31 protein-coding genes and 4 pseudogenes are annotated in these 43,060 nt (G+C 60.3%); 9 read left to right on the top strand and 26 right to left on the bottom strand.

Translation table 11 applies throughout. From position 1 onward, the window contains the following. Positions 1-122: 122 nt before the first annotated feature. From NKH30_RS29775 to NKH30_RS29740, 8 genes and pseudogenes are all read right to left on the bottom strand, one after another. Complete coding sequence (locus NKH30_RS29775; protein WP_023672372.1) at positions 123-446, bottom strand: DUF736 domain-containing protein; 324 nt, start codon at positions 444-446, stop codon at positions 123-125. 543 nt (positions 447-989) lie between these two features. Then, the gene (locus NKH30_RS29770) at positions 990-2,711 is read right to left on the bottom strand and encodes a ParB/RepB/Spo0J family partition protein (RefSeq protein ID WP_352997749.1); all 1,722 of its coding nucleotides are present in this window, start codon (positions 2,709-2,711) and stop codon (positions 990-992) included. Between the two features lie 89 nt (positions 2,712-2,800). Next, positions 2,801-3,208: pseudogene (locus tag NKH30_RS29765) on the bottom strand (DUF2958 domain-containing protein); the annotation flags it as partial. Between the two features lie 17 nt (positions 3,209-3,225). Continuing rightward, positions 3,226-3,429, bottom strand: a complete 204-nt coding sequence (locus tag NKH30_RS29760; protein ID WP_352549568.1) for a hypothetical protein — start codon at positions 3,427-3,429, stop codon at positions 3,226-3,228. Beyond that, positions 3,426-4,388, bottom strand: a complete 963-nt coding sequence (locus NKH30_RS29755; protein WP_352618503.1) for an ArdC family protein — start codon at positions 4,386-4,388, stop codon at positions 3,426-3,428. The genes NKH30_RS29760 and NKH30_RS29755 overlap by 4 nt, the downstream gene beginning before the upstream one ends. Before the next feature lie 487 nt (positions 4,389-4,875). Continuing rightward, entirely contained in the window at positions 4,876-5,196 is a 321-nt protein-coding gene (locus NKH30_RS29750; RefSeq protein ID WP_352529543.1) for a sunset domain-containing protein, read from the bottom strand. A gap of 58 nt (positions 5,197-5,254) precedes the next feature. Continuing rightward, the gene (locus NKH30_RS29745; protein ID WP_352529541.1) at positions 5,255-5,482 is read right to left on the bottom strand and encodes a hypothetical protein; all 228 of its coding nucleotides are present in this window, start codon (positions 5,480-5,482) and stop codon (positions 5,255-5,257) included. A 154-nt stretch (positions 5,483-5,636) separates the two neighbouring features. Beyond that, complete coding sequence (locus tag NKH30_RS29740) at positions 5,637-5,870, bottom strand: helix-turn-helix domain-containing protein (protein WP_023679646.1); 234 nt, start codon at positions 5,868-5,870, stop codon at positions 5,637-5,639. A gap of 105 nt (positions 5,871-5,975) precedes the next feature. On the opposite strand from NKH30_RS29740, the gene NKH30_RS29735 reads away from it, so the two are divergent. Beyond that, complete coding sequence (locus NKH30_RS29735; protein WP_352610886.1) at positions 5,976-6,257, top strand: DNA -binding domain-containing protein; 282 nt, start codon at positions 5,976-5,978, stop codon at positions 6,255-6,257. A 95-nt stretch (positions 6,258-6,352) separates the two neighbouring features. Here NKH30_RS29735 and NKH30_RS29730 read toward each other — a convergent pair whose 3' ends face one another. Together NKH30_RS29730 and NKH30_RS29725 are read right to left on the bottom strand one after the other, a co-directional pair. Further along, the gene (locus NKH30_RS29730) at positions 6,353-8,260 is read right to left on the bottom strand and encodes a putative bifunctional diguanylate cyclase/phosphodiesterase (RefSeq protein WP_352938819.1); all 1,908 of its coding nucleotides are present in this window, start codon (positions 8,258-8,260) and stop codon (positions 6,353-6,355) included. A gap of 225 nt (positions 8,261-8,485) precedes the next feature. After that, positions 8,486-8,752, bottom strand: a pseudogene (locus NKH30_RS29725) (5-demethoxyubiquinol-8 5-hydroxylase UbiM); the annotation flags it as partial. A gap of 361 nt (positions 8,753-9,113) precedes the next feature. Here NKH30_RS29725 and NKH30_RS29720 point away from each other — a divergent pair. Then, complete coding sequence (locus tag NKH30_RS29720) at positions 9,114-12,110, top strand: TrlF family AAA-like ATPase (RefSeq protein WP_352997752.1); 2,997 nt, start codon at positions 9,114-9,116, stop codon at positions 12,108-12,110. 244 nt (positions 12,111-12,354) lie between these two features. Here the strand turns inward: NKH30_RS29720 and NKH30_RS29715 are convergent, their stop codons facing one another. From NKH30_RS29715 to NKH30_RS29705, 3 genes are all read right to left on the bottom strand, one after another. Further along, positions 12,355-15,825, bottom strand: coding sequence for an ATP-binding protein (locus NKH30_RS29715; protein ID WP_352997747.1), 3,471 nt, complete (start codon positions 15,823-15,825; stop codon positions 12,355-12,357). Further along, entirely contained in the window at positions 15,822-17,084 is a 1,263-nt protein-coding gene (locus tag NKH30_RS29710) for a metallophosphoesterase family protein (protein WP_352997746.1), read from the bottom strand. Before NKH30_RS29710 ends, NKH30_RS29715 begins: the two co-directional genes overlap by 4 nt. An 88-nt stretch (positions 17,085-17,172) precedes the next feature. Then, entirely contained in the window at positions 17,173-22,743 is a 5,571-nt protein-coding gene (locus tag NKH30_RS29705) for a DUF3320 domain-containing protein (RefSeq protein WP_352997745.1), read from the bottom strand. Positions 22,744-23,084: 341 nt separating this feature from the next. Between NKH30_RS29705 and NKH30_RS29700 the strand changes: the two genes are divergently transcribed. From NKH30_RS29700 to NKH30_RS29685, 4 genes and pseudogenes are all read left to right on the top strand, one after another. Further along, positions 23,085-24,248 (top strand): IS110 family RNA-guided transposase, encoded by a 1,164-nt coding sequence (locus tag NKH30_RS29700; RefSeq protein WP_352997744.1) that lies wholly within the window; start codon positions 23,085-23,087, stop codon positions 24,246-24,248. A gap of 299 nt (positions 24,249-24,547) precedes the next feature. Beyond that, a pseudogene (locus tag NKH30_RS29695) lies at positions 24,548-25,593 on the top strand (IS5 family transposase); the annotation flags it as partial. A 232-nt stretch (positions 25,594-25,825) separates the two neighbouring features. Then, the gene (locus NKH30_RS29690; RefSeq protein WP_352717927.1) at positions 25,826-26,053 is read left to right on the top strand and encodes a hypothetical protein; all 228 of its coding nucleotides are present in this window, start codon (positions 25,826-25,828) and stop codon (positions 26,051-26,053) included. Further along, positions 26,050-26,308 (top strand): annotated as a pseudogene (locus tag NKH30_RS29685) (transposase); the annotation flags it as partial. The gene NKH30_RS29690 and the pseudogene NKH30_RS29685, both read left to right, overlap by 4 nt. 342 nt (positions 26,309-26,650) lie before the next feature. On the opposite strand, the gene ubiM reads toward NKH30_RS29685, so the two are convergent. The 10 genes from ubiM to NKH30_RS29635 form a co-directional block, all read right to left on the bottom strand. After that, entirely contained in the window at positions 26,651-27,832 is a 1,182-nt protein-coding gene (ubiM, locus tag NKH30_RS29680; RefSeq protein WP_352997751.1) for a 5-demethoxyubiquinol-8 5-hydroxylase UbiM, read from the bottom strand. Positions 27,833-28,255: 423 nt separating this feature from the next. Further along, a complete protein-coding gene (gene ccoS, locus NKH30_RS29675) occupies positions 28,256-28,408 on the bottom strand; it encodes a cbb3-type cytochrome oxidase assembly protein CcoS (RefSeq protein WP_352997742.1) in 153 nt (50 codons plus the stop codon). Next, complete coding sequence (locus NKH30_RS29670) at positions 28,405-30,693, bottom strand: cation-translocating P-type ATPase (protein ID WP_352997740.1); 2,289 nt, start codon at positions 30,691-30,693, stop codon at positions 28,405-28,407. Before NKH30_RS29670 ends, ccoS begins: the two co-directional genes overlap by 4 nt. Beyond that, entirely contained in the window at positions 30,690-31,187 is a 498-nt protein-coding gene (locus tag NKH30_RS29665) for a FixH family protein (protein ID WP_352642228.1), read from the bottom strand. Before NKH30_RS29665 ends, NKH30_RS29670 begins: the two co-directional genes overlap by 4 nt. Beyond that, positions 31,184-32,743: a cytochrome c oxidase accessory protein CcoG gene (gene ccoG / locus NKH30_RS29660; protein ID WP_352997738.1), complete on the bottom strand. Its 1,560-nt coding sequence runs from the start codon at positions 32,741-32,743 to the stop codon at positions 31,184-31,186. The genes NKH30_RS29665 and ccoG overlap by 4 nt, the downstream gene beginning before the upstream one ends. Positions 32,744-32,854: 111 nt before the next feature. Beyond that, positions 32,855-33,718 carry a cytochrome-c oxidase, cbb3-type subunit III gene (gene ccoP, locus NKH30_RS29655; protein WP_352997736.1) on the bottom strand — a complete coding sequence of 288 codons (864 nt, stop codon included), beginning with the start codon at positions 33,716-33,718 and terminating at the stop codon, positions 32,855-32,857. A gap of 2 nt (positions 33,719-33,720) precedes the next feature. Next, the gene (locus tag NKH30_RS29650) at positions 33,721-33,870 is read right to left on the bottom strand and encodes a cbb3-type cytochrome c oxidase subunit 3 (protein WP_023679629.1); all 150 of its coding nucleotides are present in this window, start codon (positions 33,868-33,870) and stop codon (positions 33,721-33,723) included. Between the two features lie 11 nt (positions 33,871-33,881). Continuing rightward, entirely contained in the window at positions 33,882-34,613 is a 732-nt protein-coding gene (ccoO, locus tag NKH30_RS29645; RefSeq protein ID WP_352684177.1) for a cytochrome-c oxidase, cbb3-type subunit II, read from the bottom strand. Continuing rightward, on the bottom strand, positions 34,604-36,235 hold the full coding sequence (gene ccoN / locus NKH30_RS29640) for a cytochrome-c oxidase, cbb3-type subunit I (protein WP_352997734.1): 1,632 nt from the start codon (positions 36,233-36,235) through the stop codon (positions 34,604-34,606). The genes ccoO and ccoN overlap by 10 nt, the downstream gene beginning before the upstream one ends. 518 nt (positions 36,236-36,753) lie before the next feature. Beyond that, positions 36,754-37,500 carry a Crp/Fnr family transcriptional regulator gene (locus tag NKH30_RS29635; protein ID WP_352997732.1) on the bottom strand — a complete coding sequence of 249 codons (747 nt, stop codon included), beginning with the start codon at positions 37,498-37,500 and terminating at the stop codon, positions 36,754-36,756. Positions 37,501-37,654: 154 nt separating this feature from the next. On the opposite strand from NKH30_RS29635, the gene hemN reads away from it, so the two are divergent. After that, complete coding sequence (gene hemN / locus NKH30_RS29630) at positions 37,655-39,004, top strand: oxygen-independent coproporphyrinogen III oxidase (RefSeq protein ID WP_352997730.1); 1,350 nt, start codon at positions 37,655-37,657, stop codon at positions 39,002-39,004. Between the two features lie 558 nt (positions 39,005-39,562). On the opposite strand, the gene queE is transcribed toward hemN, so the two are convergent. The 3 genes from queE to queC are packed head-to-tail and all read right to left on the bottom strand — an operon-like array spanning position 39,563 to position 41,348. Next, positions 39,563-40,297, bottom strand: coding sequence for a 7-carboxy-7-deazaguanine synthase QueE (gene queE / locus NKH30_RS29625; RefSeq protein ID WP_352684181.1), 735 nt, complete (start codon positions 40,295-40,297; stop codon positions 39,563-39,565). After that, positions 40,294-40,650 (bottom strand): 6-carboxytetrahydropterin synthase QueD, encoded by a 357-nt coding sequence (queD, locus tag NKH30_RS29620; RefSeq protein WP_352457393.1) that lies wholly within the window; start codon positions 40,648-40,650, stop codon positions 40,294-40,296. The genes queE and queD overlap by 4 nt, the downstream gene beginning before the upstream one ends. Beyond that, entirely contained in the window at positions 40,650-41,348 is a 699-nt protein-coding gene (gene queC, locus NKH30_RS29615) for a 7-cyano-7-deazaguanine synthase QueC (RefSeq protein WP_352835507.1), read from the bottom strand. The genes queD and queC overlap by 1 nt, the downstream gene beginning before the upstream one ends. Positions 41,349-41,959: 611 nt before the next feature. Between queC and NKH30_RS29610 the strand changes: the two genes are divergently transcribed. After that, complete coding sequence (locus tag NKH30_RS29610) at positions 41,960-42,349, top strand: hypothetical protein (protein WP_352835504.1); 390 nt, start codon at positions 41,960-41,962, stop codon at positions 42,347-42,349. 32 nt (positions 42,350-42,381) lie between these two features. Continuing rightward, complete coding sequence (locus tag NKH30_RS29605) at positions 42,382-42,510, top strand: hypothetical protein (protein ID WP_023722056.1); 129 nt, start codon at positions 42,382-42,384, stop codon at positions 42,508-42,510. Positions 42,511-43,060 lie beyond the last annotated feature (550 nt).

The raw sequence follows: 43,060 nt of genomic DNA, 5'->3' as shown, positions 1-43,060 counted from the left end.
CCGCTGTTTTGGGTCTGCTTTTATATGTTGGCGCGGGTGTGCTGTGGGGGGGGGTTTGTTCCGCCGCCCTTTATTCCACCACCCCGCGCGGGGGTGGGGGCGCGGGGCTCGGGGCTGGCGGTTCAGTCGACCGGGTTCCAGATGATGGCGTATGTGTCGTCATCGTCCTGGCCGGCGGCGCGGCCGAGATTGGCGTAGAGCTTGCGCGGACCGAACTCCGGGGCGGCAATCGACAGGCTCACATAGTCCTTGCCGGAGGTCTCGCCGGTGCGGATCCAGCCGGCCCCTACTTCGACCCCTTGCGTCAGCACCCGGAAGTCGGGATGGGTGTCGGCGCTCTTTGCCTGATTGGGCACGATGTCGATGTCGGCGCGGACGCTAAGCGTCTTGAGCTGGCCCTTGTAGCCGCCGTTTTCCTGTTTGGTAACGTATCCGATCGCGGTCATTTTCAGTCTCCTTTGGTGCTCGCAGGGGACCATTCCCCTGCGATGGCGGACCGTGATGGGCGCGTCCGGACCGCCGGAACCGGGACGGCCGCAGCGATAGCGGAGGACCCGAGCGGGCAGCTTTTTTGAAGCGAAGCGGCGCGAGGAAGCCGCCGCAGGCGGCGGGGAAAAAAGCTGCTGGCGAGGGTTTCGGGCGGGCCGGATCCGCCCATAGGTCGTCAAGCCAGCCGCAGGGGAATGGTCCCTGAGACACATGGAGACAGGTGGCGCGATCGGTGACACAAACGAGCAGGCGGCATTACAGGGCGCTGGCTGCGGGGGCTCTGTCGCCAACCGGATCGGTAATTGGCCCATGCGCGGAGCGCCTCGGCAAGCAACCCGGCGCGGTGCAGGGCTGCCGAAACGGGCGCGAATTGGCGTCGGGATTTCTCGCGCAAGGCACTGGCTCGACAAGATGACCAATCGGCAGCCGGCGCGGCCCGGAGCGGCGCGCGCGATCTGAGCGGCGGCACTCGAAAGAACCGCCGCTTGACGCTAATCGGTTCATTCGCGCACGAACAGCGGCTGCACATGTGTCCACTGATCGGCGGTGCGGAAGCCGCCGCGGCTGGTGTAGCTTTCGGCCGGGAATTTCATCCAGCGCGGCAGCCAGGTCTCAATCTTCTGGCGGCCGTTCTCGCCCGCCAGGAAGTCGCGGGTGATCTTCTTTTGCGTCTTGACCTTCTCGGCGACATTGCCGTCCGCGACCAGCTTGCCGCCGGCCTCGGCCAGCATCGAATTGGCGATTTCCTTATCGCGCAAGAGGTCGAAGAAGGCATCGTCCGGTTGCCACAATGTGCCCATATCGACGTTCAGATGGTTACCGAGCGCCTCGATGACGGCGCTGCCGGCTGCAAGCTTCTCGGCCATGACAAGGGTGAGAACGCGCATGACATCGTCGTCGCACAGCGCCAAGAGGCGCGCGAAGACGCGGGCGATAGCAAAGGCGTCGCCATTGCCGCCGGCGACCACGCCATCCTCATCCGGTGATCCGAGCAGGGCCAACACTTCGCGCAGCTTTTTGCCGAATGCGGCTTCAGCCTTGCAGCCGGCAAGGCTGGCAGTCACCGTCTCGTTGGCTGCTCGCTGCGGTTCACGGCGCACCTGCCACAGGCCGGAACCGGTGATGGCGTGCGCCACCACGAGGCGCAGCGCCACGGCGGGATGGTCGAACATGGCCGCGCGCACGCCAGCATGGCGATGCAGATCGACATAGTTCTGCATCGGGCCGGTGAGTTCGGGGCGCGGCGGCTTGGCGGCTGTTTCTTCTTGCTCGCCGCCCTCGCGGGCGCGGCGGACTTGCTTGTGTGACAGCCAGCCCTCGTGACACTCGACCTCGCCGCGATACGTGACCGCGATGAAGACCTTGCCGCCCTTCTTCTTCGGGGTCTTCTCGTGGTCCCATGCGTGGAAATATTGGCCCGGTTCCAGCAGCACCACCTCGCTCCAGCCGTCGTTGAGATAGGTGTCGCGTCTGGTGGCAATCGCTTCGTTCTGCTTTTGCCAGAACAGGTCGGCATCGGCGAAATAGCTGTCCTCGCCGAACAGGTCCGACGTGATCAGGCCGGGATATTCGTCGATGGCAAACAGCGCCACCTTGGTGGAAATCGACTGGCCGCCGAACAGCCATTGCTTCAATTGATAGCCACGCGGCGCGTATTGATCGGGATCGGCACAGAGTGCCAGCCAGTCCTTCTGCTGCGCCTTGGACGCCATGGTGAGATGGCGCACCGTCTCGGTATCGATCTCCTCGCGCCGGTAGGCTTCGCGGATTTTGGGCAAGAGGTCGCCAAGCGCCAGAATGCGTTTGACCTTCAGGTCAGTGATGCCGAAGGTCGCAGCGATATCGGGAACGGTGCGGCCTTGCCTGACGAGCCGCGAAAACGTCTCCCATTGCGATACTTCGTCAGGATCGAGACGGGCGAGGTTTTCGATCAGCGAGGCTTCCAGCGCATCGGCGTCGTCGCCATCCTCCATGATGGCGCAGGGCAAGGGATCGCCTTCGCCGCGCTCGTCGGCAAGCGATTTCGCGGCGAAATAGCGCCGCCTGCCGGCGACGATCTCGAAGCTTTCCGGTTGCCCGTTCGGTCGCACAAGGAGAGGCACCAGCACGCCGCGCGCACGCACGGAGGGCAGGATGTCGGAAATGTCGGGCGCGCGTCTTCCATGGCGCATGTTGAGCGCGGAAATGTTGAGGTGATCCAAGGGGATGTGGGCAAGCTGCATGGCTACTCTCCTTCGCTTTGGTGAGGTTGTCCCCGCCGCAGATGCCGACGGCCGGCGCGGCGGGACGGTTTTTGCGCATATCGGCGCTGCTGTTCCGCCGTGTCGGGCGGAAGCTCGGAATGGGACTTTGAAAGGGCGTCTGCTGCCTGCCGCAGAAGTCGCTCGGCCTCGGTGATGTGGCCGCAAATGCGGGCGGCTTCGGCATAGGCGGAGAGCGGATAGCGCGCCTGGAAATGCAGGTCGCGCTCGATGCCGAGGCCAAGCGGACCTTTTGCGGATGCAAGCTCGGCCAGACTGACGCTGCCGAGTTCGGGGAAGCCGAAGCCGAGATCGCAAAGGCCGAACAGCGTGTCGCCATCGGCGTCGAGTTCGCTCAGAAGCCACGTGGCGGCACCTGTGGGATTAAACAGTTTCACAACGGGAAAATGGTCGGTTTCGGCGTCGGCGGCGCCATTGGCGAGCAGTCGTGCGCGCAGTGGATCGGTGATCAGGATCATGGAAAGACTCCTTGTCATCAGAACAGGTCGAGTTGATTTCTGCTGGCTTCATCGAAGAGGCCGATATCGAGCGGCTTTTGCGCCGCGCGCGGACACATCGGCGCGTCCATCAGGAGGGTGAGCCGATCGCGCGTGGTGATCGGCCGGACACCGGGAATGAGCATCTGCTCGCCTTGCGGCGTCGGCTCGCTCGCGGTCAGTTGAGGATCGCGCATCGTCATGCCGCAATCCCTTCCTGCGCCTCGCCTTCGGCATCGGCCTGAAGGCCAAGCAGGAAATCGGCGGCCTTGGAGGCAAGACTGGCGGCACGGAAGATCGCGCGGTTGTCCTCGCGCAGCACCTTCAGCCATGAGCCGATGTAATCGGCATGACGCACGGTCGGCTCGATACCGAGATTGCTGCAGACGAAGGCGGCAGTGATTTCGGCGACCAATTCTTCACGCGCGTAAGCCTTGGAGCCGAACGAGCCGGAGAGGTCGCGAGCAAGCCGCGTCGGGTGGCCGGTCCAGTGGCCAAGCTCGTGAAAGCAGGTCCGGTAATAGTCGATCTGCTGATGGAACGCCGGCTGCGGCGGCACCTGAATGTGGTCGCTGCCCGGCATGTAGAAAGCGCGATCGCCGCCGACTCTGAAATCCGCACCGCTGGCGCGAATGAGCGTCTCGGCCTGCGGCACGATCTCGCACTGAGGCAGCGGCTCGGCGGCGGCATAGAGGTCTTCCGGAAGATTATCGCACTGCGCGACATTGAAGACGGTGAAGCGCTTCAAAAAAGGCACGGCCTGTGGTTCATCGCCCTCGTGGCGTGCGCGCTCCTTCTCGTCCTTGGGGACAAAGCGGTCGGCATGCACGATGGTCGTGCCGCGCTCGCCCTTCCTGACGTTGCCGCCAAGGACGAGCGCCTGCCGGAAGGTGAGCCAGTTCTGGCTGGGATAGCTGCGCTCGATGACCGCGCCCCACAGGATGAGGATATTGATGCCGGAATAGGTGCGCCCAGAGGATGCATTCCTCGGCAGGCCAAGGCCTGCCTTTGCGCTGCCCCATGGCTTGACCCATGGCACGGTGCCGCGCTCCAGCTCGGCAATGATGCGGTCCGTGATCTCCTGATAAAGGCTGGCGCTGGGGCGCCCGCCCTTGCCTGCGCCAGCCTCTCCGCTGGCGGAACGCTTGCTGTTTGCATGCATCGTCTCATCCTCCGCTCGCCAATCGCCGCGCCTTTCCCCGGAAGCGGGGTGGGCGGCGAGTCGCGACCGGAAAGGCCCGCCGTGGGAGGCGGACCGCATCCGAAGGACCGGAACGAAGAGGAGGACCCTGAGCGGCACGCGAAGGGTTGCGGGCTGCCGCGGCGGGCCTAGAAGGGAGTGCCGCCCACCCCGCGCCACCGGGAAAGGCCAACAGACAAACCCCGCCGCCCGCAAGGGCGGCGGCCGTCACAGCCCGAAGGGCTGCCCACGCCAAGGGGCAAAGCCGAATGGCCGAGACCGCCTGAGCTTGCCGAAGAAAAGCGGGCTCGGTTCACGAGCACCTGGTGCGCGTCGTCAGGCGCGCGGGCGCCCGCCAGGACGGCAGGCTGGACAGATTTTTCGAACGGATCGCGATAAATACTTCAAATGAATGCTGCACCGAAAACATGTGCGATGCAGCATTTTCGCAAGCATTTACCACGGACGCTCAGACCCGAGACTTCCGCCACCCAGCCTTGCGCGCGGCTTCCTCCGAACAAAACCAGCGCTCGCCTTTCAACAGGTTGATGCGCGTCTCCCAGTAATATTCCTGTCCGGGAACATGATAGATTCGCTCGCCCGTGTTGTAGCTGATATTGGCTTTGATGTTGCAGCCGACAGCGGCAGGGCCGATTTCGAAGGCAAGAAAGCCAGCCAGGATTGTTCCACCAGCAACGATCTTTGCCCACAACGGAACGTCCTTCGAACGATGGCGCTCGCCATACCTGCGACGGTTGTACCGATTGTCTTGATAGCGATGGTTGCCCACGCCCCTTCTCCCCGAAGAGAGAATGCGACGTTTGCAGCCTGGAGTCTATAAGTCTGGTCTAATTCACCGGCCCTGTTCCGAACCATTGAATGAACGGCGCATCCTTACCCGTGATATCCTTCACCGTCTTTAACAGCGCGTCATGGGTGCGTTGGAGAGCCCGGTAATGGTCGCTGCTAGGTGATAGAAGCGGCTGGACGATGCTCTTGTGCAGCCGTTCCGCCTCCGCCAGAAAGCGCTCGATTTCAGCCTGTGAAAGCTGCCTGGAAAGTTTGGTCCTAGCCATTGCGATCTCCGTTGAGGAATCGCCCCACCTAGGATTATCATCCTATATCGGCATGGCCTGGTAAAGACCCACCCGCAGCGGAATGGCAGCTTGCCGAAGAAAAGCGCGCTCGGTTCACGGCACCGGCGCGAGCCGTTAGGCGCGCGGGCGCCCGCTAGGACCGCAGGCTGGACAGAATCTCGCACGGATCAGCGTCAAGCGCCGCAGTTAAGTCGAGAAACTCGATGACGTCGAGACGACGCTCTCCACCCTCGTACTTGGCCACGAAGGATTGGGGACGATCAAGCTTCTCGGCCACCTGCGCCTGAGTCAGACCTTTGGCCTTGCGCAGGGAAACCAGCTGGGCCAGAAACCGCTGGTGGCGGGGCGATCGAAGAGACTTGGGCATGTAGGCGAACCGGTCGGGTAAAGACCGGATCAGCGACTAATCCCGGTTTCGGATTATCCCATTTTGGGATATGCTGCGGGCGCTCAACAGGCGAGGTTCGCAGGCATGAATCGATCAATGGGAACAGATGAGAGTCGAAGCTCAACGTTGAGCGATGAAGTCCCCTGGTCGGAGAACCTCACGAGCTACGACAGGGAGCATTTCACGATCTACCTGCGGATCCTGGATGCCTGCGCCGACAATGCCAGCGAAGAGGAGATGGCCGATCTCATTCTCGGCATCGACCCGGCCCTTGAACCGGTCCGCGCCCGCAAGGCTCTTCGCAGCCATATCGACCGGGCGAACTGGATGGTGACGACCGGCTACAAGGAACTGTTCGCCGGCTGACGCACAGCACGGATTGTCATGCTCTTCAAACAAGGAAGTTCAGATACCCGTCACTCATGGGCGCACGGCCGCGAGAGACGGCGCGGCGGGAGCGGTCACAACTGGTTCGCGTGCTGTTTGACTGCCATTTCCAGTGCTTGGCTCAGAGGCACAGCCTTGGAGAACAGGAAGCCTTGAGCGGTTCGGCAGCCAAGCTTGTGCAGGGTTTGCCGATCCGCCTCTGTTTCGACGCCCTCGGCCATGACCTCGATCCCGAGCATGTTACCGAGATCGATGACCGATTTGACAAGCAGTCGGTCCTCTCGGGACTTGGCCAAGCCGCGAATGAAGCCCTGGTCTATTTTGACCTTGCGTATCCGACTGTCCTTGAGCGATGCCAACGTAGAAAAGCCGGTGCCGAAGTCATCGAGCGCGATGGAAATGCCGGCATGTGAAAGCCGTCCGAGCTTTTCATCCACTCTGTCCGGGTCAACCGGGGATTCTTCGGTAATCTCGATCTCGAACATCGTTGCAGGGAGACCTCTTGCCGCCAGACCATCCAGAACCATGTCGTCGATATCGCCGGCTTCCAGTTCGCGCGGTGAAACATTCATCGCCACACGGAGATCACGACAGTCAGCTTTCACCAAGCCGTCGATAAAAGCACAACAGTCGGCGAATACGGTTTGCGTCAGCAGCTGAAGCATTCCGGTTTCGCGTGCAGCTGTGATGATTTCGGGTGGAGAGATGGCACCATGAGTCGGATGGGACCACCTCAGCAAGGCTTCAAAGCCGACCACGGCCTCGGTGTCGAGTTTCACGATCGGCTGGAACCAAGGTTGCAAGCTTCTCGTCTTTATCGCCGAATGAAGGTCCCGTTCGACGGACTGGCGGCGTTGCAGTTCCCTGTCGAGTTCGGCATCGAACAGGCAAAATTCGTTCCTGCCACGACGCTTGGCCGTATAAAGGGCGATATCCGCCCGCAACAACATTTCGGTCAGGCCCGGGCTTTCCGCCAGATATATTCCTATTGATGCCCCGACCCGGACGGACGCGACCTCGATATAGGGGCGGGCAATTTTGGCTATGATATTGGAGGCGAGATCACTGGCAGAAAGCGAAACCCTCGTTGAGGGAAAAAACAGCACGAATTCATCGCCGCCGATACGAGCGAGCGTTGAGCCTTCCGGTGCTTCCTCCTCTATGCGGCGGGCGATCCTGACAAGCAGTTCATCACCGGTCCTGTGACCGTAGGTATCGTTGACGGATTTGAACCCGTCCAGATCAACCAGCATTGCCACGAAGGGGCCATCCGCGGTCTCGAAACGTCCTATTGCGTCTTCGAGGCCACGCCTGTTGAGAAGGGCCGTCAGGTGGTCCTGCCTGGAACTGGCCTTCATCTCCGCCGCAAGCCGCTCGGCCTCATGCCTCAGGCGGCTCGCTTCGCGGAACCGTGCTTGCCCAACAAACGAAGCTCGAACCAAGCCGCCCATGAAGAGCAGAACGGTAAAAGCCAGAATGTAGTCTTCAAAATTGCCTTTCGCCAAAAGGCAAGCCACCGTGATGAGGAGCGGAGGTGTGATGAAGTTGGTCGCCGCCGCGGCATACGAACTGCCGTATGTAACCGCACCAGCGGAAATGCCCGCCAGAATGACCAGATGCAGCGGTGCTTGAGGTGTCGTGTATCCAACAGTCAGGACGGCCAGGAAGGACCAGGCAAACCCTGCCAGAAGAGCAAGGATGCCAAACCAGCGAAGCCGCGGCAAAACCCCCACTAAACCGTCATGGCGCCCCGTTTCCTTTAGCTGATAACGCGCGAGTGCAAGGCGGGCGGCATTTATCGCATTGACGACCAGGAACCAGATTGCAGCGGCAAAGCCGCTGCCAGAAAGGGCGTGCACCGCCCAAATCAGGCCTGACAGGATACCGCTTATCGGCATCGACACGAAGAGGCCGGTCCTCAGGTCAGCAAGCTGATCCTGACGGATTTTGGCCTCCAGCGTGTCTACTTTCTTCGGGGCCATGGACGGACCAGCTTGCTCCCATCGTTGTTCGCGAGGACAAGCTTACGCAGGCCCACTGAAGGACGGGTTAACTATCCAGCAGGGGTAGCCAGTGCGCTCACCATGGCTTCGGGTCGCAGGTCCGCGCGCGTTTCTTGATCCGAATCATGCCAGGATCGGCAACGTCAGAGACAAAAGGAAGCCGCGCCGAGACAGCGTTCCAGAGCGGCAGGGCTATCTGCCGATTCACCGCCTGAGCATGGCCGAAATGCCATGGCGGACAAAGGGAAGATATTGGGCAAAGCGGAGCCCCGCATGTCTTGCAAGCCGTGCCGCCGGGTGCTCGCCTGAGTAGAGACCGACAAGCATGTTGGTGGCATGATAGAGCGGTGCCGCCGACAGGCGCAGCCGGCTTTCGTATCTGCCGAGCATGTCGGGATCGGCAATGTCGCGGCGGGCGTGACATGCTGTCAGGATTTTACGAGCGAGTTGCTTCTGGCCGCTGAGGCCGATAACGGACGTCACGCTTTTCGGCAACGGTGCCATTGCTCAACTGAGGCAGCGTTTCGGAGCCGAATGTCACCCCGTCAGTCGGCTTTTTTGCGGAAGTTGGAAACCACAAGAACACGCCTAGCAACCTCTGGACCTGGATAGGCAGCGGCGGCTGCATGCCCGCCTTTTGTTTCTAGCACTGCTTTTATCTTTCGGCGACAGGCGGTGACTTGTGCTCCAAGGTCATGAGAACACGCCTTGATTGATTTTTTCATCCGACTAGATTGTACCCGCGCGTTCATCTGGGCGCCGATTCGTGATCCTGCCGGACGACAGGCAAGGCTTTTTCGGATCGGAAACCCCGTCACCTGGAGTGCTTCGGATGAGTGTGTCCTCAACGCCGCGTGCTGCCAAACGAGAGGCTCATCGAGGGTCGCAGTGGCTTAAGTGGGATCTGCATTTACACGCGCCCGGTACGAAGCTCTCTTGCGGATATGGCAAACCGGAGGACGCGACGTGGAAACGCTTCGTGGCTATTCTCGAACAATCCGAGGTCAAGGCCTTTGGCATAACGGACTATTTTTCATTCGACGGCTACCTGAACACCGTCAAGTGGTATCGCCAATCGTATCCGGACTCGACCAAGCTAGTGATCCCGAACCTAGAGCTGCGTTTGACCGAGACGGTCAGCATCGACGGCAAAAACGTCAACGCGCATGTTCTGGTAGACCCGGCTGTCGCGACGGCCGAAGCCTTGAGTAAATTCCTCAACGACCTCGAAACGCACATATCCGTTGGTGGCAGACGGTTACGCTGCAGTGAACTGACGTCTGCGAACTACGCTGCGGCGACCGTCAGCATACATGATGTTAAGGACTCGCTAAAAGGATGCTTCGCGCCGGAGCAATACATTATCGTCACCGCCGCCGGAAACGATGGCCTACGCGGTACCGCCAAAAATTCCCAGCGTAGCAAATCCATTTCCGATGAACTCGACAGGATCAGTAGCGCCTTCTTTGGGAAGTCGAACAGCACGGCATTCTTCCTGAGCGACTCTCGGTACGAGGACGGGTCGAAGTCCGAGCCTAAGCCCCTCTATGACGCCAGTGACGCTCATTCCTTCGAGGACCTCGGACGTTTGACAGGTGACGAGCCGAGCTATCAATCGACCTGGATCAAGGCCAATCTGACTTTCCGAGGTCTCCGGCAGACGATCTTTGAACCGGAACATCGCGTCTTTGTTGGAGACCGTCCAACCGTTCTCGTCCGGCTCGAGCGAGAGGCGACGCAGTTCATCGACAGGCTGGAGATCAATGCCCTCGCCACCTATGCCGATCATAACGGCACCTGGTTTCGGAACGTCGAAATCCCGTTCAACCCTGAACTGACTGCCATAATCGGCAACAAGGGAAGCGGCAAAAGCGCCGTCGCGGACATTGTCGCGCTGCTCGGAAATACTCGCCAAGCGAAATATTTCTCGTTTCTAACCGACAGTCAGACGAACAAGAAATTCAAGCGGCCCGGCTTCGCCGAGAATTTTTCGGGTCGTCTCGTATGGAAGAGTGGGAGCGTTGTTGAACGGACACTGAGCGATGATGTCGATGAACTCGAGCCGGAGGCGGTCAAATACCTACCACAGAACTACTTCGAGAGCCTGACGAACGAAATCGAAGTCCAGGCGCTGCGCCGGGAAATCGAAGACGTCGTATTTTCACACGTCGACATCAGCGACAAGATGGACGCCAAGAGCTTCCGCGATCTCGAAGAACGGAAGACGTTGAACAGTCGACAGGAAGCTAGCCAGATCAAAACGAAGCTGCGGGAACTCAACATCAGGATTCTCGAACTCGAGGACCAGAGCGAACCTGCATTCAAGACCAAACTGCAGGCGGAACTAGGGGTCCTTCAGAAGCAGGTGTTCGCACTCGAAGCGTCGAAGCCTCCGGAGGAAGCTGCCCCGGCTGCTCAGAGTGCGGAACAGGAAGCGGCGACAGAAGAAATCGCGTCACAAACCCGATTGCTGGATGACCTTTCTGCGCGTGAAAAGAGCGCCGTCACGCGGCTCGGCTGGCACAAGACTACCCTGCAAGAGGCCAGTGAATTCAAGGACGCCGTAAATGCCCTGAAAAACCGTGTGCAAGGCGACAAGGAGGCTTTTAAAACTAAGTATAGCGCTCTCGGCTTAGATGTTGATCAGGTCATCCGTATTACCGTTAACCTCGAAGAAGTCACGAAGAAGATTGAGGATGCGAACGAAGAAATCGCTCAGATTGAGCGCGAGAGCGCCATTGTTTTCGATTCAAAGACCGATCTTTCCAAAGTCGCCAGTGCACCCGAGCTTCGTGCTGCGCAGAAATATATTGCCGATCGCATTGCCGAGACGCGCGCCGCTCTCTCGGCACCTCAACAGCGTTATCAAAGGTATGTGCAGGCCGTCCGCGAAATATCCGAGCAGATCAGCGATATCGTCGGTCAAAAGGCCTCGCCGAAATTAGGGACGATCGCGGAACTAGAGGCCCGCATTGCCCGGATCGACAACGATCTGCCGGGTGAATTGTCCAAGGCGTTTGAGGACCGTAAGGCACTTTGCTTGACCCTCTTCGAAAGCAAGCACAAGATAAGAACGTTTTACGAGGGTTTGAAAACCAAGGTTGAGTCGCGGCTCACTGCGGTGAGTACCGGGGACTTCAAGGTGTCGATCGACGCGTCTTTTGTACCGTCTCCCAAGTTCGGTGATGAATTCTTCAACCATCTGAACCAAAACGTGAGCGGCCCCTTCCGCGGAGTCGCGGAAGGCGCGCGCGCCCTTCAACAGAAGCTATCGATAGTCGACTGGAACTCCTTCGAAAGCATCTTTGCCTTTGTGCACGATGTGGTCGGATCGATGAAATCCGGTGGCATCAGACGGCAGACCAAAGACGTCAAGAAATTCTACGACTTCCTTTATTCCCTCGGATACTTCGAACCCCGGTACGAGTTGAGACTGGGAGGCAAAGACCTGAACCAGCTTTCCCCCGGAGAGAAGGGGCTTCTGCTGCTGGTCTTCTACCTACACCTAGACACCGACAGCTCGCCCCTCATCATCGACCAACCCGAAGACAATCTCGACAACGACAGCATATTTGCGGTACTCGCAAGGTGTATTCGCGACGCGAAGAAAACCCGGCAGGTCATATTGGTGACGCATAACCCAAACCTCGCGATCGGAGCCGACGCCGAACAAATCGTCTATGTCCGGTTGGACAAGGTGAACGGTTACAGGTTCAGCTATGATTGCGGCGCGATCGAGAACCCGAACACCAATGGCCATATCGTAAGGGTGCTCGAAGGGTCGCGGCCAGCCTTCGTACAACGTCGACTCAAGTATCAAATCACCTGATGGCGGGGTATTGCGGCGTTGCTTTGTTTTGTAACGTCCGCTCCTGGCGTTTCCGGACGTGGTCAATGGCGAAGCATCCGACATCTATAAGAAGAGCGGGTGATGCGGACGACCGAAATGAGGCGCAAAGTTGCCGGGGGATCTTGGCAAGCAAGGCTAGGGGTAAGAAGCCGCAATTGCCGGCAGCGCGGCCAACGCCAAGCGATTTCCTTGTAGATTGGAAGACGCTGTTTGGGCGGCCATCCTATTCGAGTTGGTGGATGGTAGTCCCTGGCACAACTGCCTTGGCGATTTCGCATAAATGCTTGTGATGCGTTAGATATATCACCTGACCCATGCCCGCCATTTCGCCGAAAAGCCTGAACACTTCTTCAGACCGGATATGGTCGAACGTCTCCATGATGTCGTCCGCGACGAATGGGACCGACTGTCGGAATTGCGCGAATTCGTAATATCCAGCGAGTCTCAGGGCCAGATAGAGCTGAAACCGCGCGCCTTTTGACAGCGCATCGGCGACCTTGGATTGGCCGTCGCGCTGCATCGCGATCAGGACCTCGCCACCCTTCACGGGCTGCGTCGTGAGGCCAGAATGCTGGCCTTGCGTCATCAGCTTGAAAGCGTCCGATGCACGCGCCATCATTCCTGACCGGTGGCGCTCGCGATAGGCGCGCAGAGCATTCCCGGCTGACATGATGCCGAGCTTCAGTTCAATATAGCGAACCGCGCTGTCCTCGATTTCCAGCAGAATGGTTCGGCGTTCGGCGTCGAGCCGAGCGACAGCGCCGTCGCCTCCAATCTCGTCAATCTTATCCGCAGCGCGCGTTTGTCGGATCAGCTGTTGTTGGAGGAAGCTGTCTAGCTGCTGGAGCCTCTGCTCGCCTTGTCCCTTCTCGATCGCCAGGCCGTCGAAGTCGATTTCGTCAAGGACCGAGCGGGCCTGCTCAAACTTCTCCAATGAAAGTTCAGCCGCCACGCGATCCTCAAGCTCGGCCACGCTGGTGCGCAGACGATCCCTCTCGCGCAGCAACTCGTCGCGGTGCGCCACATCGGTTAAGGTTTCGACGCCGAACGCGATCAGCACCTCATTCTTGCGGCACTCATGGACCGAAGTCTCATTGTCGAGGACATTGCGCTCGCCTTGCAAGCGTTTGAGATCGGCCAAAAAGCCTGCCTTCGAGTCACGCGCCCTTTCAGCGCGATCCAAGCGGTCGCCAACGCGAACCGCTAACTGCTCCGGCTCTCCATCCTTCGTAGCCTCTCCCAGATCTGCTGCGATAGAGCTGACCTCACTGAGGAAATCGGCCCTGTCAGCTTCCATTTTGTCGATGCGCAGCTGAAGGGCGTCTCGCTCTTGCACGCTTTTGGCCAGATTACTCAACTGTTCGAGCACTGTGCTTAAGCCGGAAGCGGATACGCCGCTCTCGAGCCAAGTTCCCTTGAGCGTCTCACCTGTCGTGGCGAGCCACTCCTCCTCGCGCCGCTCCGCCATGGCGAGAGCCCGACGCCTGACGGTAAGATCCTCCTCCCTGCCATTCACGGTTCTTAGTGCTTCAGCGTATTCTGCGTCTAACTTGCGCTGCCGCTCTAGAAACAATTCCGCGAGGGCCATAGCGGCTTCAAGCGTGTCATGCGGCGCCGGTACTATTCCGACGCTCGTCAACGCCCTGATAAGTTCCAGTCGGATCTGCTCGCCCGCCTCGGCAGCCCGGTCCGCCCTCTTCCGAGAGAGCTCGATCTGCCGCCATTCACCGAGTGCATCAGCACGCAACTCAATTCGATCGTCCAAGCGCTGTACCAGGCGCTCTAGTGATGGCTCGATCACGTCTTCTAGCAACGCACCGCCGGCCTGACGGACTTCAGCCATCTTGGTTTCATGATCGAGGGCAAGCTGCGCGTATTGTTGACGCAAACGAGACAAATCCGCCGAAGTTTCGCCAAGCGCCCTGGTCGTTGCGCGTATCTCTGCCAAATCCGACGCGTTCGCTAGACGGCCCGTGCCGACGCCATCGTCGCGGGCTAGCGCTAGAGCAAAGTCATCAGCTGTTTCGCTGGTCAGCGCCGCCCTATGCGTTTCCCAAGCTGCGTCACGTGCTCGTCGGCTCACTGCAGCGGCTTCGTCGTCAGCCACATCGATCGACACACGAAATGCTTCGAGTCGTGCCGATTGCCTCGTGGAATTGCTCTCACATTCCTCAAGGCGTTCGGCGATCACCGAGCTGGTTCTGGCTAAATCTGTTGCGGCCATTTTCCAGGAAGCAATCTGCCCAGCGCTCGGAACAGCGATGCTCGCGAGCGCGCTCGCATCGCCGGCCCACGGCGGCAGCTGAGCCCGCAACTCCTCGAATCGTATTGTACCCGCATCTTCCTCCTCGCGGGCCGCCGCAACTTCCGCGAACTGGTTGCTGGCGCGGGCCTTCGACAATGCTGAACTGAGCTTCGCTCTGACGGATTCGGGCACGGCTCTTTCTTCGCCAACTCGCTGTCGAGCCAATTGGAGCGCATCGATAGCAGCCGCAATTTCGTCATGGGCAGCGCTTGCCGCCGTGGCGATCCCGGATCGCTGCTCAATCATTGTGCGCAAGACGCCCACCGTCGCTGCTGGCAAAAGTAGCTTCGCAGGATCCTGTTCAGAAGTGCGTCCCAACGCGCTAAGGCAAGTCGCTACGGTGTTGTCGAGGATCTGCAGCTGGAACTTGCGAGTGGGCAAATCAAGGCCTGCCGACGAATAGCGCACCTTGCTCTCTGCCAAGCTTCTGATGCGCTCCGAGACCCCCAAGATCAGCTCGTCTACGTCGAGGAATGCAATGCTTGACGTCAGACGTTCAACTTCGCCGACATTGCCCGCCAAACGCGTTCTCAAGCTCGCATCGTCACCAATCAGCTCCGCGATCGAGCCCGCCCAAGTGCGCGTAGGTGAAGCGGTTTTCGGCAATCCGTCTAATTGGACGAGCTTGCGCCGAATATCTGCCACCATCGGCCGTGCACGCTCGAACCGCGCAATCGCCTCCAGCCGGTTCGCCAGCACCGCTCGTTCATTGATCAGGGCGTCGTATTGTTGTGCCGCGTCGCGACGTTCAGCCTCCAGTCCTTCGTAGGTCGAAGCAAGTGTGTCGATATCATCCTTCCGAGTTTTTAGGTCGGCCAGCCGCCTCTTGAGCAGCGCGATCTCGGTACCTTGGGCCTGCTTGCGATGTAGCGCGTCGGCCTCTGCATCCAAGGCATTTAGCGTATCGCTTGCATGGCCAAGTCCTGCGCTGGCGGTGAATAACAGCTTGCCGAGATCACCGCGCGATTCCAGGATCGCCTTTCCACCGGCTTCCAGCGTCTCGTCATCCAAGGAAAACATTGTCGCGTAGGCATCGCGAGACAGGCCGGCGAGGTGTGCCGAGATTGCCATCTCACTGACCGGCTTGCCGGTCGCATCAAGGAGCGAATTGTTCCGCTGTTTCGTGCGGGTAAATGAATGCTCCAGACCTGCCAGTTCGAGCACTCCACCAAGGCGCATGGCGCTATACTCGTGAATGAAGTTGTATTTGCTACGCTCCTCGATCCCGAACAAGAGGTCGAGAAAGCCAGAAAGAGCGGTCGACTTGCCAGCCTCATTCAGGCCGAACACGATATGCAAATCAGGGCCGGACGTGGGCTTCGGTCCAAAGTCGATCGTACGATCGGTGAAGTTCCCATAGCGAACGAGGTCAAGGCGTCGCAGTCTCATGACGAGGCACCAGCCTTGAGACGTGCGGTGACCTGGTCAATGCCCCTGGCCAGCGCTGTATCTAGGAAAAGGTCGAGGTCGGCTTCGCTCTTGCCAGCAAAGTCGCGGCCTTCCGCCGGAAGTTCGGCAACTGTCTTTTGAATGAACGCCCTCGCCTCGGCGCGGAACGCCTCGGACGTGGCGTCACTGCGCATCGACGCGGCTAGCTCATAAATTGGATCAGCGGTGTCCTCAACTGCTTCGGTCCCAGGTGAAAGGACGTTGAGATCGAGCTTTTCGATCCACGTGTCACCCAGTTGCCCGGCCACCTGTTGAGCTTCGGCAAGGAGGAGGTCCCTGTCGCGAATGAGCTGCCACGACAACGGTGTCGCTCCGCTCAAATCGACTCGTGCCAGAACGTGCCGCGATCGAACATTGGATCGCAGCTGTTCAAGTGCGTCTCGAATGCGCGTGACGACTTCGGGCCACTCAACGGTTCCGATAAGGTCGATGTTGAGGCGTTCGAACTGCGCGACGCTGGTCAGCCGTTCCTCGATCTCAACAGAACCGTGATCACGTATCGTCACAAGCGTTGCCGATTTTTCGCCCGCCTCGTTGATATCCCTGCCTTGCGGAATACCCGGCATCACGACCGTTGCGCGTGCCCCTGGATAGACCTGGCGAACATGGATGTGTCCGAGCGCCCAGTAGTCGAAACCATGATTGTGCAAGTCAGCCACACTGCAGGGCGCGTACACGTCGTGACCGAGCGAACCGGCCATGCTGGTATGCATGATACCGACATTGACCGCGCCTTCACGAGGTGTTGGGTACTTGGGCAACAGACTTTCTGGCGCCTTCGAATGCGTAAAACTCAGGCCATGGAACACCACATCCAGACCACCTGAAGTCTGCAATACCGATTGGGCGCGGCCGCCGAAAATAGTCACGCTGTCCGGAAACACGAGCTGTTTTGAGATGCGTGAGAGGGCATCATGGTTGCCGCGGATCTTGAAGACCCTAATACCAGCCTGGTGCAGCCGTCCGATCTGTGTCGCGATGAACCGCGCAGTCTTCATCGAAGTCTGATCGCCATCGTAGAGGTCGCCCGCAATGACCAGCGCATCCACGCGTTCCTCCAGGCACAAATCCACTATCGAAATGAAGGCTTGGCGGCTGGCGTCTCCCACGAGCTCTGCGAGTTCGAGGTTTCGCAACGCTAGCGAACGCAGCGGTGAATCCAGATGAATGTCTGCCGTATGAACAAATCGAAACGCCATTCAGCCTCCAGCCAAGGGCAGAGTTTGTCCCCAGGTTCGCCACGATCTGGCGAGGGTGGCGGTCCACCCTCGCGTCCTCGCTGATTTCTTACTGACCGTTTGCGCCGTCTATCAGCAGGCCGTCTTGGTACCGCAACGATCCATTCGCAACAGCACCGGCGACCGCCGCTGAAATCAATTGCCTCAGCTGCGCGCTCGTGGCTTTGAAGCCCAGCATCCTCGAGACGCTCGTTGCGATTTCGTCCTCCGTCGCGCCGAGATTGGATCTCACCACCTCGATTGCACCCTGGGCAACTTCCTCCGAGGAGATCATTTCTGGCTTACGCAATCCAGGGGACATGACACCACTGCGGTCGCGTAGCTGAATAGGCGCGCCCGGTTTGAAGCAGAAGTCGCCTCGACGCGCCACCACTCCCCGCGCTTCGGCGATAACAAGACCACGCTCAATCGCGTCCTGAATCCTGCCGCCGGCCCGCTGTAGGCCCCATGCATCCCGAATGCGCGATACTACCTCATCGAGATGGACTGGCGTCTCTGCGGCGACGATTTGCTCGACCAGCCCAGCCAGGAGACCGGTGGGCGTCTCGTGAAGTTCAAACCGCTCGGGCGGTCTCTGTACACTCGCTTCTGCGTAGGCTCGATCTGGTGTCGCGGCTCCATTCGTAGTCTCCAAGGCGATTTCGGTGACGTTACCCCGGTCGACCGTTACGACTTGTACGGCCGCCCCACGGCTTCTCTGGTTTCCCAACTCCGCCCGTTCAGCAAGTTCTCTCGTTGCAGCCTCGATCGCCGCCACCGTCCGCTCGAGCTGTTCACGCGGACGCTGGAACCAATCGGCGCTCCAGATGCGGTGAATTATCCAGCCGTGGTCTTCGAGCACAGCCTGGCGAAGCCGATCCCGATCTCTTGCGGAGCGCGAGGAGTGATACTCGGCACCGTCGCATTCGATGCCCAGCAGGTAGCGCCCTGGCCGCTCCGGATCAGCAACTGCCAGATCGATGAAGAAGCCCGCGATACCCACCTGTGCATGGACCTGATAGCCTCGTTCAATCAAGGCGTTGGCTACCTGTTCTTCAAAGATTGAATCCATCTCTCTGGTCGTCGTCTGAGCAAGCGAGATGCGTCCAGTCCTCGCGTAGTGCAAAAAGAGCTTGAAGGCAAAGACCCCCTTACCCTTTCCGCGCTCGAGGTCGATGTCCTCATCTGTTATCGACGCGTACACCTCACAGGCACGCTTAGCCCGGCTTATGAGAACGTTGAGTCGACGTTCTCCGCCTTCCGAACCGAGTGGGCCGAAGCGCATGGCCATGTAGCCCTGGGAATTCTTCGCGTATCCCACCGAGATCATGATCACGTCCCGCTCGTCGCCTTGAACGTTCTCCAGGTTCTTGACGAAAAACGGCTCACTCGGATGGGCGTGGAAGAAGTCTTCGGTGTCCGGATTCAACCGCCGCAGGGCTTCAAGCTCATCTTGGATCGCACGGCGTTGGCTGACAGAAAAAGTCGCAACGCCAAGAGACTCTTGTGGATTGGACTTCGCGTGACGAATGATCGCTTCTGCTACGGCACGCGCCTCGATCGGGTTCGTCCCTGTCCCACCTGAATCGAACACTCCGTCCGGCACGTAATGGAACCGCAGCCCCATACCAGCCTCTTGGGTATACGGACTTGGGACGATGAAGAGCCGGTTGTCGTAGAACTGGCTATTCGACACGGCGATGAGCGATTGATGTCGACTGCGGTAGTGCCAGCGAAGCATGCGCTGTGGCAAACCACGGGCTGTGAAAAGCCCGAGAATGCTCTCGATGTCAGCGACTTGCGCACCCTCGCCGTCGTCATCTTCAGATTGCGAGCCCGTCATCTTCGCAAAGAATGTCGTCGGTGGCAGCTGGCGTTCATCGCCAACGACGACTACCTGGTTCGCCCTGGCAATTGCGCCGAGTGCGTCCACCGGCTGGATCTGAGACGCTTCGTCCATAACCAGGAGGTCGAACGACATTCGACCGGGCGACAAGAACTGCGCCACCGAAAGTGGGCTCATCATGAACACCGGCTTCAACGCCTGGACAGCAGGTCCTGCCCTCAGCATCAACTGCCGGATAGGCATATGGCCTCTTCTGCGCGCCATCTCAGATCGAAGCAAACCGACAGGCCCAGCTCCGCCATCTCTTGAGGGGATCTTGCGATGATGCGCGGTCACGACCTCGATGGCGCTAGCCTTGATCCTCTGCCGGTCCAAATCCGCAAAGTCGCGAACAGCTCTCGAATGTAGCTCGCCGTCAAACCTCCCGAGGTCCGGCTCCTTGTTCGCCATCGCCGTCAGCATTTTCTCGTAATAGGCCATGTCGAAGACCGATCGCGCCGATGCGGTTGGAACCTGGCCATTGGCCAGGCCGCCGATCAACTGTCCTAGTCCCGCCTTTCGGGCAGTCTCAGATCGTTCTTCGTAGGCAACCCATTTCGAGAGCTGTTCCTGATGCTCGACCCAGCTCTCCAATCGGGCAATCAACTCAGCAATCACGACCTCAGAGAAATCGCCTACTCCGAACAAAGACGAAGCATCAGCTTTCAAATCCTCCGCAAGCGCCTTCAACCGCAGTGCCGCGGCCTGGGTCGTTTCTCGCGTTGCACGAGCTGATTGTGCGATCTCGACCCTGTCAGGCAGACGCGCGACCAGATGTCGGAGTGCGGTATTGTTTTTCAACCAGAGCTCGGCCTGCGTAAGCGCGGCCCAGTCGGATCCTCGCCCGAGCCAAGACGAGCCAAATGCGGACATGCCAATGCCGTGAGCAGCATCGATCTCTTGAGCAAGCTTCTGTAGGGCGCCCAGTCGTCGGACGAGCTCCACCCGACCGGATAGCTGATCAGGAAGGCTGGCCAGAACCTCTCGAGACGCTTCGTCCGCTTGAGCCACGGATCGCGCCTTCACTTCCATCAGCTGCAGTGAAGCCCTTTCGGCGGAGGCCACGTCACCCAGCATGGACGGCGCGAGGTGGCCGAGATCATTCCAGAAACCCTCGATCATCGGCCGGCCGATATCGATCACCTTGCGAACCCGGAGCGCCCGCGCGCCCGCTTCAGAGCGCTCGGCCATCCGACCAGCAATAAGTCGCGGTTCCGAGCCAAGTCCCCTTAGCGTGCGCATCCATTCCACTAGAGCCAAGAGCGGTGCCGACGAGGATTTCTCCCGGCGCCAATCTGCTCCGAAGGCGGAACGACCAAAGGCGTCACCGTCACGAACCTTCGTGGCCGCCGCTTGCCCCTTCATCAACACGTCTAGGAGACGCACTGTCTCAGTCGACGGCGCGTTAGGATCGACTAGAAGGGACCGCAGAAGGGCTTTGGCGCGACGGTAGTCGCCGCTCAATGCCTTCAACAGACCCGTGTGACTAGCGAGGGCTTGCCTTGTCGGTGCAACCTCCGTGTTCCAGGCAGCATCGACAACTTTGCCCTTCAGCTCTGCTTGGACTGCCTCAAGCGTCGCGACGCTCTCGGCAAGGTCCGCCGCTTGTTCAAGTCCTGTGTCCCAAACGGTCGCGGCAAACGCTTCAGGGCTCGCGTCAGGGGCGGCCGCAACTCTCTCTCCCGTCACGATCAATCTAACCAGCCCTGCCAACGTGTCCGGTACAACCGTTGATCCCAGCTCCTGGTTCAGCCGCTCCGCTTCATCCCGCAAGCGCGGGAGCAGAACGGTCAGCTGGTGCGCACGGACAAAACCGTCTTTCGGGAATTCCGATGGCAGCTTTGCGAGCTCTGCCTCCAGACCTTCAATTGGGGTGTCGATCGCCGTCGCCACCAAATGCTGCGAAACGTCTTCGAATTTGCGGGCGAAATCCGATCCTGTCCAAAGAAGCGATGAGATCTCCTTAGGATGGTCGTCCCACACCGGCGAGACCAACGCATCGGCGGGAAGCTCTGGTGCGGACGCAAGCAGTTCTGCGCGATCTTCTATGTCGCCGCTGTCGCTGAGAATTCGCGAAGGCCCGGCCTCGGTCCGCGCGGCAATGTCGATCAGTTTTGCCTGCACAGCCTTCGCTTGATCGAGCAATGACCCGATGCGCGGGACGAGCCGCTCGACCGTGGTCGGCAGTACGACGTCCAGGCCTACCCCTCTCCAGGGATGGTGGATGGGTAGCCCGATTTCGTTGATCCGTTGAGAGACCTCGTCGAGAAGCTTCCGGCGTGACGAAACGCCTTCACTCGTCCAATGGATGGCACCCTCGAGCTCGATATCTACGGGTTTTTGCCCGTTCTGCCTGAGCCGGGTTAGCTGGCCGAAAACCTGGTAGGGCGTCAGGGCGGATGCGCCGAACGGAACATGCATCCGGTCGGCATGCGCATTGAGCCTGTCGCGCGCCTGCGACAACTGATCGGTCAGCGCAGATGGGAATTGTCCTCGAGGCGATCCGAGCTGCCAGGTACGACGCAGTTCCTCCAGCATCATGCGCTTGTTCGCCTTGTTGCTGTGGAGTTCCAGGCACACGTCCCCTACCCCGGCATTGTCGAGGCGGCGCTTCACGACCTCCAGCGCGGCCATTTTTTCAGCCACAAAAAGGACGGTCTTTCCGTCGGCCACGGCCGACGCGATAACATTCGCAATTGTCTGCGATTTGCCAGTGCCTGGGGGGCCCTGGATCACAAGGTCGCGACCCTTTCTGACATCATGGATCGCAAGTGTCTGGGAACTGTCGCTGTCGACGATGTGCAACATCTCCGCTGGCGCAATGTGCGGATCAATCGCGATGTCGTCAGACATCAGCGGCTCGCGCGCTTCAAAGCCGTCGGAAAGGAGCGAGCGGATCTTCGGCTGCTCGATTATCTTGGAGGCCTCGGGCCAGATCTCAGGATCAAGATCCCGGTACATCAAGAACTTCGCGAACGAGAAGAAGCCCAGCACCATATCATCCCGGAGCACCTCCCAACCCTCTTTGGTTGAAACCGCTTCGGCCACGGCATCGAGATACTTTGAGGCGTCGAAGTCGTCTCCCGCATCGAAGCTCGGCATGGCGAGCTTGTGCATCCGATCCAGATAGAGCTCAAGGGAGAGGTTCGCGCTCTGATCCTCTGGCCTGGCGCGCAGCCGAAACTTCTCTCCAGCCGTTCCTCGCTCGAGCCGGACCGGCACCAAAATGAGCGGTGCTTGACGGATGTTTTCCTTGTTGTTCGGGTCAATCCACTTCAGCATCCCGAGAGCCAGAAAGAGGATGTTGACGCCCTGCTCCTCCTCTAGCGTCCTGGCATCGTGATGGAGATCGAGAAGCCGGCGTTGCAAGCCGGTGGGGGTCATCCGCGTCTGCAGTTTGGTGTCTGTATGTCGCGCAAACACTCCCCTGTCGTCCACTTTATCGTCCTCTGGCTGAGCAAGGGAAATCGGGGAGTAGTCGATCTCGTCTTCCGTAGCAGAGCCTTCTTGGCCAGCCTTTAGTCTATCAGGCTTGCCTGCGACGAACGTAAAGACCTTCCCTTCATTCACCAGCAACCGATAGACCTCGGATGACCGCTCATCGACGATGTCGATCGTTTTCGCACTCTTTGAAAACCGGGGCACGTTCAAAAGGCGATTACGTGCGGAGAGGTCGAGCAACTCCATCCTGGCGCGCTCGAGCTTCTCCTTTAGCGGTAGATCGCTTTGGAAGACTGACTTTTCGGATTCTGACAATTATGCCCCCACTCCCAGAGCCGAACACTTAGATCCTGCCCAACGGTGGCCGCAACAAAAAAGCTATCCGCATCTCGATAATACTGTTGGCACCGTGCGGTCCGAGCATTGTGAAATGAGATACGTTGGTGACTTGATTTGAGCTAGCGGGCTGTTGAAAAAGGCCCTCGCCACCGGACCGCAGCAATGATTCACTGGCTCCGAAGGGATTCGGAAGTGGCGAGTGCGCGGCGGCGACGATGGAACTGGCGAACTTTTCAGATCCTATGAGGAGGGTGGATAACGACCTGCGCTGTGGCAAGGTCAGGTCGCGTAATCAACACCTTACCCTGGAGGCAAGCATGCCCGTAGCAGCTCACCAACCCAAAGCGCCGACCGCTATCCGCACCGATCTTGGCGCAATTTTCGTCTCGTTGGAATTGAGTCGCTCGAAATGGTTGATCACCTCGCTGTCGCCGGGTGGCGGCGAGAAGATGTCGAAACATTCGGTGGCGGCCGGCGATGTCGCCGGCATGCTGGCGCGATTTGCCGAGCTCAACAGGAAGGCGCAAGCGCGGACCGGGCGGCACTTTCCGATCATCGTGATCCAGGAGGCCGGGCTCGACGGCTTCTGGATCCACCGCGTGCTACAGGCCGAGGGGATCGAAAGCCACGTCGTCGATCCGGCGTCGATTGCGACCGCGCGCCGGCGGCGCCGGGCAAAGACCGACAAGATCGACGGCGAGGCGCTGGTTCGGGCATTGCTGGCCTATAAGCGGGGTGAACCGCGGGTGTGCGCGATGCTACGGGTACCGATGCCCGAGGAAGAGGACCGCCGCCGCATCTCGCGTGAGCGCAAGGCATTGACGAACGAGCGCGTGCGCCACGTCAACCGCATCAAGGGCCTGCTGTTCAGCCAGGGCGTATCCGGCTACGAGCCGTTGCGCCGCGATCGGCGCAAGCAACTGGCGGCGCTTCAGACCGGCGACGGCCGGCCCTTGCCCGCACATTTGAAGGCGCAGATCGGCCGGGAACTCGATCGACTGGAACTGCTACTGGAGCAGATCAAGGCGGTCGAGGCCGAACGCGATGCCATGCTCGCTGCTGCGCAGGCCGTCTCGCCAGCACCGGCGATGCTGCTCAACCTGAAAGGCATCGGGCCGGAGTTCGCCATTGTCCTCTGGTCGGAGGGGCTGTCGCGTCATTTTGACAACCGACGTCAGGTTGCCGCCTATGCCGGCCTGGCGGCGACGCCCTGGAAGAGTGGGGCGATCGATCACGAGCAGGGGGTGTCGAAATCTGGCAATCCGACTCTGCGAACGACGCTGGTCCAGATGGCCTGGCTATGGGTGCGCCATCAACCGCAGTCAGCGCTCACCTTATGGTTCAAGGAGCGGGTGAAGCAGAACAACGGCCGGCTGAAGAAGACAATGATCGTGGCGCTGGCCCGCAAGCTGCTCGTGGCGCTGTGGAAATACATTAACGCCGGCGTTGTCATCGAGGGAGCGATCATGACGGTCGCCTGATGCGCTACACCCATCGAATTCTGCCATCTTCCAGGATCTGATCAGTCCTGGCGGATCCGAGGTGGACGAACCGGCACGTAGCGTGGCTTCAATCGCCGTTGTCTCAGAATGGTCTCGTCTTCCTGAGCCCCTGTCCGCCGCAAGCGGGATGTTGGTGCCGCTGTTTCGAACAGCGACCGTTTATAAGTTGGATCTGGCTCGGGAAACGAGCCGCGTCATGCAATCGGGCTCAGACCATGGATACCGTAAAACCAACGGACCCAAAAAAGCGGAGCCCTAAAGGCCTTGACACTCCTCATATAAGCTACGTGGACCTTGAAGTCCGGGTTCGGCGCAATCATCCATTGCGGACGATCCGGACGATCGTGACTGAAGCCCTGTCGACGCTGGAGCGTGAGTTCGCGGCGCTATATTCGCCGATCGGACGGCCATCTATCCCGCCGGAGAAGCTGCTGCGGGCGATGCTTTTGCAGGCGTTCTATTCGATCCGCTCGGAGCGGCTTTTGATGGAACGGTTGGAATACGACCTCCTGTTCCGCTGGTTCGTCGGCATCGGCGTCGACGACGCAGCCTGGGACCATTCGGTGTTCTCCAAAAACCGTGACCGGCTGCTGGAGGGCGATATCGCGGCGAAGTTCCTGGCGGCCGTGCTGGCGCAACCCAAAGTCAAGAAGCTCCTGTCCACGGATCACTTCTCGATCGACGGCACGCTGATCGAGGCCTGGGCTTCGATGAAGAGCGTCAAGCCAAAGGGCGGCCCAAGCGGCGTCATGGCGAACCGCCGGCAGACGGCGGCGGACGCAATGCGGAAGCGGACTTCCACGGCGAGAGGCGATCGAACGAGACGCACACCTCGACTACCGACCCCGACGCCAGGCTCTACCGCAAAGGGCGGGGCAAGGAGGCCAGGTTGTGCTTCATGGGACATGGGTTGATGGAGAACCGCCACGGCCTGCTGGTGGAAGCCTGTCTGACGCTGGCCGACGGACATGCCGAGCGGGTGGCGGCCCTGCACATGATCGAACCTCGTGCCGACCGGCCGCGGGCGATCACGCTCAGCGCCGACAAGGCCTATGACGCAGAGGACTTCGTCAATGAGTTGCGCTCGATGAAGGTGACACCCCACGTAGCGCAGAACACGAACGGCCGTCGTTCGGCGATCGATCGCCGCACCACGCGCCACGGTGGCTATGCCGTCAGCCAGCGCATCAGAAAGCGCATCGAAGAGGCGTTCGGCTGGATCAAAACCGTCGCTGGGCAGGAGAAGACCAAATTGCGCGGCCGCGACCGCGTTGGGTGGGCCTTCACCTTCGCGGCCGCCGCCTACAATCTGGTGCGGGTGCCAAGCTCTTGGCGGCGTCGAAATGACCGCGCCCGCGGGCTGGCAACTGATCGGCCGCTGGCGGATCATCGAAGCCGATCTGTGGGATCGCGGTTACCTGAACCTCGGTGGACCCGCAACCATCGCCGTCGGACCCGACAACAACGGCGAGATCGCCTTTGGTGCCCTGCAAGCCGGCCTCGATCTGAGCTACAGCCCCTCGATAGTTCACTTCACATGGGGCGGGTGTGACGAGATGGATGAAGTCACAGGCGATGGCTATGCCGAATTGCTCGACGACGGCTCGATCGAGATCACATTCGCCTACCACAACGGCGACGAGGCCATCCTCAAGGCAATACGTCAGACTTCTTCAACAGCTGCTAGTCTTACTGAGTCAGAAAGTCGGGGCTGCGGGGGGATTCGCGCTGGTCGCGGATTTGTTAGGGTGCTGCTTGGTGATCAGGGAAGCGCCCCGCCATGACCGACTGGACAGCCGAGAGTGAAGCCGCGGTCGACGCCTATGTCGATGCTTTGATCGGGGGGGATCGGCCACGCCGACCGAGCTGAGCCGCTGAACGATTATTGCCTCGGACTTCTGATGCCGATAGAGCGCAAGAGCGTGGAGCCGTTGGCGGCCGTCACGGCGCCGTCGCGGGTGTCGGTCAAGCATCAGTCTCTGCTGCATTTCGTGGGACAGGCGCCGTGGTCGGACGCGGCCTTGCTAGCGCGGGTTCGCGACCGGTCCTCAGGTCAGCAAGCTGATCCTGACGGATTTTGGCCTGCAGCGATTCTTCTTCCTTTAGGGGGGCCATGAACGGACCAGCTTGCTTCCCATCGTTGTTCGCGAGGACCAAGCCTACCCCAAGCCCGCTGAAGGACGGGTTAACTATCCAGGGGGGGTAGCCAGTGCGCTCACCATGGCTTCGGGTCGCAGGTCTGCTCTGAGGATTGCCGGCTGATCATCAAGGTCTCGTCCGCGCGCGTTTCTTGATCCGAATCATGCCAGGATCGGCAACGTCAGAGACAAAAGGAAGCCGCGCCGAGACAGCGTTCCAGAGCGGCAGGGCTATCTGCCGATTCACCGCCTGAGCATGGCCGAAATGCCATGGCGGACAAAGGGAAGATATTGGGCAAAGCGGAGCCCCGCATGTCTTGCAAGCCGTGCCGCCGGGTGCTCGCCTGAGTAGAGACCGACAAGCATGTTGGTGGCATGATAGAGCGGTGCCGCCGACAGGCGCAGTCGGCTTTCGTATCTGCCGAGCATGTCGGGATCAGCAATGTGGCGGCGCTCGCGACATGCCGCCAGGATTCCATCGGCGAGTTGCTTCTGGCCACTGAGGCCGATGTTGAAGCCATGCGCGGTCACCGGGTGCATGCCGAGGGCAGCATCGCCGATCAGTGCCGCACTCGGAGCCCAGAACTTGTGCGCCCAGGTCGTGACCAGCGGATAGGCATGGCGGGTGCTTGCCAAGGTCATCTCTCCGAAGCGTCCTCGACACCGGCTCGTCAATTCCATGAGGAACAAATCGTCGTCGACAGCAAGCAGTCTGTCGGCCTCGCTTGAGCGCAAAGTGAGAAGCAGCGACGACACGCCTTCCATGAGTGGCAACATCGCTATCGTCTGATGGTGATCGAACCATTCGACCGCGATCTGGAGATGGGCGCGCTCGTGCCTCACCCGGCAAATCAGCATGGAGTTGCCAAGCCGATTGATGTCGGCGCCAACGCCGAGCAGGTCGCGCGTCGCGGATAAACGCGAATCCGCTGCAACGAGCAGCCGAGCGGCCAATTGCCTGCCATCAGAGAGCGTTATGACTGCTTCTTTGTGGCTGGTTGTTGCATTGACGACCGAGCGGCCGCACAGCAGCTGGGCATGATCCTGGAAGTGGACAAGCTTGAACAGGGCGTCGCGGATCCGACAATTTGGGACCAGAATTCCGAGTGGTTCCCCAGATCCGCTGGGAGAATCGAAGCTCAGGGCGAAAGGGCTCGATCCGTTGAGCACGCGCGCGCCTTGTAGCGGTGATTTGTCCGAAGCGGGGATGGCATCCCAGGCGCCGAGCTCGCGAAGGATTCCAACCGATGCGTGGGTCAGCGCGATCTCGCGACCGTCGAAAGCCGGATTCGCCAGGCTTTCGTGCGACTGCCGTTCAACCACTGCCACCTTGAGTCGGCTCTGGGCAAGCGATGCGGCGAAGGAAAGTCCGACCGGCCCGGCTCCGACGACAATAACGTCGAATCTGTCGACAGAGCCGGCCATCAGCGTGCCGCCATAGCGTCGGCTACCTGCGACGAAGGGCACTGGAACGCATCGCAATCGATCCACGGTTTGCGGCTCATCTCCCCAAGCGTCTCCACGCGACCTAACCGTCCGTTAGACATCCGTTCTCCGTTGAAAAATGGCTAATGAAACCATGCCGATGAAGAGATAACCCTGATGTGGATCAACCAGGCTCGATAAACGCGGCAACGGCGGGTTCACGGTCGACTGGTCGATCGCCACGCGATGGTCTGGTCAGGTCATCATGGAATGGCCGGCTTCCCGTTCGGTGCGGCCCTTTCCTGGCCGAAAGTTCGGCAACGTATTCTGGCTGATCCGTTCGCACCCGTCGCGCGCCGAAATCGGCATGACGCGAAGGAACCGCGGAAAATATTCGAGCGAGTCCTCGCAGGGCAGGCTGGGTCAACTGCGTGGCTCGTCGCGGTCGATCAGGATCCGCTCGGCGGCGCCATCGAGATCTTCATATTGGCCGCTCCTCAAGGCCCACAGGAACCCCGCCAGCCCAAGCGCTCCGAGGAACAGGGCCACAGGTATGAGGTAGGCGAGCGTCCTCATGAGGATTGTGCCAGTGCGCCAATGTCGGAGCGCCTGTCATGTCGGGCATCTTGCACCGATGCATGTGACACGAAACCTTGCAGGCGTAGCGCATTGCCGATGACCAGGAGGGAGGAGGCGGACATTGCGACTGCAGCGATCAGTGGCGTAACGTGCCCCAGAATGGCGACCGGCATGGCGATGCCATTGTAAACGATCGCGATGGCGATGTTCTGCCGGATCAGCCGTCCGGCCTTCCGCGAAATGTCTAAAGCAAGTGGGACCGCCAGAAGACTTTTACGCAGGAACACGAAATCCGCGGCGTTGCGACCGATATCCGCCGCCGTGGCCGGAGCGATCGAAACGTGTGCGGCGCCCAATGCAGGCGTGTCGTTGAGCCCATCGCCGACCATCAGCACCTTGTGGCCAGTTCGCGTCAATGCTTCGATGTGATCGACCTTCCCGGAGGGAAGCAACGCGGGAACGAAGCGCTCGACGCCCAGTGCTTCCGCGACTTCGCCGCAGGCAGCTTCTGTGTCGCCCGACAGCATCTCCACCGACACGCCGGCGCCGTTCAGTTGCTCGATGGCCGCCTTGGCATCGGCACGCAGCTCATCCTCGAAATCGAAAGTCGCGACAATGACCCCGTCCTTCGTCAGAACGGTTCCGCCATAGCCTTGTTTGCCTTCGCCGCCGGTCCGGGCTTTCCACTCACCCCATCCGCGGCGACCCAGCCGCCAGGTACTGCCCTCGGCGATGGCTTCGATGCCGAAGCCCGGATGCTCGCTGACGGATGCGAGTTTCGGCTGGCCGGCAAAGGCTGCATTGCCAGCGATTGCCTTCGAAAAGGGATGGCGGGAATGCGCTGCCATCTCGGCCGCCATGGCGAGCATCGTCGGATCGATCGACGGCGCATTGATCAGCCTTGGCAGTCCGAGCGTAAGCGTGCCGGTTTTGTCGAACAATGCCGTGTCGATCCCCGCCAGGCGCTCCATGGCGGAGCCGTCCTTGACCATGACGCCGCTTTCAAACAGCCGCCGCGCAGCGACCACCTGCACGATCGGCACGGCGAGACCGAGCGCGCACGGGCATGTGATGATCAAAACGGCGATGGCGATTGTTATTGCCCGGTGCCAGTCGCCGGTCGCCGCCATCCAGCCGAGGAACGTCACAAAGGCGGTGAGGTGGACCACGGGGGCATAGAGCGCGGAGACGCGATCGGCGATCCTGCGATGGCGGGCGCGGCCGCCCTCTGCCGCTTCCATCAGCCGAACCATTTCGGCCAGGAAGGAATCCTTCGCGGCGGCCGTCGCCTCGATGGTCAGCGGACCGGTGAGATTGAGTGTACCGGCCTGGACCTGCGCCCCCGGGCCCACCGTTCTGGGCGTGCTTTCCCCGGAAACCAGGGAACAGTCGAGATCCGATGCCCCGCCAATGATCCTGCCGTCGATGGGCACCCTCTCGCCAGCCGCAATCAAGAGCTCCATTCCTGGTTCGATCTCGCCAACCGGCAAGTAGTCGCGCGAACCATCCTCGCGCAGCACCATGGCGCCGCGCGCCGCCAGCCGAGCCAGTCCGTTCACGGCCGTCCGCGCCCGTTCCCGCATCACGTGATCCAGCGTGCGGCCGATCAGCAGAAAGAACAGCAGCGACACCGACGCGTCGAAATAAGCATGGTCGCCATGGTTGATCGTCTCGTAGAGGCTCATGGCGTAAGCGAGCGATACCCCGACCGCGATCGGCACGTCCATGTTCATGCGGCTGTGGCGCAGCGCATTCCAGGCCGAGCGAAAATAGATGCCGCCGGCGAAAGCGAGCGCAGGAATGGCAATCAAGGCCGAGACCCAATGGAACAGGTCGCGGGTCGCGCCTTGCGCGCCGGACCAGACGGAGACTGATAGCAGCATGATGTTACCCGCCGCAAAGCCGGCGACCGCGACGGCGCGGATCAGTTCCGAGAGCGTCTTGTTCTTCCCATCAGCCTCGGGATCGAACAGGTGCGCGCCATAGCCCAGCCGTCCAAGTGTGGCGACGAATGGCGGAACCTCGTCGCCGCGCCACCGGACCGAAACACGTTTCGTCGAAAGATTGACACGAGCGCCTTCGACGCAATCCAGCTTGCCGATCGCCGTCTCGATCGTCTGGATGCAGGCGGCACAATGCACAGCCGGCACCGAGAGGTCGGTCTGGCGAAGATTTTCGCCAATCGAGCGGCTCGCCAGTCTGATTTCCTGGGCAGAAGGCAGGACCAGTGTGACCTTTTCCAGGTCCAATGCCATTTCGGCGCCTGGCGCGCAGCAGCTCATTGCAGCGCCCCGCGGGAAATCACGATCCGGCGAACGTCGCGATAGGGTTCCGCAAGGCTCGCATCGGCGTCGATTTCGACGATCCAGACGCCATCCTTGGGGATGTGGTGCGCGGCGAATATCTGACCGGAGGCAGCGGCAAGAGTGACGGATTTGTCCTCGGCCTCGTAGGCAGGATGACGAAACAGCACCTTGACGCCATGCACGGCAACCGTCTTGCCGCCAGCATCGGTGAGGCTGTAGCGGACCTCACCGCCTGCGATGGTCAGTTTGCCAGTCCAGCCGAGGGCTGCCTGAGCTCGCCCTTGCTCGGCCTTTTTGTTGAATTGCTGGCTCGCCACATAGGTGTTTTCGACGACAAGGCCGGTCCAGCTCGTGTTGGCGAGCGTCGCCATCGTGAGATTGACCGCTATGACCACGCCGAAGAAGCCAAGGATGGTGAACAGCATATGCCTGCCGGTGAATTCGCGGGATTGTCGCGAGGTGTCGCTCATCTGGCGATCTCCGGTGCGTTGAAAGTGGCCGTGTATTCGTCCGACTCGAACGTTGCCTTGTTTTCGACCCGGAACTTGAAGCTTTGCGCTGCACCCCGAACCTGATCTGCCGGCTCACGCACGAAAACCTTGAGCATCTTCAGCCGGTCGGGTTCGACCGGGATGGCAAAGGAGCGATCCGCCGGCAGGTCGATGCCGACAACGCTCATTTCGGCTCCATGCAGGCCCTGCATCGTGACAATGATCGTTCTTGGTTCGGGGATCATGTTGAGCAGCTTGACGGTGTAGCCATTGCGGATCGAACCGTCGGACAGCGTCACGAACTGCGGGTTGCGATCGTGCAGGACATTCAATTCGAGCCGTTCGCGGGTCAGCAGCGAATAGAGCAGCGCGAGACCGACCGCCGACCAGGCGCCCATGTAGATGAAGGTGCGCGGGCGAAAGATCTTGCGGATATGGAAACGGGCCACCTTGTCGGAGAACAGGCCGTCAGCGTTCCTGACCAGTGACGGGTTGACTGAACCGGAGCCGCCCGGGGTCGCCAGCATCATATTGGCGTTGTAGTCGGCCAGCGTCGCATAGGAAATCAGTCCGCGCTCCCTGCCGAGCTTGTCCATGATACCGTCACAGGTATCGATGCAGAGCGCGCAGGTGATGCATTCAAGCTGCTGGCCATCACGAATGTCGATCCCCATCGGGCACACCGCGACACAGGCATTGCAGTCGACGCAGTCGCCGACGGGCTGCCCGGCGGCAAGGACCCTCTTGGCGTGACGCGAGCGCGGTTCGCCGCGCCAGTCATTATAGGTGACGGTGAGGGAATTCTCGTCGAGCATGGCCGCCTGGATGCGCGGCCATGGGCACATGTAGGTGCAGACCTGCTCGCGCATCAGCCCGCCGAACGTATAGGTCGTCGCCGTCAGCACGGACACGGTGATGTAGGCGACGGGGGCGGCGGTGCCGGTGAAGAGTTCCCCAAGCAGCGTCGGCGCATCGGCGAAATAGAAGATCCAGGCGCCGCCGGTCAGCACCCCTATGACCAGCCAAATGGCGTGTTTCGATGTTCGCAGCACGAGTTTGCGCGCAGTCCAGGGACCGGCATCGAGCTTGATGCGCGCGTTGCGGTCGCGCTCGATGGCTCGCTCGACGACCAGAAACAGATCGACCCACACGGTCTGCGGGCACGTATAGCCGCACCAGGCCCGGCCGACGGTGGATGTGATCAGGAAAAGGCCGATACCGGCCATGACCAGCAGGCCGGCCACATAATAGAATTCCTGCGGCCAGATCTCGATGAAGAAGAAATAGAAGCGGCGGTTGGCAAGATCGACCAGCACGGCCTGGTCCGGGGCAAATGGCCCGCGATCCCACCGCAGCCAGGGCGTCAGGTAGTAGATCCCCAGCGTGATTGCCATCACCGACCACTTGAAGCGGCGGAAACTGCCAGAGGCCCGGGCCGGGAAGATCTTCTTGCGTGCGGCATAGAGCGGCTGACGGGTCTTGGCGGAGTTGACCGCATTGGCTTCGAGCCGTTCTATTTGCGTGTTATCGAGCACGAGAAGCTCCAGTCACCAGCGACCCATCGGTTTCTGGATGATGCCGAGGCCCGGCTCGCGCCGGGCCTCGTCGCTTGGCGGTGGGGGGGAGGACGAGAATAGGCTGCGTACCTATTCTCCGCCACCAAGCGAATGGACATAGACCGCGAGTTCCTTGGCCTTGATCTCGCCGAGACGCCCGATCCAGGCCGGCATGACGCCGTGCTTCGGCGCGCGGACCTGCGCGGCGATGGCTGTTTCGCCAGACCCGTATAGCCAGATCGCGTCGGTCAGGTCGGGTGCGCCGAGCTCTCTGTTGCCCTTTGCATTCTCACCATGACAGGCCGCACAATTCTCGGCGAAAACATTGGCGCCGAGTTCGATCAGGCTTGTGTCCTGAACAGGATCGGAGAGGCTTGCGACATAGGCGCCGACCTGCTTGATCTGATCCGTCGTGATGATGTCGCCAAAAGCAGGCATTTCCGACAGGCGCGTATCCGGGTCTGATGCGAAGCGGATGCCGTGCGCAATCGTCTGCTGGATCTGTTCGGCGTTGCCACCCCACAGCCAATCGTCGTCGTTTAGGTTGGGAAAACCCTTGGACCCTTGAGCGCCCGAGCCATGGCACTGCACGCAATTGACCTTGAACGCGGCGCCACCTGCGGCGACGGCGAATTCGCGTAGCGTATCGTCGGCAGTAATCTCGGAGACGGTCTTCGCCTGAATGGCAGCGACAAATTTACCCTTGGCCACTTCGGCCGCCGCCAGTTCATTCTTGACGTCCCTGCGGCTCGAATACCCCAGCACACCCCTGGTCGCGGAAGTCAGCATCGGCCATGCCGGATAGACGACGGTGTAGCCGATCGCCCAGGCAATGGTGATGTAGAAGGTGATGACCCACCAGCGCGGAAGCGGGTTGTTGAATTCCTTGATGCCGTCCCACTCATGGCCGGTCGTCGAGATACCCGAAACCTCGTCGATATGCTCGCTGCCCATGATCAGTCGTCCTTGAGAGGAATGTGAGCGGCTCTCTCGGCTTGCCTGCGGCTGCCGGGACGAAGTGCAAAGGCAACGCATCCGAGGAAGAAAAGCGCCATAGCAAGCAGGCCCCAGCTGTCGGCAAACTCCCGCATGAAATTGTAGGTCATCGCCATTCTCCTCAGCGGTAACCGGCGGCTTCGTCATAGGTCCTGAAATCGACCAGCGTGCCGAGCATCTGCAAATAGGCGACCAGCGCATCCATTTCGGTGACCTGCTGCGGATCGCCGTCGAAGTCCCCAACCTTGGCTTTCGGATAGCGTCTCTCCAGGCCCGATGTGTCGGCATTCGCATCGGCCTGCGCCATGAGATCGGCATTGGCATGAGCGATCATGTCGTCTGAATAGGGCACACCGACACGGCTGTTGGCGATCAGATGCGTCGAGAAATCCTTCACCTCGATGGGCATGTCCTTCAGGAACGCGTAGCTCGGCATGATCGATTCCGGCACCACCGAACGCGGCTCGGTGAGATGCTGGACGTGCCATCCGTTCGAGTAGCGGTCGCCGACCCGGGCGAGATCCGGCCCGGTGCGCTTCGAGCCCCACTGGAACGGGTGGTCGTACATCGACTCGGCCGCCAGGCTATAGTGGCCGTAGCGCTCGACCTCGTCGCGGAACGGCCTTATCATCTGGCTGTGGCAGAGGTAACAGCCCTCACGCACATAGATGTTGCGCCCGGCGAGCTCGAGCGGCGAATAGGGCCGCATGCCTTCCACCTTCTCGATGGTGTTGTCGAGATAGAAGAGCGGCGCGATCTCGACGATACCGCCGATTGTTACGACCAGCAGGGACCCGAGGAGAAGAAGTGTGGCGTTCTTCTCGATGACCGCGTGTCTGTCCGTCAGGCCCATTTTCTGGCTCCTGATCGCACAGGCTGGAGGGCGGGGATGGAGCGCGGCATCGGATCCTCCTCGCGCTGGTAGCCGAGGATGGTCATGGCGATGTTCCAGGCCATGATGAGGGCGCCCGACAGATACATCGCGCCGCCGATGGCACGCATGATGTAGTAGGGATGCATGGCGGCGACGGTTTCGGCGAAGGAGTAGACCAGGAAGCCCTGCTCGTTGTATTCGCGCCACATCAGGCCCTGCATGACGCCGGAGACCCACATCACCGCGGCGTAAACGACGATCCCAAGCGTCGCCAGCCAGAAGTGCCAGTTGACGAGCCGCAGCGAATAAAGCCGGTCGCGATTCCATAACTTCGGGACCATGAAATAAATCGCGCCGAACGAGATCATGCCAACCCATCCGAGCGCGCCCGAATGGACGTGACCGATGGTCCAGTCGGTGTAGTGCGAGAGCGAGTTGACGGCCTTGATTGACATCATCGGGCCTTCGAAGGTCGACATCCCGTAGAAGGCGATGGCCATCACCATCATACGGATGATCGGGTCGGTGCGCAGCTTGTCCCAGGCGCCCGAGAGCGTCATCAGGCCGTTTATCATGCCGCCCCACGAGGGCATCCAGAGCATGATCGAGAACACCATGCCGAGCGTCTGGGCCCAGTCCGGCAGGGCGGTGTAGTGGAGGTGGTGCGGACCGGCCCAGATGTAGAGAAAGATCAAAGCCCAGAAGTGGATGATCGACAGCCGGTAGGAATAGACCGGTCGGTTGGCTTGCTTGGGCACGAAATAATACATCATCCCGAGGAAGCCGGCGGTGAGGAAGAAGCCGACGGCGTTGTGGCCGTACCACCATTGCGTCAGGGCGTCCTGTACGCCGGAGAAGGCTGAATAGCTCTTGGAGCCCAGGAAGGAGACCGGCATCGACAGGTTGTTGATCACATGCAACATTGCGATGGTCACGATGAAGGCAAGATAGAACCAGTTGGCGACATAGATGTGCGGTTCCTTGCGCTTCAGGATCGTGCCGAGGAACAGGATGAGATAGGCGACCCAGACAATGGTCAGCCACAGGTCCACATACCATTCGGGCTCGGCGTATTCGCGGCTCTCGGTGATACCGAGCAGGTAGCCGGTTGCCGCCATGACGATGAACAGCTGATAGCCCCAGAACACGAACCAGGCGAGATCGCCGCCGAACAGCCTGGCACGACAGGTCCGCTGCACGACATAAAGTGACGTGCAGATGAGTGCATTGCCGCCGAAGGCAAAAACCACGCCGGAGGTATGCAAAGGCCGCAGTCGGCCGAAATTGAACCAGGGCTGGATGTTGAGATCGGGGTAGGCGAGCTGCAGGGCGATGACCACGCCGACCAGCATGCCGACGACGCCCCAGAATACGGTGGCGATGGCACCGTAGCGGATCGGCCCATCCATGTAGGCGGACGGGTCGATCGGAACTGCCGGCTTGAACTCCGTGTTGCGCAACAGAATCGTAGTGAAGCCAGCCACGGCGAAGAACAAAACCCACATATGCCGGCGAAAAGGTTCATCTGCGCCGAAGCCGGCAGCCACCAGGGCCGCAAACGCAAACAGGCTTAGAAGGACGATCTCTGTGCCGAATTTCATCGCAAGCCCCGATTTCCAATTCCGGCGGGCGCCACCGCAGTGCCTTATTGCGCAGCCGTGGCCTGCTCGCCCTGATCCATGTCAGAGCCGCACGATTTTGCTTCGAGCAGCATCGAGTTCGGTGCGATCAGACTGTGGCGATCGAATGTGGAAGCGCAGCACCGGCCGCCACGCTTATGGACAGGCCCCGCGTCCCCGGTCGGGCCGGGTGAATGCCTTGGGACATCCAGCGCCAGCGTTGCGCTGCCTTCGTGACATTCATGGTTCGGAGAGACGGCGATTTTCCCCTGCGTATGAGGCGTATTGACTTCGGCCGAGTGCAATCCTGCCTGGAACAGCCGATTGCACGTCGAGCACCTCGAGGATGGATGCTTCGCCGACGAGTTGGCCGAAACACACCTGGCTCAGGCGGTCGGATGGAGAGCGGGCTGTCGCTATGCGGCTTCTTCTAAGCCCAACGCGAGCATGCCCTGCCCCGAACGAAATAAGTGACGTAGGCCATGCAGCTTCGGTGTCATTCAAACGGCGGTTGCGCCTCGGCCGCCGCAGCGCCGTTCCAGCCGGCTCATGCTGTCCACGGTGACACGGCGGTTGTTCTCGATCCGAATCACGCCGTCCATTCTCAGGCTGGTCAGCTGACGGCTCACGGTCTCGTTTGTAATTCCAAGGAAATCAGAGATGTCGGCACGCGTCATCGGCAGCTCGAAGCACGCCGACCTAGCCGCCGGGTCAACACTGGAATCGATGTTCCGGGCGATCAGGAGGAGAAAGCTCGCCACCTTCTCCGGTGCGGTCTTGCGCCCCAGAGTCACCATCCATTCGCGTGCCTCGTCGAGTTCGTTCAGCGCCTGCTTGAACAGGCGATGCACAAATTCCGGTGATTCCTTCATCATCCGTTCGATGGCCGCTCTCGGAAACGAGCATAGCGAGACAGCTGTTGCCGCTTCCGCATTGATCGCGCTTTTCATCTTGAAGGGCCGTCCCAGAAAATCCGGCGCGAACTGGAGACCGACGATCTGCTGGCGGCCGTCCGAAAGGCTCTTCGTGAGCTTCACCACGCCTGAAAGCAGGTTTGAATAACAGTCGACCGCCTCGGCGTCGCCGATCAGTTCGACCCCCGGCTCGATATTGTGCCGCGACGACGTCTTGGCGAGCTGAGCCAAATGGTCCGGTTCGAGCGCACCACAGACACCGCGGTGCCGTGCCTCGCAAGACAGGCAAAGAACGGGAATGCCGGAACTGTGAATGTCCTGCCGTAATGTCATTCGATCGCTCTACCGGTCCAGTGCGGGCAGGATAGCAATCGACGGTAGAAAAATCCTTGCGGCAGTTTGTCCGTGCTGAAGGTTGATCGAAATCAGGGCTTAGGCTCATCCAAGCATCCACAGTTCCGGCGACGCAAACACGGTGGACCACGACATGCGACTGGAGCTAGCTGCCAGACTTGGCGAGAACGTCCCGCGCTATACCAGTTATCCGACCGCGCCGCATTTTCATACCGGCATTGATGCTGCAATTTGTCGTGGCTGGCTGCAGGCGCTCAACGATGGCGATGAGATCTCGCTCTATCTGCACATCCCGTATTGCGACAAGCTTTGCTGGTTCTGCGCTTGCCACACCAAGCAGACACGCCACTACGAACCAGTGACCACATATCTGCGCTCACTGCATGCCGAGATCGCAACCGTCTCCAGTCTTGTCGCAGGCAAGGGCCGCGTGCGTGCCGTCCATTTCGGCGGCGGTTCGCCGACGATGCTCAAACCGGAAGATATCGTGGCGCTGGGAACCGTCCTGCGCAACAGCTTCACGTTTCTGCCCGGTGCAAAGATCAGCGTTGAGATCGAACCGAACGATATGGACGATGCCCGCCTCGATGCACTTGCCGAAATCGGCATGACAAGGGCGAGCCTCGGCGTCCAGGATTTCGACCCGAAGGTGCAGAAAGCGATCAACCGCGAGCAGAGCTTTCTGCAGACCAAGACGGTTGTTGATGGCGTTCGTTCGCGCGGCGTCGAATCCGTCAATCTCGATCTGCTCTACGGCCTGCCGCATCAGACCAGGGAGAGCGTCGCCTCCACGGTTGCACAGGCACTGACCCTGGAACCGGATCGGATTGCGCTTTTTGGCTACGCCCATGTGCCGTGGTTCAAGAAACATCAGACGATGATCGACGAGGCGTGGCTGCCAGGGCCAGAGGAGCGGTTTGCTCAATCGCAACTCGCGGCGCGGGCGATCGTGGACCAGGGATACGAAGCAATCGGCCTCGACCATTTCGCCAAACCGGGCGATGCGCTGGCGCTTGCGGCCCGCGCCGGGACTTTGCACCGGAACTTCCAAGGCTACACCGAGGACCGCTACGAGACATTGATCGGCCTCGGCCCATCGTCCATCAGCCAGTTTCGGCAAGGCTATGCACAAAACATGCCTTCGACCGCCGAGTATGGGCGCATGGTCGAAGACGGCGGGCTGGCTGCGGTCCGCGGCATTGCGCTTTCCGAAGACGACCGTGTTCGCGGCTGGATCATCGAGCGGCTGATGTGTGACTTCGGCTTCTCGGCGATCGTACTGGTGGAGCGCTTTGGCAAAGCCGGCCAAAGACTTCTCGTCCGAGCGAGTTCCACGGCCCTCCAAGATCCTGCGCGGTTGCTTGAACTTGATGGTGACCGCTTCGTCGTGCCTGCGGAAAGCCGGCCCTTTGTCAGGAGCATCGCGGCAAAGTTCGACAAATATTTCGAAAGTGGAACGGCCAGGCACTCAGCGGCAGTCTGAGCACCGCAGAGGAACGGTCATGGTTCTCAGTCGATCGTGAACCGATTGCGCTACGTTTTTCATTGTTGATCGGCGACCGTCGTGTCGAGACAGGATTCCCAGCGGACCAGACGTGTCTTGGCATAGCAACGATATCGTCCGGTCGTGCCTTCCGGCGCCGTATTCCATTTCGCAGTCCCTAAAGCGCCACGTCGAGTCCGGCCTCTTTTCTATATCGGAAGCAGTCGACAATCGTCCTGGCCAGATCATGGTTGTCGGCCGACAGCTCCCTTCGGCCTTGCAACGAGAATCCGCAAGGACCGTGCCAGCTGCAGCAGGCGCCGCCGGATCGCACCACCATACTATCCACCCGTAGCTCGCGCTGACCTTTGATTGGTTCGCGCCAGGCCGACGCCCGTCGAAACCGAGCCTCGGCAACAATCCGAGTCGTAAGCGGCTGGCCACGCTCTTGGTGCCGGTGGCAGAAGTCCGCAAGCACCCCGGCAGCGCCGTCAAGCGTGGGACAACCCGTCCACCCGAATATCCGCCGGCGCAGTTTCAGTGAAAAGCGCGCCTAGGCTACACGGCTCTCTTGTTACCCCAGAGCATAACGTGCAGCTGCGGCAGCACACGGGCTTCGAACCACCTGTCGCGGGTCACGCTATCAACCAGCCACTCCATGCGCTTCAATATTCCGTCAAGGTCGACAGGCGCGTCTTCATTTGCGGGGCGTGGCGGCGTGTGATTGCCGGGTTGCAGATAGATCGGAAGCCGCGGAAATCTCGCAGCGGCGTCTTTCGCGTAGGCGTAGTCACTTTCGTCGAAAACAATGAGCTTGAGCACGACTTGCGGCCTGCCTTGTGCCGCCTGGAGGCACGCCTCGAAAGCGGCCCAATCGGTCGTCATTTGGCTTGACGGCGGCTTTGGGCTGAGGACTAGCACGTCAAGGTCGGCAAACCAGTCCCTGGCCACCGAACCTTGGGTTTCCAGCGCAAAACGGTAACCTTCACCATGGCCTCGCTCGATGAGCGCGCCGAGCGGCTGGATGGCCGGATTGCCGCCTGACAGCGATACCATCAGCGGGCGGCCACCGGAAAGCGCAAGCACGTTTTGCCACACCGCGCCAATGGACATCATCTCCCATTCATGGCGGAATTGATTGTCCACCGCATGCAGGCTGTCGCACCAGGAACAGCGATAGTCACACCCGCCGGTTCTGACGAAGACCGTCGGCAAACCGATGAGCACGCCCTCGCCCTGGATCGTCGGCCCGAAAATCTCACTCACGCGGATTGCGGGATGCGTATCGGTCATGGCCGGTATTCCGCCCAGGTTTTCGGCGTTTCGCTCACACGCACGGCCGAGGTTTCGCGCAGGCGTGCCTTGCACCATTCATAAAAATGTCTGGCCAGATATTCCGCCGTGACTTGCTCATGTCCCAGCACGTCGTTGAGATGTCGATGGTCGAAGCTCTCGTCGATGTAGCGTTTGAATGGCGCCAAATCGTGATAGTCGCGCACGAAGCCGTTCTCGTTCAGTCCATTCGCTGAAAGCTCCACTTCAACGATGTAGTTATGCCCGTGCAGGCGCGCGCATTGGTGATCGGGTGGCAACGAGGTGAGCTGATGCGAGGCTGAGAAGTGGAATTCCTTGGTGATGCGGAACATTACGCGGTCCTCCTTCGCAGCGCATCGAGCCAGAAGTCGGAGTCCTCGTAGTCGGTGGGGTCCGGCTGCCCAGAGAGATGAAACGCCTCGCGCCGCTCGACGCAGGTCCCGCACCTCCCGCAGTGACGCTCGGCGCCCTTGTAGCAGGACCAGGTCTGCGCAAACGGCGTACCGTATGCTGCTCCATTCCTAACAATGTCCGCCTTCGTGAGATTCACATAGGGTGCATAAATGCGAATCTCCGCGTAGCCGTCGAGCGCGTGGTCCTGCATCATCTGGAAAGCGTCGATGAAGGCCGGACGGCAGTCGGGATAAATGAAATGATCCCCACCATGCACGGCCGTCGCCACCGCCTCAGCGCCGTGCGCTGCGGCGAAGCCGAAGGCAATGGCCAACATGATGGCGTTCCGGTTCGGCACCACCGTGACCTTCATCGTGTCTTCGGCGTAGTGCCCGTCGGGCACGTCCACATTATCGGTCAGCGCGGAGCCGGAAAGGCCGCCGCCGATCTCGTGGATGTCGATGACGCGGTGCGGGACGCTCAGTCGCTCCGCGCAAAGGGCGGCGAAGCCCAATTCCTTCCTATGCCGTTGGCCGTAATCGAAAGATAGGAGGCCGGCGAGTTCGTGCTCCGCTGCCACCTTGTGAGCAAGGGTAACGGAGTCCAATCCGCCGGAGCAGACGACGAGAGTCTTCATTTTTGGGTCCTTGTTTTAACCGGGTAGGCTGCGACCGGAGATTTCTCTGCGCTCCCAGTACTTCAGGAAATCCATTTTGTGAAGTGAACGGGGGACGAGTTTCATGCGCTGACGTGCAGCTGTGTGCAAGGCGCCCTCGCGGTGAGCCTGCAAGGAACACTGACTAGCGAAACGTCACGCTTCAGCGGAATGCTCAAAGGCGAGCGCACCAGAATAAGCTCTGCAGGAGGTCCCGACCTTCGTAAACAAAGTTCTCGACGATCAAGCGCCCGGCGGTCCCGAGCTTCGAGGGACGCCACCGCGAGGGTTTCAGGTACTAGACGGCCCAAGGATGGGCTTGCCGCAAACAACGAACTTACCAGTAGGATGTTCAGCGACGCCGATGCAGATGTCTGGAATGATCACGACATCAATTGTCGCGGCAACTTTGGCTGGCCTGCTCCTCGGGTTCCGTAGATCCAGCGCATTCCGCTTCAGGATCGGTTCGAACCGGAGCACTCCCTCGGTCAATGGACGTCCGGCAACAGCCTGAATGATCGGTCGTGAACCGACATCTGTGAACAAGCGGTGTGGTCGATTGCTATCACCCATGTGTTGCGCGCAGGTACCTTATGGCAGTGGATGAACTGGATTTGATGGTTTTACAGCTGGCGGTCGAAAGCGTCCGCTCGCTCTCCTTAAGCTTCGCTGAAAAGGCCGCCGAGGTAGCCACCAGGAGCCGCGGCATCCTGCTTTTCGACGTGCGGGTCGACGGTCATGCGGGGGTCCAGCGGGTCGCAGCCATCCGATATCAGGGCGACCAGATCGGCGTGCTGGCGTTGGACAGACAGGGCCTTGTTACCCACCATTGCATCGTCAACGGTACGTTCTCACATTTCATTGCGCCCTTGGAGACCTGGCACAGCATGCCCCTGTCGATGCAGGCCAAGATCGATGCCAACGGCCATGCCAGTCTCTTCCTAGGGGCCTTGCGAAATGCCGGACATTTGCTGGGCAGCTAGCATTTGGCCAGAATGCATCTGTGAATTTTTGCATGCGCATCGCTGCCGACAGCGCCGGCATGATTGTCGTGCTCGAAAACGGCTGCGGCGATCGCGGCAAAGCGATCGCCGCGATGATGGCGATCTACGCGTGGGCGTTGCATCGATGCGCGATCGTTTAGACAGAGGTCTCCGCCTGGCATCGAGCAACATGCACGGAGGTACGCAAAGCGCAAATGCATCAAGTATTTGAAGGGACGAGCCCCTCGCGCAAATGGAGCTTGCGCTGCCGTTGTCGTCCCATCGTGCCGCCGAACTCGGGGGCGTGACGATCGACCACGGTGGCCTATTTTTTTGCAAAGCCGAATGTCCCGATTCCGAAGCCAAGGAAAAAACTCCGACCACAGCGAAGAATAGTAACAACACGGGCGACGCAAGCCGCCTTGCCCTCTAGCAGGGGAGGTGCTTGCGGTGCTCTCACCGACACAAGATCGCAAATGGCACGTGGGTGAGCACCAAAACTGGCGACACGCATGGTGATCGGCTTGACTCGCTGGAGGAAGCACAAGGCCTCAGTGGGCGGAGGCGCCAGCGACGGTCGAATACTGGCTGGCTGCTCGGGATCTGATCGTTGAAATGACGTAGGATTTGGTTGCTTAAGCCGATCCGAACCATTTCCCGGAGACCACACCCACCATGAACGATCTTGCGCTGCCGCTGAGCGGTTTGTCA

Origin of the sequence: Mesorhizobium sp. M1273 (assembly GCF_040318195.1) — a bacterium.
Classification (GTDB): domain Bacteria; phylum Pseudomonadota; class Alphaproteobacteria; order Rhizobiales; family Rhizobiaceae; genus Mesorhizobium.
The sequence above is the reverse complement of the archived record's forward strand: the minus strand, read 5'-3'. Positions and strand labels throughout refer to the sequence as shown.

Coding starts and splice junctions, on each gene's coding strand:
- NKH30_RS29775 (WP_023672372.1), bottom strand. CDS start 446: ATGACCGCGATCGGATACGTTACCAAACAGGAAAACGGCGGCTACAAG.
- NKH30_RS29770 (WP_352997749.1), bottom strand. CDS start 2,711: ATGCAGCTTGCCCACATCCCCTTGGATCACCTCAACATTTCCGCGCTC.
- NKH30_RS29760 (WP_352549568.1), bottom strand. CDS start 3,429: ATGACGATGCGCGATCCTCAACTGACCGCGAGCGAGCCGACGCCGCAA.
- NKH30_RS29755 (WP_352618503.1), bottom strand. CDS start 4,388: ATGCATGCAAACAGCAAGCGTTCCGCCAGCGGAGAGGCTGGCGCAGGC.
- NKH30_RS29745 (WP_352529541.1), bottom strand. CDS start 5,482: ATGGCTAGGACCAAACTTTCCAGGCAGCTTTCACAGGCTGAAATCGAG.
- NKH30_RS29740 (WP_023679646.1), bottom strand. CDS start 5,870: ATGCCCAAGTCTCTTCGATCGCCCCGCCACCAGCGGTTTCTGGCCCAG.
- NKH30_RS29735 (WP_352610886.1), top strand. CDS start 5,976: ATGAATCGATCAATGGGAACAGATGAGAGTCGAAGCTCAACGTTGAGC.
- NKH30_RS29730 (WP_352938819.1), bottom strand. CDS start 8,260: ATGGCCCCGAAGAAAGTAGACACGCTGGAGGCCAAAATCCGTCAGGAT.
- NKH30_RS29720 (WP_352997752.1), top strand. CDS start 9,114: ATGAGTGTGTCCTCAACGCCGCGTGCTGCCAAACGAGAGGCTCATCGA.
- NKH30_RS29715 (WP_352997747.1), bottom strand. CDS start 15,825: ATGAGACTGCGACGCCTTGACCTCGTTCGCTATGGGAACTTCACCGAT.
- NKH30_RS29710 (WP_352997746.1), bottom strand. CDS start 17,084: ATGGCGTTTCGATTTGTTCATACGGCAGACATTCATCTGGATTCACCG.
- NKH30_RS29700 (WP_352997744.1), top strand. CDS start 23,085: ATGCCCGTAGCAGCTCACCAACCCAAAGCGCCGACCGCTATCCGCACC.
- NKH30_RS29690 (WP_352717927.1), top strand. CDS start 25,826: ATGGATGAAGTCACAGGCGATGGCTATGCCGAATTGCTCGACGACGGC.
- ubiM (WP_352997751.1), bottom strand. CDS start 27,832: ATGGCCGGCTCTGTCGACAGATTCGACGTTATTGTCGTCGGAGCCGGG.
- ccoS (WP_352997742.1), bottom strand. CDS start 28,408: ATGAGGACGCTCGCCTACCTCATACCTGTGGCCCTGTTCCTCGGAGCG.
- NKH30_RS29670 (WP_352997740.1), bottom strand. CDS start 30,693: ATGAGCTGCTGCGCGCCAGGCGCCGAAATGGCATTGGACCTGGAAAAG.
- NKH30_RS29665 (WP_352642228.1), bottom strand. CDS start 31,187: ATGAGCGACACCTCGCGACAATCCCGCGAATTCACCGGCAGGCATATG.
- ccoP (WP_352997736.1), bottom strand. CDS start 33,718: ATGGGCAGCGAGCATATCGACGAGGTTTCGGGTATCTCGACGACCGGC.
- NKH30_RS29650 (WP_023679629.1), bottom strand. CDS start 33,870: ATGACCTACAATTTCATGCGGGAGTTTGCCGACAGCTGGGGCCTGCTT.
- ccoO (WP_352684177.1), bottom strand. CDS start 34,613: ATGGGCCTGACGGACAGACACGCGGTCATCGAGAAGAACGCCACACTT.
- ccoN (WP_352997734.1), bottom strand. CDS start 36,235: ATGAAATTCGGCACAGAGATCGTCCTTCTAAGCCTGTTTGCGTTTGCG.
- NKH30_RS29635 (WP_352997732.1), bottom strand. CDS start 37,500: ATGACATTACGGCAGGACATTCACAGTTCCGGCATTCCCGTTCTTTGC.
- hemN (WP_352997730.1), top strand. CDS start 37,655: ATGCGACTGGAGCTAGCTGCCAGACTTGGCGAGAACGTCCCGCGCTAT.
- queE (WP_352684181.1), bottom strand. CDS start 40,297: ATGACCGATACGCATCCCGCAATCCGCGTGAGTGAGATTTTCGGGCCG.
- queD (WP_352457393.1), bottom strand. CDS start 40,650: ATGTTCCGCATCACCAAGGAATTCCACTTCTCAGCCTCGCATCAGCTC.
- queC (WP_352835507.1), bottom strand. CDS start 41,348: ATGAAGACTCTCGTCGTCTGCTCCGGCGGATTGGACTCCGTTACCCTT.
- NKH30_RS29610 (WP_352835504.1), top strand. CDS start 41,960: ATGGCAGTGGATGAACTGGATTTGATGGTTTTACAGCTGGCGGTCGAA.
- NKH30_RS29605 (WP_023722056.1), top strand. CDS start 42,382: ATGCGCATCGCTGCCGACAGCGCCGGCATGATTGTCGTGCTCGAAAAC.